This is a genomic window from Corynebacterium sp. HMSC076C10 (assembly GCF_001812455.1).
In the GTDB taxonomy this organism is placed as follows: domain Bacteria; phylum Actinomycetota; class Actinomycetes; order Mycobacteriales; family Mycobacteriaceae; genus Corynebacterium; species Corynebacterium jeikeium_D.
Genome location: NZ_KV809097.1, coordinates 57,672 through 115,342, shown reverse-complemented (window position 1 = coordinate 115,342; position 57,671 = coordinate 57,672). Strand labels below are relative to the sequence as shown.

Genomic DNA, 57,671 nt, shown 5'->3' with positions numbered 1-57,671 from the left:
GGTGCGGCGGGGTCGACGGACACAGGGGGCACGTCGTCAAGCGTTACGACGAATACCGCACTGCGTGGCAAGCGCATCCTTGATGTCGGCGGCGGCCCTGGGTACTTTGGCCGAGCATTTGCCCAGCGTGGCGTGGAATATTACACCTGCGAACCCGATGTGGGCGAGATGGCGGCGGCGGGTATCAAGCTGGAGTCGTCGGTACGCGGATCGGGGCTGGAACTGCCGTTTCGCGATGACGCGTTTGACCTGACGTACTCGTCGAATGTCGCCGAGCACGTGCCCGAGCCATGGACGATGGGCGAGGAAATGCTGCGTGTAACCAAGCCGGGCGGACTGGTCGTTTACTCGTACACCATTTGGTACGGCCCGTTCGGCGGCCACGAGATGGGGATGACGCATTACCTGGGTGGCGACCGCGCGCGGCGCATGTATGAGAAGAAGCACGGCAAGCGACCGAAGAACTACTTTGGCGAATCCCTGTTCAAGGTCGGTTGCGGTGAAGGGTTGAAGTGGGCGCGCGCTGCGGCGGATGCTGGCGACTGCGAACTGCTGGCCGCATTCCCTCGCTACCACCCGTGGTGGGCCTGGTGGATGGTGCACGTGCCGGGGCTGCGCGAGTTCGCGGTGTCGAACCTGGTGCTGGTGCTGCGGAAGCGGTAGGGGGTCAGTTTCTCCCGGAGCGTGCTCCCCTGACTTCGTATCGTCTGCCACTAGACTGGAAACTCAAGCATTTTTACTGATTGAGCGGGGATTTTCACTATGAGTGACGCAGACCGGGCACAGCTGCACAGGACTATTTGGAACATCGCCAACGACTTGCGTGGCAGCGTGGATGGTTGGGATTTTAAGTCTTATGTGCTCGGCATGATGTTCTACCGCTTTATCTCGGAGAAGCTCACCGAGTACATCGATGACGGCGAACGTGCCGCTGGAAATGAGGACGCGGACTACGCTTCCCTTTCTGACGAGGATGCCGAGTGGGGCCGGGCCAGCATTGTCGAGGAAAAGGGCTACTTCATTGTGCCCTCTGAGTTGTTTACCAACGTCTGCAAGCAGGCGGCTGACGAGCACTACCGCGAGAACCTCAATGAACGACTGCAGCAGGTATTCAAAAATATCGAAGCATCTGCAAAAGGCACCGCTAGCGAAAGCGATCTTCAAGGGCTTTTCGACGACATCAACCTAGACAGCAACAAGCTTGGCAACTCGGTCATCGAACGCAATAACAAGATTTACGATCTGATGAGGCATATCGGCAATATGCCTCTCACCGTTAAAGCCGATGACAACTCCATCGACCTATTCGGTGATGCCTACGAGTACTTGATGGGTATGTACGCCTCTCAGGCAGGCAAGTCCGGAGGCGAGTACTACACGCCGCAGGAAGTCTCTGAGCTGCTGACCCGGATTACCGTGGTGGGAAAGAAGAGCGTGAACAGGGTGTACGACCCAGCTGTCGGCTCTGGTTCGCTGCTGTTGAAATTCAAGAAGGTGCTTGGCGAAGGCGGTGTCCGCGAGGGCTACTACGGCCAGGAAATCAACCTGACCACGTATAACTTGGCACGCATCAACATGTTCCTGCACGATGTGAACTTCGATAATTTCGACATTGCGCTGGGCAATACCCTCACCGAACCTGCACACTGGGATAACCAGCCGTTTGAGGCAATCGTGTCCAACCCGCCCTACTCCATCAAGTGGGAGGGCGACAACAATCCTCTGCTGATTAACGATCCACGCTACGCACCGGCGGGCGTCCTGGCCCCGAAATCGAAGGCCGATTTGGCTTTTACGATGCATATTCTCTCGTGGCTTGCGACGAACGGCACTGCCGCAATTGTTGAGTTCCCCGGTGTGCTTTACCGTGGCGGCGCGGAGAAGAAAATCCGCAAGTACCTGGTGGATAACAACTATGTGGATACGGTTATCCAGTTGCCGCCGGATCTTTTCTTCGGCACTACCATCGCGACCTGCATCATCGTGTTGAAGAAGTCGAAAAAGGACAATTCGGTTCTCTTCATCGATGCCTCCGCAGAGTTTGAGCGAAGTGGCAACAAGAACCGACTAAATGAGAAGAATCAGAAGAAGATTCTGGATTCCTTCACTGCCCGCGAGGATGTGGAGTATTTCACCAAGCTGGTGCCCGCTGAGGAGATTGCAGAAAACGACTACAACATCGCGGTTTCCTCCTATGTCGAGCCGGAGGACACCCGCGAGGTCATTGACATCGTGGAGCTGAATAAGCAGATTGTTGGCATCGTGGAGCGCCAGCGTCAGCTGCGCGAGGCCATCGATGAGATTGTGGCAGATCTTGAGGGAACCCGCACCGATGTCTGACACGAACGGCGACATGAGCATGGCGTCTGCGGGCGAGCTGGTGATGTTCCGCACGGACGACGGCGCTACTCGCATTGAGGTACGGCTTGTCGACGAAACCGTGTGGCTCACTCAGGCCCAGATGGTGGAGCTGTTTCAATCGTCAAAGGCGAACGTCTCCGAACATATTAGGAATGTGTTTGCGGAAGGTGAGCTTCCCAGGTCAGAGGCAACTGTTCGGAAATTCCGAACAGTTCAACTCGAAGGTTCAAGGGAAGTTTCGCGCGAGCGGGAGCACTACAACCTCGACGTGATTATCTCCGTGGGCGGTAAATCCTTAGAGGGAGCAGGAACGGTTTCCCACCGCCAAGCAGTACAGAAGGCCCATGCGGAATACGAGAAGTACAAAACTGTGATGGATACCCACCCAGTGGCGTGGAGCGGGACTACCTCAAGGAAATCACTGCAGTTCAGAAACAGATTCAGCAACCACCGAAGGAGCAGAAGTGAACCAGATCGAAAAGCTCATCGAGGAACTCTGCCCGAATGGTGTGGAGTACAAGCCTTTGGGGGAAATTTTCAAAACCCGAAATGGTTACACCCCGTCGAAATCTAATGCCTCTTTCTGGTCCGAAGGCACCATCGATTGGTTCAGGATGGAAGATATTCGAGAAAATGGTCGATTTTTAAACTCGTCACTCCAAAAAATAAATCCGTCGGCCGTCAAAGGAGAACCCTTTCCGGCTAACACCATTCTCGTAGCAACATCAGCAACTATTGGCGAACATGCCCTCATTACAGTTCCACATCTCTCAAATCAGAGATTTACCGCTCTCATAATTAACCCAGAATACAAAGACTATTTTGATATAAAATTCATTTTCTATTACTGCTTCAACCTCTCTGAGTGGTGCAAGAGAAACACAACACAGTCAAGCTTTTTGAGTGTCGATATGAGAAAATTCAGAAAATTTCTCTTCCCAATCCCACCTCTGGCCATTCAGAATGAGATTGTAAAAATCCTCGACACCTTCCAATCGCTGGAAGCGGAGCTGGAAGCGGAGCTGGAAGCGGAGCTGGAAGCGAGGAAAAAGCAAATTGGATTCTATCGCGACACACTAATCCACGCTGACTCGTACCCCTTAATAAAATTTGAAGATATTGCAGAATTCAGGTACGGCCTAACTGCGACTGCCCAAGAAACAGGAAGTTACAGGTTTCTTCGAATTACGGATATTGATGGTAACGGAAAAATCAGAAACCAAGAACGCAAGTTTCTTGACCACCAAGTGGTCGAGCAAAAATATTTTCTTTCTCCTGGAGATCTATTAATAGCCCGGACAGGAGCATCTTATGGCAAATGTGCAATCATTGAAGGTGAAGAGCAGGCTGTTTATGCTTCGTTTCTGATTCGAATGAAAGTCGATGAAGAGATTGCAACTCCTCGTTTTGTTTGGCACTTCATGCAAAGTAATCATTACTGGCAGCAGGCTAATTTTTTGGTCAGTAAAGCAGGACAACCACAATTCAATGCTAATGCGATCAAACGAGTGACTATCCCCATCCCTCCCCTCGAAGAACAGCAGCGCATCGTAAACATCCTCGACAAGTTCGATGCACTCGTAAACGACCTCACCTCCGGCCTGCCTGCCGAAATTGAAGCTCGCCGGAAGCAATACGAGCACTACCGGGACCAACTACTGACTTTTAAGGAATTGGCAGCATGAATCAGGACGGCGTCGGCAAGCGACGAGTAACCAAGTACGACCCGATTGCTGTCGGTGAGCAGAGCACCGTCGTAGCGGAGTACCAGGCCGAGGAGCGCACCTCGGAGGACTACCAAACCGAGGCACAACTGGAGCAGGAACTCATCAGCATCCTCCAGTCGCAGGCCTACGACTACCTACCCATCCACAGCGAAGCAGACCTCGTTGCCAACCTGCGCCGTCAACTCGAAACTCTCAACCACGTCACGTTTAGCGACGCGGAATGGGAACGGTTCTATCGCACCTGCGTCACCAGCGCCAACGACGGAATCAAGGAAAAGACCCGTCGCATCCACGAAGACCACATTCAGGTTCTTACGCGTGACGACGGCACGAGCAAAAACATCCGACTGCTGGATAAAGCAAATGTCCATAACAACCGGCTGCAGGTCATTAACCAATACGAGGTTGGAAAGGACGAAGGCGGTGCAAAACAGTCCAATCGTTACGACGTCACCCTCCTGGTCAATGGTCTTCCCATGGTGCATATCGAACTCAAGCGCCGTGGCGTAGATCTGCGTGAAGCCTTTAACCAGATCAGGCGCTACCAGCGCGACTCTTTCTGGTCTGGTGATGGTTTGTTCGATTATGTGCAGCTGTTCGTCATCAGCAACGGCACGCTGACAAAGTACTACTCCAACACCACCCGTGAACTGCACATCAAAGAAACGGGAGGAAAAGGCCGCCCGGCGCGTGGTGCTAAGAGCTTTGAATTCACATCGTGGTGGGCTGACGCAAACAATCAACCCATCCGGGATCTTGTTGGCTTCACTAAGACATTCCTGTCCAAGCACTCGCTTCTCAATATTCTGACCAAGTACTGCGTCTTCACCGCTGCGGAAGAACTACTGGTGATGCGTCCGTACCAAATCGTCGCCGCTGAGAAGATTCTGCAGCGAATTGAGATTTCCAATAACTATCGTGAACGCCTTGGCACCACGAAGGCTGGCGGCTACATCTGGCACACAACCGGTTCGGGGAAAACCCTCACCTCATTCAAGGCAGCGCAACTGGCTAGCAAACTTTCGCATGTAGATAAGGTCCTTTTTGTCGTCGACCGCAAGGACCTCGACTACCAGACCATGCGTGAGTACGACCGCTTCCAAAAGGGTGCCGCGAACTCCAACACCTCGACCGCTGTGCTGAAGAAGCAGCTGGAAGACGACGATGCGGCCATCATCATCACCACAATTCAGAAGCTGTCTAACTTCATCGCAGGCAACAAACACCACGATGTCTACGGCAAGCACGTGGTCATCATCTTCGACGAATGCCACCGCTCCCAATTCGGTGACATGCACACTGCCATCACGAAGGCGTTCAAGAAATACAACCTCTTCGGTTTCACCGGAACGCCCATCTTCGCCGACAACTCCACCAGCGGCACCAAGGCCAACCTCAAAACCACCGAGCAGACTTTCGGCAAACGACTCCACGCCTACACCATCGTTGACGCCATCACTGATAAGAATGTCCTGCCCTTCCGGATTGACTACGTCAACACCATCTCGGTTGGCAACGTTAAGGACAAGGAAGTCACAGGCATCGACACCGAAGGCGCACTCCTGGCGGAGCCACGCTTGAAAAACGTCGTTGCCTACACGCTCGAGCACTTCGCCCAGAAGACGAAGCGGGAATCCTTCTACGAACACCGTGTTGTCGAAAACGTATCCGCCTCAGCAAAGGCCCGACACCGCGGTCGAATCAAGGAAATCAAGAAAGAGCAACGAGTTCGGGGCTTCAACGCTATCTTCGCCACCGCTTCTGTCGATGCTGCCTACACCTACTACAACCTCTTCAAAGAAGCGCAAGCGTCACTGCCAGAAGCAGAGCGCCTGAAGATTGCCATGATTTACTCATTCGCGCCAAATGAGGCCGAAAAGGATGAGTCACCGACGCTTCCGTCGTCAAGCGAAACGAAGAGCGATCCGGCAGCTACTGCTGTGGCCGACGAGACAGGCCTGCTCCTTGAAGAGGGCATGGAGCCCGAGCAGTTACCCAAGGTTGCGCGCGATTACCTGGAAGCGGCGATTGCCGACTACAACGGGTATTTCAAGACCAACTACGACACCTCGGCCGAGAAATTCCAGAACTACTACAAAGACCTCTCCCTGCGAATGAAGAACAGGGAAGTCGATATGACCATCGTGGTCAACATGTTCCTCACCGGATTCGACGCCACTACCTTGAACACGCTGTTCGTGGACAAGAACCTGAAATACCACGGGTTGATTCAGGCATTCTCGCGTACCAACCGAATCCTCAATTCCGTCAAGACGTACGGCAACATTGTCTGCTTCCGAGACCTCGAAGACGCCACAAATCAGGCGCTGCGACTCTTCGGCGATACCAAGGCGCAAAGCGTGGTACTACTTAAGCCCTACGCTGAGTACTTTGCCGAATATGCCAAGCTAGTGAAGCGACTGCTCCAGGAATACCCGCTGGATAAGGTAATTGTTGGCGAGAAGGCGAAGAAGGAGTTCATCAAGCTTTTCGGCGCGATTCTGCGTGTCCAAAACATTCTGACTTCCTTCGACCAATTCGCTGATGACGCGCTGTTGACGCCTCGCCAGGAGCAAGACTACCGCAGTATCTACCTCGACCTGTTCGCGGAATTCCGTACTGAAAGCGACGGGGACCGGGAGTCCATCAATGACGATGTCGTCTTCGAGATGGAGCTAATCAAGCAGGTCGAAATCAACGTCGACTACATTCTCATGCTCGTCGAGCAATACCGTGAAACCCACGGCAGCGACGAAAGCGAAGAAATTCGTGCTCAGATTTCCCGTGCTGCAAACTCCAGCCCATCGCTGCGGAACAAGCGCGATCTGATTGAAGAGTTCGTCAACACAGTGAGCCTGACACAGCCTGTTGACGAGCAGTGGGAGGAATTCATCAGAACCAAACGCACGGCAGAGCTCAATGCGATTATCACTGAAGAGAAGCTGCGGATGCCCACGGCGCAATCTTTTATTGAAGAGGCGCTGACCACCGGCATTGTCAGCACGCTTGGCACCGGAATTGTTCGAATTCTTCCGCCAATGTCGCGGTTTACCCCAGGTAATGAGCGTGAAAAGGTCAAGACACGGGTGCTGCAGCGCATCCAGGCCTTTGTCGAGCGCTATCGGAACTTGGGGTTCACGGAGGATGATGGAGAGGCGGCTTGATGGTTGCGGGCAGGCGTTTGCAGGGGCCTGTAAGGGGCGGGCGTGGCAGCTGGACAGGCGTAACGATTGGACCTTCACATGACAGACCGTTACCGCCCCACTCTCGCGCCACATCACCAAAACTACTTATGTAATTACCCCCGGTTTCTCCCATAACCGCAGGTGGGAGACTACAGCGAGTCAACTTCCTCCCCAGCACCCCTCAAATCACCCCCGGCAATCCGCCATTCGTTATAGAGTGACGCACGACACTTTACGACGAATCTGTGAGGTAAAAACACATGACTTCCGCCACCATTCAGCCGGGCGGCGAAGCCTTCATCTACGAGGCAATTCGCACCCCGCGCGGCAAGGGCAAGAAGGACGGCTCCCTCCACGAGGTACGCCCGGTATCACTTCTCGTCGGCCTCATCGACGAAATTCGCAACCGCTTCCCGGATCTGGATGAAGAACGCATCAGCGACCTCATCGTTGGCTGCGTCAGCCCGGTCGGCGACCAGGGTGCGGACATTGCCCGCACCGCAGCACTCACCGCAGGTCTGCCGTACCGCACCGGCGGTGTCCAGATCAACCGCTTCTGCGCTTCCGGCCTCTCCGCCATCAACTTGGCTGCTCAGAAGGTCCGCTCCGGCATGGACGAGCTCGTCCTCGCCGGTGGCGTCGAGTCCATGTCCCGCGTGCCAATGATGTCCGACGGCGGTGCAATGGCGATGGACGCACAGGTCTCTTTCGCGACCGACTTCGTCCCGCAGGGTATCTCCGCTGACCTGATCGCATCTCTCGACGGTTTCTCCCGCGAGTCCCTCGACGAGATGGCAGCACTATCCCACGCCCGTGCCGCAAAGGCATGGTCCGAGGGTCGCTTCGACCGCTCCGTCGTCCCAGTCAAGGACGCAAACGGCCTGACCATCCTCGACCGCGATGAGACCATCCGCGAGGGTGTCTCCGCAGAGTCTCTCTCCGGCCTGCGCGCAGCCTTCACCATGATGGGTGAGCAGGGCGGCTTCGACGCAGTTGCACTGAAGAAGTACCCGCAGCTTGAGCGCATCAACCACGTCCACCACGCAGGTAACTCCTCCGGCATCGTCGACGGCGCTGCACTGACTCTGGTTGGTTCTGAGAAGGCCGGCGCAGACATGGGTCTGACGCCACGCGCACGCGTTGTCGCCACCGCCGTTAATGGTGTCGAGCCGACCATCATGCTCACCGGTATCGAGCCGGCTGTTCGCGAGGCTCTGGCCAAGGCCAACCTGACCGTCGACGATATCGACGTCTGGGAAATCAACGAGGCGTTTGCCGCCGTCGTCAAGCACGCTCAGCAGAACCTGGGCATCGACTACGAGAAGCTCAACATCAACGGTGGCGCAATGGCCATGGGTCACCCGCTGGGTGCAACCGGTGCCATGATCACCGGCGCCGCAATCGACGAGCTGCACCGCACCGGTGGCCGCTACGCCCTCATCTCGCTCTGCGTGGCTGGCGGCATGGGTGTTGCAACCATCATCGAGCGCGTCTAAAGCAAACCGGAACGAAACTCACAGCGACAATTACCGCGGTCACACCGCGATAACCACAAAGGACTGACTGATTTATGAGCACAGATAACATGTTCCGGTGGGATCAGGACGACGCCGGAATCGTCACCCTCACCATGGATGACCCGAATGCGTCGGTCAACACCATGAACAAGACCTTCCAGGACGACATCCGCGCCACCGTGGAGCGCCTGGAAAACGAAATTGGCGACGGCTCTGAGACCTCCATCAAGGGCATCATCATCACCTCTGCAAAGAAGACCTTCTTCGCAGGTGGCGACATCAAGCAGATGTCCAAGGCCACCGAGGACGATGCAGCTGACATGTTCGGCATGGTCGAGGACATGAAGGCCTCCCTGCGTCGCTTGGAGAAGCTCCCGGTGCCAATTGTTGCTGCCATCAACGGCGCAGCACTGGGCGGCGGCCTCGAGGTCGCGCTGGCTGCTAACTACCGCGTTGCTGCCGATGCCCGCGGTTCCAAGATTGGTCTGCCAGAGGTCACCCTCGGCCTGCTGCCGGGCGGCGGCGGTGTTTCCCGCGTCGTTCGCATGCTGGGCATTCAGGACGCACTGATGAAGGTCATTCTGACCGGCGCGCAGATGAACCCGGCCAAGGCTCTCGCAGCTGGCCTCGTTGACGAGGTTGTTGCCCCGGAGCAGCTCATCGACACCGCTCGCGCATGGCTGACCAGCGAGAATGCTAAGGCAACCCAGCCGTGGGACGAGAAGGGCTTCAAGATCCCGGGTGGCGACCCGAAGACTCCTAAGTTCGCAATGAACCTGCCGTCCTTCCCGGCAAACCTGACCAAGCAGCTCAAGGGCTCCCCGATGAAGGCTCCGCGCCTTGCTATGCAGGCTGCCATCGAGGGTTCTCAGGTCGACATCGACACCGCACTGCGTATCGAGTCCCGCTACTTCACCGAACTGGTCACCGGTACCCAGTCGAAGAACATGATGCAGGCGTTCTTCTTCGACCTCAACCACGCTCAGGGCGGCGGCTCCCGTCCGCTGCAGGCTGACGGCACCCCGTACCCGAAGCGTGAGTTTAAGAAGGTGGCCGTTGTTGGCGCCGGCATGATGGGCGCAGGTATCGCCTACGTGTGTGCAAAGGCTGGCATGGAAGTTGTCCTGAAGGACATTTCCCTGGAGAACGCCGAGCGCGGTAAGTCCTACTCTGAAGGTCTGGAGGCCAAGGCTCTCAAGCGCGGTCGCACCACTGAGGAGAAGTCCGCAGCGCTGCTGAACCGCATCAAGCCGACTGAGTCCTACGACGACCTCTCCGACGTCGATCTGGTCATCGAGGCCGTCTTCGAGAACACCGACCTCAAGCACAAGGTTCACGCCGAGATCGAGGCTGCAGTTCCGGAGACCTGCATCCTGGGCTCCAACACCTCCACCCTTCCGATCACCGAGCTGGCTTCCCACGTCAAGCGTGAGAAGGACTTCATCGGCCTGCACTTCTTCTCCCCGGTGGACAAGATGCAGCTGATTGAGATCATCTCCGGCGACAACACCGACCCGGCTATCCTCGCCGCTTCGCTGGACTTCGCTGTTGCAATCCGCAAGATCCCGATTGTTGTCACCGACTCCCGCGGTTTCTACACCTCCCGCGTCATCGGCACCGTCATCAACGAGGCCCTGCGCATGGTCGCTGAGGGCTACGACCCGGCCATCATCGAGGCCGCTGGTCGCCAGGCCGGTTACCCGGCACCGCAGCTCCAGCTTGCCGACGAGCTGAACCTCAAGCTCATGGAGAAGATCGCTGGCGAGACCCGCGCTGCCGCCGAGGCTGCAGGTCAGACCTTGGACGAGGGCGGCGTACCGGCTTTGGTCGAGGCCATGCTGCACAAGTTCGAGCGCCCGGGCAAGCTCGAGGGCAAGGGCTTCTACGAGTACGTCGACGGCAAGCGCTCCGGTCTCTGGCCGGGCCTGTTCAACGAGCTCCGTGAGGAGCTGAACATCGCCCCGATCGCTCCGGAGGACACCGACCTGCAGGAGCTGGTTGACCGCATGCTCTTCATCGAGGCCATCGAGACTCAGAAGTGCGTCGACGAGGGCGTTCTGCTTCACGACGCCGACGGCAACATCGGCTCCATCTTCGGTATCGGCTACCCGGCCTGGACCGGTGGTACTCGCCAGTTCATTAAGAACTACGACGGCGCCACTGTTGTCGACCCGGCCGCAGCTCACCCGGAGCGCCGCGGCGTCGCGGGCTTCGTCGAGCGCGCCGAAGAGCTGGCCGCTAAGCACGGTGAGCGCTTCAACGCTCCGGAGTCCCTGAAGAAGTAAGGCTACCCCGAGCGCACCCCGGTTGCTGGAATTGTTCCAGTAACCGGGGTTTTTCGCCTTCGAGATCACCTCTACGCGCGTAGCACCGCTGAACGCACCAGCGCGCCAACCCCAATTCGGCCTACCCGTTAAACTGCGCACATGGCTAGAAACGTCGCTGATCTGCCCACCGCACTGCCTGAACTCGCTATCGACCAGCAGGGGTTTGACGCCCCATCGCCGCAGCTGGTCATGCTTAACGACGAGCTCGCGACCCAACTCGGCCTCTCCCCACAGTGGCTCCGGTCAGACGCTGGCCTGAAGTTCCTCACTGGCCGCGGCGCCGATCACGGAGTCGACAGCGGCGCCGGCACCCCACCCGGCGCATACACAACCCCGATGGCCACGGCCTACGCCGGCCACCAGTTCGGTAACTTCGCAGGCCTACTCGGTGATGGTCGCGCGCTCTTGCTTGCCACAGTTGAGGCTGAACCGGGGCTGACTGGGCTGCACTGTCCGCCTAACCAGCCCGACTGCCCCAAAGAGACAACCCACAGCGACAGCACCCAGGCCTACGAGATCCAAGCGAAAGGCACCGGCCCCACGCCCTTTTCCCGTGGCGGTGACGGCAAAGCCACGCTGACCTCCGCGCTGCGGGAGTACCTCATCAGCGAAGCCATGTATGCGCTCGGCATCCCCACCACCCGCGCGCTGGCGGTCATCAAAACCGGCGAAGAGATTTACCGCGGCTCGCAAACCCCATTCGACAACACCGACCCCACCACCGAACTTCAACCGGGTGGCATCGTCGTGCGCGTAGCATCCAGCCACCTGCGAGTTGGCACGTTCGAGCTGGTCGCTCGCTCCGGAACGGACACCGGAATCATGGATCGGCTCATCGAGTTCGCCGCGCAGCGGCATGGCTACGAGGGTTCGGCGGAGTCGGTTCTCCGGGACGTCGTCAAGCGGCAAGCTAATCTCGTTGCGGCGTGGCTGGCCTGTGGATTTGTCCACGGCGTGATGAACACCGACAATGCCAGCATCGCGGGCGAGACCATCGACTTTGGGCCGTGTGCGTTTCTGGATGCGCACGATCCGCGGGCGGTGTTTAGCAGCATCGATCGAGGCGGTCGATACGCGTTCGGCGCGCAGCCGACGATTGCCGGGTGGAACATGTCGAAGCTCGCGGAGACATTGCTACCGCATTTCGCAGGCACCCCGGAGGAAGCCCTCGCACGCGCCCGCGACATCCTGAGCGAATTCGCCGACGAATTCACCGATGCGCTCAGCCGCAGGTGGCTGCCTAAGTTGGGTATTCTCCCCTCGCTTTACGACGACCCGCTGGCCATCCCCTTGGTGCAGCAGTGGCAGGCGTTGCTGGCGAAGTTTGGGCTCGACCATACGAATGCTCATCGGGCGCTGATTGAGGTTCTGGCCGATGGTGATGGGGATACAGTTGCTGCGTTGGCTGCGCTGACCAGGCTGACCGCTGATCCTGCGTTCCCCGCCGCCGCGGCTGAGTGGGGGCAGTTGTGGAAGCAGACGCGGGAAGAGCTGGGAATCGACCAGACGACGGCCCTGACACTTATGGAGGAAACGAATCCGCTGTATATTCCGCGAAACTACCTGGTCACGGAAGCGTTAGCGGCGGCAGGGGCGGGGGATCTGACCGACTACCGGCACCTGCTGGAGGCGGTAACCAACCCCTTTGAGTCGCAAGACGTCCCTGCGGGGTTCACGGAGCCGGCACCGCGGGAGTTGGGTGCTTTCCACTCGTACTGTGGGACTTAATGCGCTGTCCTTCCTCCAATGCCCACTTCACGACACGGGTGTCACCTCGTGCCAGCTGTGGAGGTGGCATGAGGTGACATAGCTGTCGTGAAGTCGCGGATGGGGTCCGGACAGGAGCCCAGCGGTGGGACAGTCAGAAATTCAGCAGCCTCAACCCCTGCGGGGGTGCCAGGATGTTACAACGTTGCACCACTGCACAGGATTAACTCCCCAATCGAGGGTGAAAAACACCGTCAAATAAGGGATGATTCGCCTGATTAATACTCATATGTTTTTTGGACTTGTATGGTTAGAGACTGTATTGAACGGTCGTATCCAAACCTTAGAGTCCACCACACCCAAGTTGTCACCACCACCATTGCTTATGCAGGTGGGAGGTGGGTATCTAAGTCATTTGGAGTGAGCCGATTGCCAAATTCATATCGCCTATCTGGCAGAATCTAGAAAGGCTCGCGATGCATAGACCCGTTGCCTCCGGCCCCTTCCACACCCGGCAGAAACTCCGGCGGAAGCTCCGACAGCGAGAGAAGTCCCGTGCCACAAAACTGCACGCAACAACGCTCAGCGGAAAAGGAAAGTTCACGCTGCATGTCCGCCAGATCCTGGCGGCTTTGCTGATAATCGCCTTGCCAGGAGCCGCGCTCGCTGCCTGCAGCACTGACCAGCAACAGGTCGGCGCGGGGTTCATTGTGGTCCAGAACTCCGAACCACAGTCGCCGCTGTACACCACTGACACCAATGAAACCGGTGGTGGCGATATCCTCCGCATGCTCTACTCGGGTCTGGTGCGCTACGACACCGACGGCTCGATGATCCTGGATCATGCGGCAGAAATTAAGCCCAACGAGGACTCGACCCATTTCGACATCACGCTGAAACCGGGCTGGACCTTCCACAACGGCGAACCAGTCACCGCGCAGAGCTACATCGATGCCTGGAATTACGCTGCCTACGGACCGAACCTGCAGAAGCAGCAGTCCTTCTTCGCCAACGTGCAGGGTTTTGATGCTGTTTCGGGAGAAAAGGCCACGGAGAAAACACTCTCCGGCCTGAAAAAGGTCGATGACCTGAGGTTCACCGTGGATCTGACCAACCCAGATTCTTCCTTCCCGCTCAGCCTCGGCTATGTCGCGTTTATGCCGCTGCCGAAGGCCGCGTTCGAAGACAAGAAGGCTTTCGGTGAACACCCAATCGGCAATGGACCGTACAAGATGGCCGAAGGCCGCGCTTGGCTGCACAACAACCAGCTAACTGTGGTCCGCAATGATGACTTCGCCGGTGAGCACAAGGCCCGTAACAACGGCCTGGTATACCGCTTCTACTCGGACATGGACACCGCATACGCGGACCTTCAGGCAGGCCGCCTGGACACTCTGCCGCGCACCATTCCACCAACAGCCCTGGCCAGCTTTGAAACCGATTTCCCCGATTCCAGCGCAAATGTCCCGACCTCCTCCTCGCAATACTTCGGAATTCCGCGAAATCTGCCAGGTTTTTCGGGTGAAGAGGGCAAGCTTCGTCGTCAAGCGATTTCCATGGCGATTGACCGGAAACTAATCACTGAGAAGATTTTCTTCGACACCCGCACTCCGGCGCGCGAGTTCAGCTCGTTGACGCTTGGCGACCTTGACCCGAACGTACCTGGCCAAGAGGTGCTGGAATACAACCCGAAGAAGGCCCGCCAACTGTGGGCCGAAGCCAACAAAATTGCACCGTTTACCGGCTCGTTCGACATCGCCTACAACGCCGACGGCGGACACCAGCAGTGGGTCGAAGCGGTGACCAACATGATTGGCGAGACCCTCGGCATCGATTCCCACGGCAAGGCCTACCCGACTTTCAAGCAGCTGCGCGATGAAATCTCCAACGAGACCATCACCAGCGGCTACCGCACTGGCTGGTCAGCGGACTACCCGTCAGTGGCCAACTACATAATCCCGCAGTTCGTCACTGGCGGTTCCTCGAATGACAACCACTACTCGAACCCGGAGTTCGACAAGCTTATCCAGGACGCTGCTTCAGCCAAAAGCGCAGAAGACGCTAAGCCGATTTACGTCAAGGCTCAGTCGGTGTTGATGGAAGATTTGCCTGCAATCCCGCTGTGGTACCCGAATGCTTCGGTGGCGTGGAATCCGAAGCTGCGTAACGCCGTGGTGATGTGGGACGGCATTTTGGACTACCCGATGATTGAGAAGGACTAGCACCATGGGTTGGTACATCGGAAAGAGACTCCTGCAGATGGTGCCGGTATTCTTCGGTGCCACGCTGTTGATTTATGCAATGGTCTTCGCCATGCCAGGCGACCCCATCGCTGCACTAGCTGGCGATAAGCAGCTGCCACCAGAGCAGGTCGCAGCACTGCGCGCCCACTACCACCTGGATGAGCCATTCTTCGTCCAGTACTGGGAGTACCTCAAGGGGCTGTTTACACTGGATATGGGAGAGACCTTTTCCGGGCGCTCGGTCGGTGAGGAAATTGCGCTAGCATTCCCAATCACTATTCGCCTGGCGCTGATGGCAGTTGTCATTGAAGCCATTTTCGGTATTGGCCTCGGCGTTATTGCCGGTATGCGCAAGGGCGGCTTCTTCGACTCCACCGTTCTGGTACTGTCCCTGCTGGTTATCGCAACTCCGACCTTCGTGCTCGGCTTCGTTGCCCGCTACCTCTTCGGTGTGCGCTGGCAGATTGTGTCCCCCACCGTCGGTAGCGATGCCTCCTTCACCTCCCTGCTGCTGCCGGCATTCGTGCTGGGACTCGTCTCGGTTGCTTATGTTCTGCGACTGACACGCTCTGAGGTCTCGTCGGCACGCCATGCCGACTTCGTGCGTACTGCCCGCGCTAAGGGACTGCCGACTTCCGAAGTCACCCGTCGCCACATCTTGCGCAACTCGCTGATTCCCGTTGTGACCTTCATCGGCGCTGATCTCGCTGCTCTGATGGGCGGCGCAATTGTCACCGAGGGCATTTTCAACGTGCCCGGTATCGGTGGCCTGATCTTCCACGCCGTCCAAATTGGTGAAGCGCCCACCGTGGTCAGCATCGTGACCATCCTGGTGGTTATCTACATGTTCGCCAACTTGCTCATCGACTTGCTCTACGCAGTCCTGGATCCGAGGATTCGTTATGCCTAAGCCAGATTCGACGCAATTGAATTCGACTCAGCCAGAAAAGCAGGCCAACACCCCGCAGTCCGGCACCGCGCAGGCACCAAACCCGGCGACGAACCCCGACCACAAGCAGTTGCCGGATACCCCGCCACTGGGGCTCTGGGGTTCGGCCTGGCAGAACCTGCGTTACCGCCCACTGTTCTGGGTTTCCGCATTCATTATTTTGCTCTCCATCGCAGTGGCCGCATTCCCGTCGCTGTTCACCTCTGTGGACCCGACGGCGGCAAACCTGCGTGACTCGCTGGCCCCAGCCCGCGACGGCCACCCGATGGGCTTCACTCAGCAGGGCTACGACGTCTACGCCCGTGTCATCTACGGTGCCCGCGCCTCGGTCATCGTCGGCATCGGCGTCACCCTTGCCGTGACCGTGGTGGGCATCATCCTCGGTGCCATCGCTGGCTATCTTGGCGGTTGGGTCGACGCGGTGCTCTCCCGCATCACAGACATGTTCTTTGCCATCCCCCTGATTCTCGCCGGCATCGTGCTGATGCAGCTGTTTACCGAACGCACCATCTGGTCCGTGGTCTTCGTGCTCGCTGCTTTCGGCTGGCCGCAGATGGCGCGCGTGGTGCGCTCCTCGGTGATCTCAGTGAAAAACGAGGAATACGTCACCGCCTCCAAGGCGCTCGGTCTGTCCAGCACTGGCATTCTCTTCCGCCATGTGCTGCCGAACTGCCTCGCCCCTGTCATCGTCATGGCCACGACCTCACTGGGTATTTACATCGTCGCCGAGGCCACGCTGTCCTACTTGGGCATTGGCTTGCCGACGACCACCGTTTCCTGGGGCAACGACATCTCTGTCGCACAGCAGGTGCTCCGCCAGGCCCCGTCCAACCTGTTCTGGCCAGCACTCGCCCTGGCGATTACCGTTCTCGGCTTCATCCTCATGGGTGACGCTTTGAAGGATTCTCTCGACCCGAAGGAGCGTCGTCGATGAGCACCGACACCAATACTTCCGCAGCGCCCATTCTCACCTTGAAGGATGTCTGCATTGGCTTTCCGACGACCACAGCGTCCGGCCGCCGCAGTAAATCGTTGACCGATGTGGTGCATGACGTCGACCTGGAGATTTTCCCCGGTGAGACGGTCGCCATTGTTGGCGAATCCGGCTCGGGTAAATCCACCACTGTCCATGCCGCGCTGGGGCTCCTGCCCGGTGATGGCGAAGTCACCGGGGGCACCATCACCTTTGATGGCCGCGACATCACGCATCTGACAGACCGCGAGTTTGTCAGTATCCGCGGTAGCGGCATCGGCTTGGTCCCGCAGGATCCGATGACCAACCTGAATCCGGTGTGGACCGTCGGCGCCCAGATTACCGAGGCGCTGCGCGCAAATAACATCGCCACTGGCTCCGAGGCCCACAAAAAGGCGATTGAACTGCTGGAACAGGCTGGTCTTCCCGATGCCAAAAAGCGCATCGACCAGTACCCACACGAGTACTCCGGCGGCATGCGCCAGCGCGCACTGATTGCAATGGGTCTGGCCGCACACCCGAAGCTGTTGATTGCCGATGAGCCCACCTCGGCTCTCGACGTGACCGTGGCGAAGAAGATCCTCGACCACCTTGCCAAGCTCACTAGCGAACTCGGCACGTCCGTGGTGCTGATCACCCATGACCTCGGTTTGGCTGCCGAGCGCGCTGACCGACTCGTCGTTATGCAAGCAGGACGTGTCGTGGAGACTGGCCCTGCCCTGGACGTCCTCACGCACCCGCAGCATCCGTACACCAAGCAGTTGATTGCGGCGGCTCCGTCGCTGGCTGCCCGGCGCGGTGATCGCGTGGTGGCGGCTCCGACGACCGCAGACCACGAGCAGAAGGAGATTCTGGTCGCGAAGAATCTGGTCCGCGACTTCGCCATCCCCGGCAACCGCCCGTGGCGCAAGGACTCCTTCCGCGCCGTCGATGACATTAGCTTTACACTGCGTCGCGGCCGCACCATCGGCATCGTGGGCGAATCCGGTTCGGGTAAATCCACCGTCGCCAACATGGCGCTGGGGCTGCTCGATCCGACTGAAGGCGAAGTGCTTTTCGACGGCAAACGCGTCCAGGGCCGGAATCGTAAAGAGGAACTGGAGCTGCGGCGTCGCATTCAGCCGATCTTCCAGAACCCGTATGCGACGCTGGATCCGATGCGCACGGTGCATTCCTCCATTGAGGAGCCGCTGCGTATTCACAAGATTGGGACCAAAAAGGAGCGTGAGCAGCGCGTATTCGAGCTTCTCGACCGCGTCGCACTTCCCGCGGAGATGGGACGCCGCTTCCCCGGTGAGCTGTCGGGTGGCCAGCGTCAGCGTGTGGCGGTCGCACGTGCTTTGGCACTGAACCCTGAGGTTGTGGTCTGTGACGAGGCGGTATCGGCCCTCGACGTGGTGGTGCAGGCTCAGGTGCTCGAACTACTTGCTGAGCTGCAGGAAGAGATGGATTTGGCCTACCTGTTTATTACGCACGACCTCGCTGTGGTGCGGCAGGTGGCTGATGAGGTCATCGTGATGGAGCACGGCAAGATGGTGGAGCACCGTCCGACCGATGATCTCTTCGACCACCCGGAGAAGGAGTACACGCAGCGCCTGCTGGATGCCATCCCGGGTGCGTCGTTGGATTTGGATTTGTAGCTGGGCGGTGGCCTGTTTCCCCAGGGCACTTCGCTCCGCCCCCTCTGGGCCACTTCACGACACCTATGTCACCTCATGCCAGCTGTGGAGGTGGCATGAGGTGACATAGGTGTCGTGAAGTCGCGAGGAGAGGCAGGCAGGCGAGCGGGAAGGCGGGAACGTGCAGGCGGGCAAGCAAGAACGGGCAAGCAGCCGGCTGCTACTCCTCGTCCAGCACCATGCGATAACCGACCCCCACCTCAGTGCGCAAGTACTTGTTGTGAGCCTGCTGAGGCTCAATCTTGTGGCGCAGCTGGGAGATGTAAACGCGCAGGTAGTTGGTCTCTTTTTCGTACTGGCCACCCCAGACGGCCTTGAGAAGCTCCAGTTTGGTCACCAGTTCGCCACGATGCTGCACCAGGTAGACCAGGATGTCCCACTCGCGCGGGGTCAGATGCACGAGCTCGTCCGCCACGAGAACTTGCCGTTTGGCCAGGTCAACCATTAGATGACCATCTGCGGAGGTCACCTTCGGCACCTCTTCGACCACTACTTTGCTAGCACGCCGCATGGTTGAACGCAGCCGAGCCAACAACTCCCCCATCGAGAAAGGCTTGGTGACGTAGTCATCGGCCCCTTCATTGAGGGCGTTGATTTTCCCCGCCTCGTCGTGACGTGCGGAGACAATCAGCACTGGAATATCGCTCCACCTGCGCAAAGAACGCAGAACTTCCAGGCCACTGACATCGGGCAAGCCCAGATCCAGGAGAACGGCGTCGGGCTTCCACTCGCTGACCGCGGCTAACGCCCGCGTGGCCGTTTGCGCGACACGTGGCTCGTAACCGCGGGCTTTTAAACTGACAAGCACAGTGCGGGCCATGGCGACATCATCCTCGACGATGAGTATCTTTCGCCCGGGTTTGTTGCCAGCCTGACCAGCGGGTTGTCCTGAACTGAGATTCATGGAATCCTACTTTCTCTCGCCCATTGCACGCGGCAACGTCAGCACGAAGGTAGCACCGCCGCCGGGTGTCTGTTCGGCGCGGATGGCGCCTCCCATGGCGTCGGCAAAACGCGAGGCGGCGGCAAGTCCCAGACCAAGGCCCTGAGATTGTGCCGAGTAGTCGCCAAGGCGTTGGAACGGTTGAAAAATCTCCTCCAACTTATCCTCCGGGATGCCCTTACCGTGGTCAATGATCAAAATGTCTATGCATGCGCTCGCAGCGATAGCACCCAGCGAGCCCATAACCGGCATGTCGGCGGGACCGCGCACACCGCGCTCGCTGGGCCGCGTACGAATGGTCAGGCTCGACTCCGGTGCGTACTGACGGCCGTTGATGACGATGTTGGAAACAATGCGCTGGATCAGCCCAGGATCGCCTTCCACCATGCAGGCGTCATGGTCAATATCGCGGTCAATGTGACCTGCGGCTTCCGGCAGCTCCGCACATACCGCGTCCACAACATCGGAGACGCTAACCGGCACACTTTCCACCCGCTTGGTGCTGGAGTCGATGCGGCTGGCATCGAGTAGGTTGCCAATGACCACCTCTAGGCGGTCAGCGGAACTCTCGATTGTCTCCATGAGGATGAGACGCGTTTCGTCGTCAAGCTCGACGTCCTCCATGTTCATGCTGGAGATCGCAGCCTTGATGCTGGCCAGCGGTGTGCGCAGGTCATGTGAAACGGCGGTCAGCACCGCGCTGCCCACGCGGTTGCCCGCCTCGAGGGCAGCGGTGGCGCGGCGCATCGCGGCGATTTCCTCCATGTCCATGAGCGCCCGGATGCGGGAACCGTGAGCCGCAATCATGGCAGTCTCAGCGGCGGTGAGTTCACGGCCACTGAGCACAAAGCGCAGGTCATCGCCGGAGCTGACCTTAGTCATCGGCAGCTCTGTCGGCCACGGTTCGGACAAGCCGTGTTCGGCGGTGGTGACAATGGTCAACCACTTCTTGCGCTCTGAGGAGTAACGCTGCACGTCCACGCGCTCCATCGAGAACGTATCCGCCAAGCTGTGGACCAGGTTGGACATGTTGTCGCCATCGTGGACGACACCGTGTGCCAACTCGGACATTACGACTGCCTGATGCAGACTCCTGTCCGCCATCTCGCGGCGGCGCTCGGAACGCTCCACCACCGTCGCCACAGCCGCCGCAATCACACCGAAGAGCAGGATTTGAGCCAAGCTGGCCGGCTCGGTGATAGTCAGGGTGTTCACCGGAGCGGTGAAGTACCAGTTCGCCAGTATTGAGGCGACCACCACTGCCGCCAGCGCCGGCACCAATCCTGCCGCCATCGCGGCGAAGACTATCGGCATCAGGTAGGTCAGCAGCAGCACGCCCAGGAACTCCGGGCCGGTGTCCAGCTGGTAAAGCAGCAACGTCAACAGCACTGGCCCCACCAGCGCCAGGAGCCACCCCGTGATGCGTCGCTCCTTGGAAAAGCGAGAGCGCAGTTTCTTGCGCCGCTTAGCTTTCTTCTCTGAGCTCGAGGAGATGATGTGCACATCGATAGGCCCGGCCTGATCAATGATGCGCTGGGAAGTACTCAACCCCACATAGCGTCGCAACCCCAGCTCCGATCCGATGACCAGCTGCGATGCATTCACCGTGCGGGAGAACTCCAGCAGGATGCCCGGCACATCATCGCCCACGATGGTACGCCACTGCCCACCCAGCGACTCGGTGAGGTCCTGCAGTTTTCGCAGTCGACGCAAGTAGCCGCGGTCGAGGCCATCGTCATCACCGGTAATGTGCACGACAATCATCTCGCGGCCGGCCACGCGACCGGTCATACGAGCACCGCGACGAATCATGGCCTCGGCGTTGTTGTCATCACGCACCGCTACCACCACACGCTCGCGGGTAGTCCAATGATCGTCGATCTCCTCATCTTCGCGGTAGGAGTCCAGAACCTCTTCGACCTTGTCGGCCAGCCACAGCAGTGCCAGCTCACGCAGGGCGCTGAGGTTGCCGGGTCGGAAGTACTTCCGCAGCGCCAGTTCCGCTTGCTCCTTGCGGTAGATTTCGCCGCGGGACAGTCGGATACGCAGGGCATCCGGGCTTAAGTCGATGAGCTCAATCTCGTCCGCATCGCGGAGGACACGGTCGGGCACCGTCTCCATTTGGCGCACGCCGGTGACGGCCGCAACGACGTCGTTAAGCGATTCCAGGTGCTGGATGTTCATCGTCGAGATGACATCGATGCCTGCGTCGAGAAGCTGGTAGACATCGTGCCAGCGCTTGCGTTGCTGAACGAACTCGTTGTCCGGCTCATCGGTGACGACGGTGTGCGCGAGCTCGTCGACGAGGGCGACCTCAGGATGCATCTCGATAATCGCATCAACATCCAGCTCACGATAGGTGTTGCCTCGGTAGGACACCTTTCGGCAATCCAACACCGGCAGGCCTTCGATGAGCTTCTTCGTCCGCTCGCGACCGTGGTGCTCCACCAGCCCAACGACTACCTCGTGCCCGCGGGAGTACAGATCGTGCCCCTCGCTCAGCATGGCGCACGTTTTGCCCACGCCCGGGGCAAACCCCAGGTAGACCTTCAGTTTTCCTCGCTTGGCCATTTCTTACAGACCTTTACTTGCCTTACCTTGCCCGATCGCGGGATGCTTACTGTCCGTCTGTCAGGGCGGCGTTCAGCTTTACGACGTTGACCAGTCGCCCACCATCCTGCGAGCCCTGTTCCGTCATTGTGTTCTCACTATTTTCAGAGATTAGACGCTCCACCTCAGCCTGTGGCAGGTTTCGTTCCTTAGCCACACGGGGCGCCTGCAGCTCGGCGTATTTCTGGGAGATGTGCGGGTCCAAGCCGGAACCGGAAGCGGTAACTGCCTCGATTGGAACCTGCTGAGGATTAACACCTTCTCGCGCTGCAACGCCCTTGCGACGCTGCTCAATCTCAGCCTGGAACTCCTTGTTGCAGGGCGAGACGTTGGATGCCGAGGACGACATTGCGTCATAGCCGTTATCGCCAGCGGCGGACGGGCGCGGGTAGAAGAAGCCCGGCTTCGTCACCTCCTGGGCAATCAGCTCCGAGCCCTGAATTTCACCCTTTGAGTTGTAGATCAGCGACCCATCGGCATTATCGGACCAGATGCGTCCCACTGCCCAGATGGCAGCTGGGTAAAGCAGGCCGAGAACCACCGTGAGCAGCAGATACGCCTTGATTGTGGTGGATATCAACCGAAAATTCTTGTTCATGTCCTTCTCAATTCTTTTCCGTCCTGCGGGACCGTGAGTGCGGGCCCCTTGGTGCGGGACTGTAGGTACGAGCCCCTTGGTTCGGGGCTCTTAGTGCGGAACTGTCGGTACGGGACTACAGCCCGAACACTCCGGAGAGCAGGAGGTCAATAATTTTGATGCCGATAAACGGTGCGATGATGCCACCGACGCCGAAGATGAGCAGGTTGCGGCTGAGCAGCGATGCTGCGGAACCAGCGCGGTACTTCACGCCCTTCAGCGCCAGCGGAATCAGCGCGACAATAACCAGTGCGTTGAAAATCACCGCAGAGAGGATGGCGCTTTCCGGCGAGTGCAGATTCATGATGTTGAGCTTGTCCAGGCCTGGCAAGGCTGTAACGAACATGGCCGGAATGATGGCGAAATACTTCGCCACATCGTTGGCGATGGAGAAAGTCGTCAACGCACCGCGGGTAATCAGCATTTGCTTGCCGATTCCCACCACGTCAATCAGCTTGGTCGGATCCGAATCCAGGTCCACCATGTTGGCCGCTTCCTTCGCGGCGGACGTACCGGTGTTCATGGCCACACCCACATCAGCCTGCGCCAATGCTGGCGCGTCGTTGGTGCCGTCACCCGTCATAGCGACCAGACGACCCTTCGACTGCTCCTTGCGGATCAGCTCGAGCTTCTGCTCCGGGGTAGCCTCGGCGAGAACATCGTCAACGCCCGCCTCCTTCGCAATCGCATGCGCTGTCACGGCGTTGTCACCGGTAATCATGACGGTACGGATACCCATTTCGCGCAACTGGTCGAAGCGCTCACGCATACCCGGCTTAACGATGTCCTTGAGGTAAATCACACCGAGCACCCGGCCGCTGTCACCGCTGGTTACGTCCTCCCCGCCGATAATCTCGGCCACGACGAGTGCGGTACCGCCAGCTTCCGAAATGCGCTGCACAATGCCCTCGACCTCGGGAGGAACCGTGACGCCGATGCGCTTCATCAGCTTCACAATTTCGGTAGCTGCACCCTTTACCACCTTGCGGTTCTTCTGCTCCCCGGTTGCCGGGAACTCGATACCACTCATACGAGTCTGAGCAGTGAAAGGAATGAAGGTCGCGGTGGCGTAGACGGACTCGTCGATACGTTCGCTGGATTCCTTTTCCGCGAGCTCGACAATGGATCGGCCCTCGGGGGTTTCGTCGGCAAGCGAGGAGAGCTGGCAGGCGTACACCAATTCAGCGTGGCTAGTCCCACCGACCTCAGTGAACTCCGCGGCCTGGCGGTTACCGAACGTGATGGTGCCGGTCTTATCCAGCAGCAGCGTGGCGACGTCACCAGCGGCCTCAACCGCACGGCCAGACATGGCCAACACATTGTGCTGCACCAGACGATCCATGCCAGCGATACCGATAGCGGACAGCAGTGCACCGATAGTGGTCGGGATCAGGCAGATCAGCAGCGCAATCAGGACCAACGGATCCTGCTCAGCGCCATTGAAGATAGCCATCGGCGCCAGTGCGATGACGACCATGAGGAAGATCAAGGTCAACACGTGCAGCAGGGAGCCGAGCGCCAACTCATTCGGAGTCTTCTTGCGCTGTGCGCCTTCGACCAGGCCAATCATCCGATCCATGAAGCTCTCACCAGGCATGGTGGTGACCTCGATGGCGATGACGTCGGAAAGCACGCGCGTACCACCGGTGACCGCACAGCGATCGCCGCCTGCCTCGCGGATTACCGGCGCGGACTCACCGGTGATGGCCGACTCGTCGACGCTGGCGGCGCCAACGACGACATCGCCGTCTGCGGGGATGGCCTCACCTGCGGAGACGATGACGATATCGCCCGGAACAAGCTCCGTGGCAGCGACCTTGGTCGTCTGAGCAGCAGGGCTAATCAGCGCCTCAGCGGCATTGGCCCCCTCATTGAGCTTGAAGGCATCGGAGGTGGTGCGCGAGGCGCGCAGCGACTCAGCCTGTGCCTTACCGCGGCCCTCGGCGACGGCCTCGGCCAGCGTTGCGAACAACACCGTCAGCCACAGCCACACGGTGATGGAGAAACTAAACAGCGATGGGTGCGCAATGGCCAGAACCAGTGTGAATGCAGCGCCGACCTCAACCAGGAACATCACCGGAGTGGCGACGAGCTGGCGCGGATTCATCTTGCTCAACGCAAGCGGCAGAGCGGCCTTCAGCGCGCTGGGAGTAAAAGCGGAAGATGCGTTGGAATTCTTGCTCATGACAGGGCCTCCGTCAGCGGGCCAAGGACGAGAGTTGGTAGGAATGTCAGGGCGCTGACGATGATTGCAATGGCAACGGTCAGACCCACAAACTGCGGTCGGTGGGTCGGCAGCGTGCCTGCGGTTTCAGCCGCTGGCTTCTGCTTGGCAAAGTCACCAGCCAGACCCAGCACCATGACGATTGGCAGGAAGCGACCGAACAGCATGGCGAAGCCAAGGCTCATATTGAACCACGGGGTGTCGGCACCGAAGCCCGCGAATGCCGAACCGTTGTTGTTGGACGCACTGGTGTAGGCGTAAATCAGGTCGGAGAAGCCGTGCGGTCCATCAGCGGACACGGAGTCCAGCGTCGACGGCAGCATGGTGGAGATACCGACACCTGCCAGCACCAGCACTGGCATGACCAGGATGTAGAGGCAGACCTTGGTGATTTCCGAAACACCAATGCGCTTGCCCAGGTATTCCGGCGTACGGCCGACCATCAGGCCGGCGATGAACACGGTCAGGATGGCGATGATGAGCATGCCGTAAAGACCGGAGCCCACACCACCAGGGCTGATCTCACCCAGCAGCATGTTCAGCATGAGCATGCCGCCTGCCAGTGGTGAGTAGCTGGAGTGGAAGCTGTCCACCGCGCCTGTCGACGTCATGGTGGTGGTCACCGCAAAGAAGGAACTCGGCAGCACACCGAAGCGCAACTCCTTGCCCTCCATGCCGCCACCTTGGAAGGACTGCAGCGCAGTCTCGCTGGACATAACGACAGCCAGAGAGATGAAGTAGAGCACCGCCATGGTGGACAGAATGGCCCAGCCCTGGCGCTTGTCGCCGATGATGACACCGAATGCCCTGGTCAACGAGACCGGAATCAACAGGATAAGGAAGATTTCCAGCATGTTGGTCCACGCATTCGGATTTTCAAATGGATGCGCGGAGTTGGCGTTGAAGTAACCGCCACCGTTGGTACCCAGCTCCTTGATGACCTCCTGCGATGCCACGGCACCGCCCGGGATAGTCTGGCTGCCGCCGGTGACAGTCTGAATAGTCTGTGGGGCCGAGAAATTCTGGATGGCACCCTGCGAAATCAGCAGAATTGCACCAATAGCGGCGATGGGCAGCAGCACTCGCAGGACGGTACGAGTCAGATCTACCCAGAAGTTGCCGATGTTGCCGTCACCGTGACGGTTGGCCAGGCCTCGAACCAGCGCCACCGCCACTGCAATACCGACTGCGGCGGAGACGAAGTTCTGAACTGCCAGGCCAGCCATCTGAGTCAGCACCGTCATGGCTTCTTCACCGGAGTAGGACTGCCAGTTGGTGTTGGTGGTAAACGACACCGCGGTGTTCCACGCCTGGTCCGGAGAGACTGGGCCCTTGCCGTGGTTGAGCGGTAGCCACTGCTGCACTCGCTGCAGCAGGTAGACGAAGATGACGCTGACAGCGGAGAAGCTCAACACACTGGCGGTGTACTTTGTCCAGTGCTGGTTGGCCTCTGGGCGCACACCGATGGCGCGGTAGAAACCGCGCTCAACACCCAAGTGCTTATCAGTGGTGAATACCCGCCCCATGTAATTGCCGAGCGGGATGTAAAGGATGGCCAGTGCGGCCATCACGATGATTACCGGGACAAATCCCATAATGACGTTGCTCACGAGAATCGCTCCGGATCAATCAGGGCGACCAGGACATAGCCCAATGCCGCCAAACCTAAAATGGCGCCGACGATCAATTCCCACGTCATAGTTTCTTCACCGCCTTTGCGCAGCCCTGCAGTAGCAGGAAGGCCGCGACGGTGAGTAGCAGAAGCAAAATGTCTACGAACATGACAGTTATAAAACACTCATACCTACCGCGGCGGGCACCTATTAACGCTTTTTTAACACCCGGCTGAACTGGGGTTATGCGCTTTGAGGTGCGCGAATGCACTTCTGATTAAGAAAGTGCCAAGGCAGGTACGCGGCGAATTAATACCAGCTGCAGTGACCGAGTGGGCTGAGCATGCGCACTGGTGTTGCCGACTTATCGATGGTTTTCCGTGACCTGTCGATGACTTCCCTTGTCTTATCGATGGTTTTCCGCCACTTATGCGCACGCTGTGGGGTCTACCTGGGCACTTGTCGATGCGTTATTCACTGATGGCCACGCTATAGCGCATCGACAGGTGAATAGCTCATCGACAAGTGGCCGACCGCCCCTGCCCTCGCCGGCCCCGGCCCCGTCCCCGCTGTCTCCGCCCCTCACAGTCGGACCACGCGCTACCCGAAGGCTTTTGGACACGAGCATAGGCGCGAAGCATTAAAAAAACCGGGCACCACGCTTCCTGCGTGATACCCGGTTTTAATGGATTGAGTTAGGCCGAAGCAACCGGCCCGAAGCAACCGGACTAGAAGTAGCTGACTAAGCCTGACTAATTAGTCCTCCGGTGCGAGCTCGCTCTCCGTGACCCACTTGTGGTTCTTCATGGTCATGCCATCTTCGTCGATATCAACCATGTAGACCGGCTCCTGGGTGGAGTAATCAACAGTGCCCTTGGCACCCTTCATGCCCGCCATGTGCTCGGCGTTGATGGTGATCTCGGAGCCATCGGCAAGCGGAGCCTCGCCTGGGTTCTCCATCTCCTCGTGGACAACCCAACGGTGGTCCTTCACCGGCTCGCTGCCATCGGTCGGAGTGTAGGACACGGAGTATGTGGTGGTGTTGAAAACACCGACAACCTTGCCTTCTGCACCCTTCATGCCCGGCATGTGGTCGGCCAGAACCTTCACCTCAGTGCCGACCGGGAACTTCGCGTTGTCAGCCGGAGCCATTCCCTCGGGAGCCGGGCCGCCATCGGCCGGGTGATTATGGCCTGCCATTGCATCGTCATCATGATTGCCGTGCTCACCGTGGTCGCCGTGCTCACCGTGGTCATCGGCATCGTCCATATCATCCATGTCGTCATGGTCCTCAGAGCTGGTGGCCGACACGGAAGAGCTGGTCTCGCTAACAGTGCTGCTTGCCTCAGTACTAGCCGAATCATCGGAGGAGCAACCGGCCAGCACAAGGACGCTGGCGGCACCCGCGACTACGAGAGCATCTAGTGGTCGAATATTCTTTGCCATGGTCAAGCTCCTTTGTTGTTGATGTCAATCAATCTATGCCCTCACCCTAACAACGCTCCCCCAGCGCCACCAGAGCTCTACTTCCCGCGGCGGACGGAAATCGTCCAGCCAGCTTCACCGGTCTGCTCAAAGTTGGTGACCTCGTGGCCATCCTTCGCAGCCCAGCGCGGAATCGCATCCGTGGCCTGGGTGCAGTCGAATGGAATCACCAGCTCCTCGCCGACCTCAATCTTGTTGATCGCGTCCTTGGCCTCGATCAGCGGGAAGGGGCACACCGCACCGACGGTGTCGAGCTCGTAACGCCCATCGCCCAGTGGCTTGAGCTTGCCGTCTTCCTGCTTGACGACGCTCCGGTCGAGCAACGCTACCGGCGCGACAGTAAAGGCACCCGCCAGCGGGGAGGCCTCGGTGCCAGCGACACCGGCACCTTCGCTACCCGGCAGGGACACAGGCGAAGTAGCAGCCGAAGTGACCGGAGCAGTTGCCGATACCGCTGTGTCGTTGGTGGTGGAAGGGGTGCTCGGGACGTCGTTAAGCGAAGGTGCGGACGGCTTCAGCCAGAGCTTTGCGGCGATAGCGACACCTGCGGCGATGGACGCCAGCGCAAGCCAACCCTGGTAGCTGAACAGCGAGGTCTGGACCATGCCGTTACCGACGGTGCAGCCGCCGGCCCACGCAGCGCCGACACCCATGAAGATGCCGCCGACGACCGAGCGTGCACCCTGGGTGGCGTCCGGGACGCGGAGGCGGAATTCACCGGAGGCCTTGGCCGCGATGAAGGAGCCGACGAGGATGCCGAGGACGAGGAGGACGCCCCAGTCGAAACGCTCGGTGTCACCAGTAACAACGTAGTTGGCAAGGTTGGAGGACGGAGTCGTGATGCCGAGGCCGTCGTTGCGGCCGGTCGCGGCGGACAGCGGCCATGCGATAACGCCAAGCACACCAACGATGGCGGCGGTGGCGTACACGTGCCAGGCCTTTTCAGTCAGAATGTGCGCGAGACCGGACTTGCGCGGCGCCAGAGTGGCCGGGCGCGGACCGGAGAATTCTTCACGCAGGTAGCGTACGGCGAAGTATGCCGTGACGGCGCTCAACGCGATGACCAGAGGCCAGATGCTAATGCCGAGCGAGGCGTGGATGCTGGTCAGGCCGACGGTGCGGTCCTTCAAGGCATCTTGTACCCCATTGAGGAAGCCAGTCTTCATAGCAGCAGCGGATAGGGCGTAAAAGACCAGTGCAATCCATGATCCGATCAGGCCTTCACCGGAGCGGTACCAGGTGCCCGAGGCGCAGCCACCAGCCAGGACGATACCCAGCCCGAAGATAACGCCACCGACGATAACGGCCAGTGGTGCCAGCTCGTTGTATTCGGGAGTAATCACGCCGGCGCTGGTCAGTGCGGCCAGACCGATGGCGTGGACGGAAATAACAATCAGCAGGGCGACAAAGCCGCGCCAGCTGCGCTGAGTAAAGATGTCGCGCAAGAAGCCGGTGACGCAGAAGCGTCCTCGCTGCATAACAAAGCCGAGCACGGCACCCAGCGCTAGTCCTGAAATGAGCATGAGAGTGTTTCTCCTAAATTTATGAGCCAGTCCGTCATCAAAGCCATAATGAACAGACCTGTCTATTAGTGGATTAGAAGCTACTCTACACAGCGAAAAAAGTCCAACTTAATGAAGTTTTCACAGGGTAGAACACCTGCCAATAGACAGACCGAACCGTATAGTTGCTGGTGAGAAGCGCAAGTTGTGGCAAGCTAAAACACTATGAGCGCACAGAATTCAGCCCTGGTTGGACACCAGCGACACCAGCGGTTCCTTGCGATGCGCTCGATACTCGACCTTCCTTTTACCCATGCTTTCGCCCTTGATCCTCAGGCGGTCATCGATATTTCCGGCGTGGCCCGCCTCAGCGAGCTCAATGCCAAAAATGTCGCAATAATCGACAGCTTGCGTTCACTCGCCCACACCAACACGCAGGACTTTTACGCCATCGATGACGCGGCAGAAGCTCTGGGTACCGCCTTGCGAATGGCGATTTCCTCCCGGCAGCTACTCTGGTTCAGCTCGCTGCCCGAAAGTGATGTGGACAAGGTACAAAACATCCTCGGTAGCGACATCGTTCATGTGGTGGGCCCGGAACTGGCCGTCGATAAGCTCGATGACAGTACCCTCGAGCTTCCCACTGCACTGAAACAGCGCGGAGAACCACTGGTGCCCATCGCTATCTCGCCAAGCGAGCTGGTACAGGCCTGGGCACACGGCAGTCGCGTGCAGCAAAAACTGCTCGCTTACCTGCTGGAGGGAACAAATACGCTGGTCATGCAGCAAAAGGATCTGCATGCACTACGCAAAGTCGGGACCAAACTCATCGAGCGCAACCCCGTGTGGCGCCTGCTCTACAACCCGAAAGTGTTGGCCTACCTGGTGGTGATGGTCTACTCTTCGCTCCGCGCGCTACCTGTGGTTTTCGTCCCCGGATTCCACGGCAATGTCTGGGTGCTGTGGAGCATCGACATCATTACCGCTATCCCCTACACCTGGGGAATTGTCGAGATGATCACCGGCCGCTCATTCGGCCGAAGAATGCTGGGGCTCCTGATTACCCTAGTGACTTTCGTCTCGCCTTACGTCTACTTCTGGGCCAATGGGCGCGATTATCCGGTGTGGGTCACTATCTTTGTCATTGCGTTAATTGTTGCAGCCTGCGCCGTCGAATACGTCCGCTGGCTGCGCGACCGCGCCATCTCCGCAATCCTGCGCCAACCACCCACCAACTGCCGCTAGCGACCGCTAAGCGAGCGCCGCACGCCGCCAATAATCAGCCAGGCACCGGCGGCAACGTTGACAGCCACAAGCCCGTGGATAGACGTCTTGCTTAACGACGCTGCCATCGTCTCACTTGCGATAAGCATGCCGGTCGAGACAATCCAGATGAACGTTGCGGCAATGTTGGCAATCCGGCCGCGTTCCACGCGGAATGGATGCGTGTAGTGCAGCGGCACCAACGTCATTGCGCTGAAGATAAAAATGGCAGAGATACACACCGCCATGGGCGCGTTCCATACCCACAGCAAGACCGCCACGATATTCCACGCGGCGGGGAAACCAACGAAGTAGTAGTCGCCGGACTTGGCGGCTTCGTTGGCATAGCAGAACATCGACGACACCAGGACCAAAATGATCAGGGCAATCGCCAACGGCCGTGGCCCCAGCGGCAGATACATAACCATGAAAGCCGCGGGTATGGCGGTCCAGGTGAGATAGTCGACGATATTGTCCACCACTGCGCCGTTAAACCACGGGACGACTTCCTTGATGTGATGCTTACGCGCCATATTGCCGTCGACACCATCGACGACGAGGGCAATCCCCAGCCAAAACCACATCCAATGTGGGCGGCCCTCCAACAGTGCGACCGCAGCCAGCGTTGCCCACACCAAACCGGTCAGCGTAAAGGCATGCACAGCCCAGGCGATGACATGCTGGCGCCGGGTGAAGCGGGTGAAGGTCGCGGCGGTGCTGGCAGTATCGGCGCAGGCAGTATCTGGCCCACTGGCGGCACTAGAACTGGCATTGTCGGAGCGGGTAGTAGCGTTCACGGCAGATGTCCTTTAGAAAACACAACGCGCACAACTGCAAACCTTTATCGCAGTTGTGCGCAGAGTCGATTTTTTCAATCGGTGAGTATAACGGCCGATGGGTCGTTTTCCCGTATTTTTACTCGGACTTGTGCCGAGTTATTTAACGACGATCCTCGAACCAACCGGTAACAGCCGGTGCTGTGTTCTCGTAGACCAGCTTGGCTTCGGTGTACTCCTCCAGGCCGGTCGGGCCCAGCTCACGGCCAATACCGGACTGACCAAAGCCACCCCACTCGGCCTGTGGCAGGTAGGGGCCAAAGTCGTTGATCCAGACGGTACCGTGACGCAGCTCGCGGGAAACACGCTCAGACACCTCGCGGTTAGATGTCCACACCGCACCGGCCAGGCCGTATTCGGTGTCGTTGCCGATCTCGATGGCCTCGTCAACCGTGGTGAAGGTCTCCACCGTCACTACCGGGCCAAAGGCTTCGTCGTGAACGCAGTCCATTTCGCGGGTGACCTGGTCAATCACGGTTGGGAGGTAGAAGTAGCCGTCGGCAAGCGAGGCGGAACCATCGGCGGTGGTACCTGCGGCGATCTCGCCGCCTACGCGCACACGAGCGCCCTGCTCACGAGCTCGATCGACGTATGCCGCGACCTTATCCAAGTGCTGCTTCGAAATCAGCGCACCGGTCTCGGCCTTCTCGTCGAGCGGACCGCCGAGCTGGATGTGTCCGGCGCGCTCGACCAGATCGTCGACAAACTTCTCGGCGATGGACTCCTCCACAATCAAGCGAGCGCCCGCCGAGCACACCTGACCGGAGTGCAGGAACGCAGCATTGAGGGCATTGTCCAAAGCGGCTTCGTAATCGGCGTCGGCGAAGATGATGTTCGGGTTCTTGCCGCCGAGCTCAAGCGCGACCTTCTTCACAGACTTAGCCGCTTCACCAGCAATAATCTTGCCAGTGACAAGACCGCCAGTGAAGGAGACCATGTCCACCTTCGGATGCGAGGACAGCGGTGCGCCCGCTTCGGCACCAGCTCCGGTAATGAGGTTGGCAACGCCCGCCGGAACACCCAGATCATCGATGACGTGCATGAGTAGAATTGCTGTGTGCGGAGTCAGCTCCGCCGGCTTGAGCACAAAGGTATTGCCCGTGGCCAGCGCCGGTGCGACCTTCCATGCGGTCTGCAGCAGTGGGTAGTTCCACGGCGTAATCAGACCACAGACACCGACGGGCTCACGCACAATACGCGCGACGACGGACGGGTCATCCGCATCCACGAGACGACCGGCATCATTGCCTGCAAGCTTCCCGAAGTACTCAAAGCAGGCGATGATGTCATCCATATCGGCTGCCGCCTCTGGCAGGCGCTTACCGGTATCCATGGCCTCTGCCCAGGCAAATTCGTCCTTGCGCTGCCTGATGGCAGCACCGATGTCGAGTACCAACTTGCTGCGCTCAGCTGTGCTCCAGGATGCCCAGGAACCTTCCCCGGTACATCGGAAGGCGGCGTCGGCGGCGGCGATGGCGCGCTCGGTGTCGGTCGCATCTGCTTCCGCAACTTCGGCGATGAAAGAGCCATCGGCCGGGCACTCGATAGTGCGAGTGTTGCCAGCGGCTGCAGCGGACCAGGTGCCGTCGATAAACAGCGTGGCCGCGCCTTCGTGGGATTTGGCGGTCTCGGGTGCGAGGGCCTTATCAGTAGTTGAAGGCTTAAAGGTCATTTAGGAATCCTCCTTGGCGTAGTCATCAGACCATTCGCGGACAGGTTCGGCATTATCGGACAGATCTGAGGTGCCCGGGAGATCAGACTGCATGTGCAAAAACTCCAAGTGCCGTTCGTAGAGGTCGAGGACGTCGGAAATCAGCTGCTCTTGGGTGTAGCCATAGACGTCGTAGCCGAGCGAACCGGTCAGCGTGAAGACCTCGAGGCGGTAGTAGTAAATATCAGCATCACTGTCCAGGTGTACCAGGCCAGCGAAAGACGGCGTCAAGTGTTCAACCGGATAGACCTGGTAGCGGAAGCTCATCTCCTCGCCGAATCCGACCTGCAGGTCAATCTGGTCAATACCGACTTCTTCTGCTGGTTCACGGTGCAGCGTCACTTCACCGCCACGTTCCCTGATAGCATCTGCCACCTGTTCAAGTGCGGGCTGCACCACTCGGTCGAGGTAGCGCATGACTGGCTTCTTGCCCGGGAAGGACATGGAGCGGGCAAGTCGATTGCGCCAGTCACCCTGTTGGCCATCCACGGCGCGGCCCGACATCGCACCATGGAGGGCTCGACGTGTCGAATCCTGTTGCAACAGCTCCAGTCGCAGCGACTTAAACAGGCCATACATCACCAGATAGATGACAAAGGCAAACGGCAGACCCATCACAATCGTTGCCGACTGCAGCGTCGGAATACCACCGACATAGAGCATGGAGATGGTCAGCACACCGACCACGACAGCCCAGAAAATACGGGTCCACTTCTTACCGTCCTGCTGTGTGTCGGTGATCTTCGAAGTGAAGTTACTCATCACCAGTGCCGCCGAGTCCGCCGAGGTGATGTAGAGCAACAGGCCAATCAGAGATGCGACTGCAGCCACCATCATCGGCGCCGGGTACTGCTCCAGCAGCAGGTAGAAGGCACGCTCCGGGTAATCCAGTGCAGTCTGGCCAAACTCCGAATCGCCATTGATGACCAGGTCCAGCGCCGAGTTACCGAATACCGACACCCACATCAGGACGAAGAGGAATGGAATGGTCAGCGTGCCGACGACAAACTGGCGCAGGCTACGGCCACGGGAAATACGAGCCAGGAACAAACCGACGAACGGTGCCCAGGCCACCCACCAAGCCCAGAAGAACAGGGTCCAGGAATTCAACCATTCCTGCGCTCCGGAGAACGCGTAGGTATCCATAGTCATGGATGGGAACTTGGAGACGTACTCGCCGACGTTCATCACCAGGGCGTCAAACAGGAACGCCGTGCGACCAGTGACCAGGATGTAGAGCATCAAGCAGATGGCCAGGCCAACGTTGAGCTCCGAGAGACGGCGAATCCCCTTGTCAACACCGGAAACCGCGGAGGCGATAGCCACCGATACAGCCACGACGATTAGAGCGATCTGCCAGGACGTACTCTCATCCACCCCGAACAGCACGCGCAGGCCGTAATTCAGCTGGACGACGCCGATACCCAGCGAAGTTGCGACACCGAAAACGGTACCGAGCATCGCTGCGATTTCGACCGCTTCACCAGCGGGGCCGTGGATGCGCTTGCCAATGATTGGGTAGAGCGCCGAGCGAATGGTCAGTGGCATGTTCAAGCGGTAAGCGAAGTAGCCGAATGCCATGCCCATCAGCGCGTAGAGCGCCCAACCGGTCACACCATAGTGGAAGAGCGTGAACACCACTGCCTGACGCGCGGCTTCGATGGTCTCCGCATCTCCGGTCGGCGGGCCATAGTACTGTGCCACCGGCTCTGCTACCGAGAAGAAGAGCAGGTCAATGCCGATACCTGCGGCAAAGAGCATAGAGGCCCAAGAAAACAGGCCGAACTGAGGTTTGGCGTGATCGGGGCCGAGCTTAATCTGCCCCGTTCGCGAGATGGCGATGTAGAGCATGAAGAGCACTGCCACCGTCGCGGTCACGATATAGAACCAACCGAAGTTCTTCGATACCCAGGCGACAATGCCCGCTAGGGTGTCCGCTGCATTGTCCGGGGCAAAAATAGCCCACAGGGCAATGGCGAGAATACCAACGCCTGAAATAATAAATACAGGCCAGTTGACCTCAGGCTCGGAGGTCACACTCGCTTGCGCTTGTTGTGGAGGGACCGACTGCGATCGCTGCATTCCTTGCGACGATCCAGATTTTTCCTCCGTTACCTTCTCAGTTGGCGGAGTATCAGACATAGGAAAATCCTTCAGATTCGGGAACTAACCCAGCATACCTAGTTTGAATAATCCCTCAAGTTTAAGAATCGATTCAGAAGAATTCTCCAATACCAACATCAACACCTTCACCTGCATATTTACCCAGTTTTCAAGACGTTTAAAATCATTCCAACTGGAATTGAATACCAATTGTGTGGCATTCTATATAGGTGAAGGGGATTTGAGATACGCCTCCGGCCACTTATTCCAATATCAATATATAGGGCCCGCCTTTAAATATTACTTGGGGCTTATCGGGGCTTATCACAGTCCTTGAAAACCATTCCGATATACATCGGCAAACAACCTACGGAGGTACACCAGAACATGGGAGCTTTCCCGGCTGTCTTCAACTTCGGTAAAAAGAATGGCAACACCACAGTCGAACACCGCGACGTCGTCATCGTTGGCGCGGGCTCTGCCGGCTCTGTGCTGGCTAACCGGCTGTCCGCAGACCACACTCAGCAGGTGCTCGTACTCGAGGCCGGCCGCATGGACTCCCTCTGGGATCTCTACATTCACATGCCTTCGGCGTTCTCCTTCCCAATCGGCAACAAGTACTACGACTGGAAGTACGAATCCGAGCCGGAACCGGAGATGAACGGTCGCCGCATCTACCACGCCCGCGGCAAGGTCGTCGGCGGCTCCTCCTCCATCAACGGCCAGATCTACCAGCGCGGTAACCCCATGGACTACGACAAGTGGGGCGACACCAAGGGGCTAGAGAACTGGGGCTGGAACCACGTTCTGCCTTACTTCAAGCGCATGGAAAATGCGCTCGGCTCCGACAAGGACGACCCGCGCCGTGGCCACGACGGCCCACTGCGCATGAAGCGCGGTCCGGCCGATTCTCCGCTGTTCAAGGCCTTCTTCAGGTCTGTTCAGCAGGCTGGCTACAACTACACTCCGGACGTCAACGGCTACCGCCAGGAGGGCTTCGGTCCCTTCGACGCGAACATCGACAAGGGCCGTCGCCTCTCCGCTGCCCGCGCATACCTGCACCCAGCCCTGCAGCGTCCAAACCTGGAGCTTCGCACCCGCGCAGAAGCCACCCGCATCCTCTTCGAGGGCACCAAGGCCGTCGGCGTGGAGTACACCTGGAAGGGTCGTACACACCAGGTGCGAGCAGACAAGGTCATCCTCTGCGGTGGCGCTTTCAACTCTCCGCAGCTGCTCGAGGTCTCCGGCGTTGGCGATGAGAAGATTCTGAATGCCGCCGGAGTGAACGTCGTCAAGCACCTGCCTGGTGTCGGCGAAAACCTGCAGGACCACCTGGAGGTCTACATTCAGTACAACGCCACCCAGCCGGTGTCTTCACAGCCGTACCTGGAGAAGTGGCGTTGGCCGTTCATTGGCCTGTGGTGGCTGCTCACCCACAAGGGCCCGGTGGCAACGTCGCACTTCGAGGGTGGCGGTTTCGCGCGCTCCAACGACAACGAGCCCTACCCGAACCTGATGTTCCACTTCCTGCCGCTGGCCATGCGTTACGACGGCACGAAGATCGATAGCCCGCACGGTTTCCAGTTCCACGTTGGTCCGATGTACTCGGATGCCCGTGGCCATGTCCACATCACCTCCTCGGACATCAAGGTCAAGCCGTCGATCCTGTTCAACTACCTGTCCACTGATCAGGACCGCCGTGAATGGGTCGAGGCTGTGAAGGTCTCCCGTAAGCTGCTGGACACTCCGGCAATGAAGGAGTACACCGACGGCGAGATTTCCCCGGGTGCAGATGTGCAGACCGACGAGGAAATTCTCGAGTGGGTCCGCAAGGATGCCGAGACCGCCCTGCACCCATCCTGCACCTGCAAGATGGGGCCGGCCTCCGACGAGATGGCCGTGGTCGATCCGGAGACCATGCAGGTTCACGGCACCGAGGGCCTCTACGTGGTTGACGCTTCGGTCATGCCGGGCATCACCAACGGCAATATCTACGCACCGACCATGATGATTGCCGAAAAGGCCGCTGACCTCATCGCCGGCAAGACCCCGCTGGCACCGCAGGACATTCCGTTCTACCGCGCTGGCCAGGGTATGCCACTGGATCCGCCGGAGAGCACCAAGTAGTCCTTGAGTTCTTGAGGCGGTAGCGCGACGTCTATCGCGCAACGCCGTTCGTCGGCATTGGCCGGGTTCTCCCACGCGGGGGAATCCGGCCTTAGTGTTACTCTCGCCCTATGAGCAGTACGACCCCGAAATCTCCCGAAAACCTCCGACGCTCATCAATCATTCTGGCACCGATGGCCGGTGGCCCATCCACGCCCGAACTCGTCGCTGCCGTTTCCAATGCTGGCGGGGTTGGCACCCTTGCCGCCGGATATCTCACTGTCGAAAAGCTCACTGAACAGGCACAGCAGACGTGCACACTGCTTGACGACGGCAAAGGTTTCGGCATCAACCTCTTCTGCCCCAACACAGCTGACGCCGGTGTCGGAACCTCAGAGGAGGAACTTGCTCAGTGGACCGCTTTTCGTAATCGTCTGGCGCCGGCCGCTGCCCACTTCGACATCGATTTGCCTGACACTCCGACCTGGTCAGATGACTACTTCTCGGCGAAAGTCGAGGCAATTCTCGCTGATGACTTTCTGCCCAATCCCGATGCCCTGAAGTTCGTCTCCTTCACCTTTGGCCACCCAGACAACGAGGTCATTGCTCGGGTAAAGGAATCAGGCCGCAAAGTGATTTTGAATGCGACCTCAATTGAGGGTGTACGGGCGGCGACGGAGGCTGGCGCTGATCGCATTGTCCTGCAGGGACTAGCTGCGGGTGGGCACCGCGCATTTGTGAAGGGGAAGGATTCGTCCGACAGCATTGGGGCCTCTGTAGAAGAGCTCGCCCAAGCAGTCACCGAAGCATGTGCGGTAACCGATGTACCTATCATCGCCGCTGGTGGGGTGGGTAACCGAGAGGACGTCGTCAAGCTTGTGGAAGCCGGCGCGGTGGCTGTGCAAGTTGGCACACGGTTCCTCACCACCGCGGAGGCGGGTACGAAGGAAACGCACCGACGGGCACTGCGTGATTTGGTGGAGCGTGCCACCGTTTTGACTCATGCCTTTTCCGGTAAGCCTGCGCGTGCCATCGAGAACACGTTTACCCGGGAGTTTTCTAGGGTCGCGCCGGAGCTTTACCCTCAACTGCACTACTTGACCACGCCGATTCGCGGCGCGGCGAATAAGGCCGGCGATTCTGAATATCTCAACTTATGGGCAGGTATTGGGTTTGCGCAGTGCGAGGTTCAATATGCGGGCGAGGTTGTTGCGGAGCTTTCCGGCTTGGCCGAGTAACACGAAGCCGCCGATGCTACAAACTGCAAAATGACCAGCCCCGGACATATATCGCGGCTGGTCATTCGGTTTTATTTGTGACGACGGCTTTTATGGCGACGGCGCGGTTGTGGCGCTAAGCGTCTAGCAGCCAATCGTTCGGGCTGAACAGCTCGAAGTGAACGTTATCGCGAGCAACACCGCGACCGGCGAGCTGCTGGCGAATGGCCTGCAGGAAGCCATTGCCACCACAGAGGTAGAACTGAGCGCCCTCCGGCAGCTCCGCATCCGCCAGATTCATCAAATCCGGCTCGTACCACACCTGCTGGCGAGCATTGGCCAGAGCGGCGACAGCATTGTCACGCTCTGCGCGCAGGGCATCTGCGGTTTCTGCGCGGTCCGCGTGGAGAACGACGACATCACGCTTGGAATCGGCAGCCACCAGGGCATCCAGCATGCCGATCATCGGAGTTGCGCCAATACCTGCGGAAATGAGCACCACCGGGTCATCGGACTTGGTGTCCAACACCAGGTCGCCTGCAGGCAGAGAGATCTCGATGGCATCGCCCGGCTGCACCTTTTCCCACAGCTGTGTGGAAACTTCGCCAGCCGGCAGGTCCTCAGAGGCATCGACACGACGAACCGCGAAGGTCAGAACACCTTCCTTGCCGCCGACCAGAGAGTATTGACGTAGCTGGCCGGCGCCGTCCGGCATGGTCTGACGCACGGAGATGTACTGTCCTGGGAGGTAGGAAACGGGGGTTTCGTCGTCAAGCTTGACGGAGAATACTGCGACATCATCACCGCGGTCTTCACGAGAGACGACGTGAGCGGCGCGGAAAACATCACCTGCTTCGACACCGAGGTCGTCATAGAGACCCTTCTCGAAGTTGATGAGAACACGCTGCATCTCCAGGTAGACGGCATCCCATGCGTCGCGGACAGCCCCCTGAAAGACCTCTGGGGTGAGGATTTCCTCGATGGCATCGAAGAGGTGCTTGTGCACGATTGGGTACTGCTCCGGCTTGATACCAACGGAAATGTGCTTGTGGCCGATGCGGGAAAGCAGTTCCTCCGGGGCAGGAGCGTCTGGGTCGACCAGGGTAGCTGCGAAGGTAGCGACGGATGCCGCCAGCGCCTTCTGCTGAGCCCCCTGCTTCTGGTTGCCGCGGTTGAAGGTATCGGCAATGAGTTCGGGGTGAGCAGCGAACATCCGGTTGTAGAAGTTCGGCGTGATTTTCTCGATGTTGGCACCGACGACGGGCAGGGTTTGGGTGACGACTTCGGCCTGCTCTGGAGTCAGGCCGTTCTTGTTGACATTCAGGTTTGGCATGACTTCACACTATCACCATATTGCGCATTTTGTTTGCGCAATATTGTTTGTTGGCGCCAAAACTAGTCTTTGCAGTTGCGAATCAACCGCTTTTAGCTGCAGAAACGGCGCCGCCAAAAGTCTTGACAGACAAGCTTCGACAGCACCACTCTCAGCTCTTTTCAAATCGAGATTAGGCCTTCAGTTCTACGCCTAAACCACCTAAACCGGACGAATATTGAGCCTCGCCCCCTCAGACAAGCTACCTCCCTCGGAAGTATCACCATCCGCACCATCAACCGACTTGGCGGGAATGAGATCAGCAATCAACACCGGATCGAGTGCCGCGAAGAACGCCTCCTGTGCAGCCGCTAACTTGCCACGCAACAGGCACGTCGGCAGCAATGGACAGTCAGTGCCGACACAATCGACGACCTCGTTGTTTTCCAGAGTGCGCAGCAGCTTGCCGACGGATTTTTCCGTAGCCGAATCTCGCAGATAGATGCCACCATTGCGCCCCTTGACCGCTTCCAAGAAGCCGAGCTCCACAAGCCGCGAGACAACCTTGGAAACATGCGCGCGAGACGCATTGAGAGACTCCGCTACCTCGGCAGCGGTGTATTTGCGCCCCGGCTCCCCCGTCGCCATCAAAGTGATGACACGCAGGCTCAAATCAGAGAAAAGCGTTAGTTGCATTGCGTGTCATCCTTCATCGTTGTACTGCACAAACCACCCCCTTGCCAGCCACTTCGGGCAACAAGGGGGTGGTTCTAGGTTCTAGCTTTTAGCAAGGCTAGCTAGCAAGATCTTAGTCCTGCAGGCTCTTCTCGATACGAGCCTTCAGAGCCTCGAACTCATCCCAGACTTCCTGCGGAACGCGGTCGCCGAGGAACTTCAGCCACTCCTCGTTGTCCGGGAGGTCACCCTGCCACTTAGCAGCCGGTGCCTTCAGGGCTTCCTTGACATCGGCGAAGTCGATGTCCAGGCCAGTCAGGTCCAGGTCCTCTGCCTTAGCGGTGTGACCAACAACGGTCTCCTTGGCGCCAACACGGCCCTCAATGCGGTCGATGATCCACTTGAGAACACGGGAGTTGTCGCCGAAGCCCGGCCACAGGAAGCGACCGTCTTCGCCGCGGCGGAACCAGTTGACCAGGAAGACCTCTGGCATCTTGTCGCCGCCCTTGACACCCATGTCAATCCAGTGCTGCAGGTAGTCACCGACGTTGTAGCCAATGAACGGCAGCATTGCCATCGGGTCGTGACGCAGGGAGCCAACCTTAGCCTCAGCGGAAGCAGCGGTCTGGCCGGAAGCCAGGGTTGCACCGATGAAGGTTGCGTGGTTCCAGGACAGAGCCTGGGTCACCAGCGGCACAGTGTCCGGGCGACGGCCACCGAACAGGATGGCGTCAATCGGGACACCCTGCGGGTCGTCATACTCCGGTGCAGCGACCGGGCACTGCGAAATCGGGGTGCAGTAACGGGAGTTCGGGTGCGAGGACAGCTCGTCGGAATCCGGAGTCCAGTCATTGCCCTTCCAGTCAATGAGGTGCTCCGGCTTGCCTTCCATGCCTTCCCACCAGACGTCGCCATCGTCGGTCAGTGCGACGTTGGTGAACAGGGTGTTACCGGCCTCCATAGTCTTCATGGCGTTCGGGTTGGAGGAGTAGTTGGTACCCGGTGCAACACCGAAGAAGCCGTTCTCAGGGTTGACAGCGTACAGGCGGCCGTCCTCACCGAACTTCAGCCATGCGATGTCGTCACCGACGACCTCGGCCTTCCAGCCCTCGATGGTCGGAGTCAGCATAGCCAGGTTGGTCTTACCACATGCAGACGGGAATGCAGCGGCGATGTGGTAGGCCTTGCCCTCTGGGTTGGTGAGCTTCAGGATGAGCATGTGCTCAGCCATCCAGCCCTCTTCCTTGGCCATGACCGAAGCGATACGCAGTGCGTAGCACTTCTTGGCCAGGATGGCGTTTCCGCCGTAGCCGGAACCGTAGGACCAAATCTCCTTGGTCTCCGGGAACTGGGTGATGTACTTCTCATCGTTGCACGGCCATGCAACGTCCTCCTGGCCTTCCTCCAGCGGAGCGCCAACGGAGTGCAGAGCGTGGACGAAGTCTCCGTCCGGACCAATCTTGTCCAGGGCATCCTGACCCATGCGGGTCATGATTCGCATGGAGAGAACCACGTACTCCGAGTCGGTCAGCTGAACACCCAGCTTCGGCTCCGGGTCGGTAATCGGACCCATGCAGAACGGAACGACGAACATGGTGCGACCCTTCATGGAACCGCGGTAGTGCTCGGTCATTTCCTTCTTCAGTTCGACCGGATCCGCCCAGTTGTTGGTCGGGCCAGCATCCTCTTCCTTTTCAGAAGCGATGAACGTGCGGGACTCCACACGAGCAACGTCCTTCGGGTTAGAGCGGGCAAGGAAAGAGTTCGGGCGCTTTTCCTCATTCAGCTTGATAAGAGTTCCCTTATCAACCAGGTCCTGGGTAAGGCGGTTCCACTCTTCTTCCGAGCCATCAGCAAAGACAACCTTGTCTGGCTGGGTCAGTTCTACGACCTCAGCAATCCAGCGCAGCAGTTCGGCGTTCTCGGTCGGGGCCTGGCCCTCGAGACCAGGAATAGAAGGTGCGGACATCAGTTCTCCTGACTCATTGATTCGCGTCTTAATTTAAGGCTACCGGGGGATACCGAAAGTTGCCGGGCCCCACATCGACAATCGGCTCGTTCCCTCATTTGCAGGCCGTTACATCACAGCTTTACAACAATTAATTTTCCCCGCCCCATTCTTGCGACCTGTTCATTTATGGCCATAACCAGCGAATAAGGCCAGCCTCACCACATAAATTTACAACCATTAACCCTTTGGCTGCAGTTACCCCCATTTGTAAGCAACCGAGACACGGGTACCCCCGCGCGCAGCGGTTCCAAAGTCGTTAGTCCCAGCTGCCCCGCGCGGACTGTTCCCATGAGTACGCATCCCACTTCCCCGCTGCTGATACCGTTTCCGCTGCCGCTCCGCCCATCGCGTCAGCAGCCCTCACATCATCGCTGCTCCAAGACTCCCAAGTGCCGTCAAAACGGACCGTCGTAACGTGATCCACCGTGCCGTCACCGTCTAAATCCGAATAGATCGACAACCCAGAGTCGTCGGCAAGCGTAATTGACCCCTCGTCGTCGCCGAGGTCGTAGAGCTGCCCATCGACCTCCACAACCAGCCCGGCGCCACCAACGTCCGCAGACTGCCCATCAATCGGCGTCGCCGCCTCCAAACCACACGGCGTAGCAGGCGAATGCGCCTCCACCCCGCCATCGGACGCGGGTTGATCGGAAAAGTACTGCAGTAAAGAAAACTCATCCATCGTGATATCCCCCTATTTCTCTTAGCTGTCACGGCTATCGCGCAGGCGTTCCGGTGTACTCCGCCAGCTGCTCTATTCGCCATCCCGGACCCCGCGCACCAAGGGCCTCGCGCACCGCCATCTCCACGGACTGCGTCCATTTTCGCCGCAGATGGGCGAGGTAATTTGCCCGCCACTGCGCGGTGCGTTGGCGTGCGTTACGACGAATCGTTGCGCCCACCGCCACCACCGCAACGCCGAGGCCTATTGCAAGTGCGACCAGCTGCGCCACAAGCGTCGGCACCCCAACCCACATCAGCACCCCGTGGACGATCCGCACTGCGCCGACCGCCACGCCAAGCGAGGCCACCGCCACCAGCGCGTCCATGGCATAACTAGGGCGAGCCGGACTTTCTGGAGCGGGCACCGGGATTTCCAAACGAAGGCCCAATTCGTCGCCACACCGCTGCTGCAGCCGCGTCGCTGCAATTTCGGCACGGCCCTGAAGTTCCGCTTGGTCACCCGCGGGGCCGTCAGCCACTTCCTGGAGCGCATCCCGCACTGCACTCTCAGCTACCAACTGCATCTTCCGCTGCAATCGCGCCGCCGCCCCTGCTCCGCGCGATCGCTCCTGCGCCAGCTGAGCTCGCACATTTCGAGCCCGGCGCGCGCTCAGTGTTTCCCCCGAGTTTCTGGGCGGGCCTTCTGCCAGCAGAACCAGGGTTCTGGCCATCCTCTCGTCCAGCGCACCCATCGGGATTATGCTGTCGATTTCCTGACGCCAGGCCTCGGCATACTCACCATTGCCAATCAGGCCAACTGCAACGCGGCCGGTGGCCTGGCTAATTGCTGCAACCGTGCTGACGCACTCCCGCGTGGGCTGCACCTCGCTGTCTGCAACATAGAGCACGACGGCGCTGCGTTTATCCACAAACTCCAGCCGACGTGGCGGCGTCGCAGTGTCAACGATCTGCGAGAAGTCCGCGCGGTCCGCCGCGCCCCCGGCTTTGGTGACAAGAAGCGGTGGCTGCTCCGACCCCTCCGCCGAGACCGGACGTGGCTCAACTACGTCCGGTGTTGCCATAGCAACTCCTCCAGGCTGTCTCTAGCCGCGGGAAAGGCTGCCGCGATCTCAGTCAACTGCACTGCGAGTAGCCCGTCATCATCGCGTGATTCGTCTTCCGCACCGTAGCGTTCAGCAATCTTCCGCAACGCGGAGCTGAACAAAAAAGTGTGTTCAGCTGTCTCGTTTGTGGAGATGTCGCAATACTCGTCGGCAAGCGAATGGCGAATCGGTTGTTGCTCGATGACCAGCGCGACAGGGGCGCACAGCTTGTCGGCCAGCTCCGCGTGACATTGCGAAAATGCCTCGCGCACAGCGGTTTCGCGCACGCCCCTGCGCAATCGCGCGCAGATTATCGGTGGCCGTTTCTCGCGCTCAAGCGCCTTGGCGACGCACACCTCCGCGCCGCTCGTGTTAGCGGTGTCCGAGTGCGCGGCCTGCCGTGATGACAGCCAGTCCACCACAGCACCGCGCAACGACGACGATGTAGATCCCGTTGACGGCTGTCTTGTTTCCGTGACATCAGTTGCGGAAATAAGGTCCATTAGGCCTAGTCCCCTCCCATAAATCCCCTGCGTGGTTTAGTTAAAACCTGCGTAACCCCCATACGGCCCGTGAGCCAGATTCCGCGCCCTGAAACGCTGCGCTAGGCAGACCCCAAGCACCGCTTCAACCAACGAATAAGCGCGGCTTCGCGTTCAGCCTACAGCGGACCGCGGATTCGGCAAGTCGACAAAACAACTTTCCCCGCCGTGCCGCCTATTCAGGACGACGCGGCATCGTCAACCGGCGTGAAACCGCCAGGACAACAACAAAAATCCTAGGGGCAATGATTGGATAGTTGGCCGATGTCGTGGACAATAGGGAACGTGACTACTTCTGATTTTTCTGAAAATATCGAACAGCCTGCGGTTTCGCAGCAATCTGAACCATTGCCAACTCGCGCGGACGAGCAGGCGGAGCAACCGCATGAGCGCCAGCCGAAGAAGGGCGAATTGCCTTCAGGTCGTCCGGAAAAGACCCAATTCGACGATGGTCTTGACTACCCGCGCATCGGCAATCTGTCCTTCCGCCGTGGCACTTTGACTCCCAACCAGGAAAAGATCTGGGAAGACAACTGGGACACGTACGGCAAGGTCCTCTCCGACGAAGTCATTGACGTGGAGGAATGGTTCGGTCGCAAGGGACCGACCATCGTCGAGATTGGCTGCGGCACCGGCACGTCCACCGTGGCTATGGCCCCGCAAGAACCGGACCACAACATCATCGCCGTTGAGCTTTACCGCCCTGGCCTGGCGAAACTGCTCTCCGCCACCGTGCGCAATGAGGTGTCGAACATCCGCATGGTCCGCGGCGACGGCGTCGAGGTTTTGCAGCGCATGATCGAGCCGGAGTCGCTGGCCGGCGTGCGCCTGTTCTTCCCGGATCCGTGGCCGAAGGCACGCCACCACAAGCGCCGCATTGTGCAGTCCGGCACGTTGCGCCTAATTTCTTCGCGTCTGAAGCCCGGCGGCATTTTCCACGCCGCCACCGACCATGCGGACTACGCAGAGTGGATCGAGGAGCTCCGCGAGGTCGAGCCGACGCTCGAGCCTATCGCCTGGCCCTGGCCGGAATCCCCCATGCTTCTCGACCGACCGACGACCAAGTTCGAAGCCCGCGGCCTGAACCTCGACCACGACATCCACGAGTTCATCTGGCGCAAGAAAGAGGCATAGGAACATGAGCACTACCCAAAACACCTCTGCCAGCTACAACACCACTGAGACGCACCCGACCGCACTACTCGTGTGGGACGCCCCGAACTTGGACATGGGGCTCGGCGCCATTTTGGGATCCCGCCCGACCGCCGCACACCGCCCGCGCTTCGACGCCGTGGGCAAATGGCTTATCGACGAAGCCGAGCGCGTATCCCACAAAATCGGTTCCGATGTCCTCCCCGAAGCCACGGTATTCACCAACGTCAACCCGGGCTCAGCGGAGATTGTCCGCCCCTGGGTCGAGGCTCTGCGCAATGTCGGTTTCGCGGTCTTCGCAAAGCCGAAGATCGAAGAGGACACCGACGTTGACCCGGACATGATTGCGCACATCCAACGGCGTTACGACGAGGGCGTGTTGCGCAGTGTCGTCGTTGCGTCCGCCGATGGCCAGAATTTCCAGGAGCTGCTGGAAAAGCTCGCATCCGAGGGGATTCGGGTAACCGTCATCGGTTTTCACGAGCACGCTTCCTGGGCGCTGGCCTCCGATGCGATTCGCTTCGTTGACCTGGAGGAAATCAAGGGCGTCTTCCGCGAGCCGCTACCGCGTATCGATCTCGACCGCCTGCCTGATGGCGGTGCGTGGCTGCAGCCGTTCCGTCCGCTCACGTCGTTGCTCAAGGAGCGCGACGGCAAGAACGACGACTAGGGAGACCACCGCGGCGACGTCTAGGGAGACGAACAGGAAGACGAACAGGCTTCTTATTTATGTCACGACTTAAAAAAGTCCTCAAAACCGGCAATTCGAGCTGGCTACGATCGATAATCCTCGTGGCCCTCGTGATTGCCGGTATCGTCCTGACGGTAAGAAACTGGGACAGCATCGTCCAGGGGCTCCAAATCCTTGCGGATGTCGACGCTAAGTGGCTGTTCATCGCCATTTTTTCCGTGGCTTTTTCGCTCTACGCGATGGCGGAAGTGATGCGTCTGCTGTTGCGAGCTGGAGGCGTAAAAGCAGCCACTCGCCGGAGCACCAATGCGCTAACCCTCGCATCCAACGCGTGGGCGGTCACCGTTCCCGGTGGTGCCGCATTCTCCACGGCGCTGCAGATTAAGCGCATGATGCAGTGGGGCGCATCCGCGGTCCTTGTCAGCTGGTTCGTGCTTTTTTCGGGCGCGTTGTCGTTTTTAGGTCTGGCATTTCTGGGGCTTGGCAGCCTCTTCTTCGTCGGACAGGGTGGCACGACCGCGGTGCTCATCGCTATGGCAATTGCGGTGTTACTGGCCACCATTTTGCTGTGGCGGATTTCCCAGAACCCGGCTTTTCTCAACAAGACAGGCGCGTGGTGTCTGCGTGTCTTTAACAAGATTCGAAAGAAGCCCGCGGACACCGATGTCGACCGACTTGAAGAGTCCGTCAAACAGCTGACCAGCGTGAAGTTGCCCGTGCAAACTTTGGCTCTTTCCTTCACCTGGTCCTTTATCAACTGGGTCGCGGAAATTGTCTGTCTCTACGCCGCCATCCGTGCCGTTGGTGTCGATGACATCTCCGCTACGAAGGTGCTGCTGGCCTTCGTAACCGGCAAGCTCGCAGGTTTCATCCAGGCCACACCGGGCGGCATCGGCACTGTCGAGGCCGCTTTGACCGCGGCTCTCATCGCAGGCGGCACCACCGGCGCCGAGGCCTTTGCAGCGGTGCTGGTCTATCGCATCGTTTCCTTCGTCCTGGTGGCAATTGTGGGCTGGATTATCTACGCCCTCGGCTTCGACCACAAGGATCAGCCCGAGCGCCATCCAGCCGCTGACCGCTAATGGCTTCCTCGCCGCTGGTCTCTGGTCACCCACCAATCTGAGGGGTCGCTAGACTAAGAAGCATGAACACACGCGTATCGACGTTCTTGATTGACATCCTCGCCATCTTTATTTTCGCCGTGTTAGCGCGCCTGGCTCACAACACTCCCGAGGATCCTTTTACCTTCACCAATATCCTCGATACCTGGTGGCCGTTCGCATTCGGTGTCCTCCTGGGCACCGCGCTGATTAAGAACGAGCCGAACCCGCGTGCAGTGAGTTCAGGCGCAATTGTGTGGCTCGGCACTGTCGTCGTCGGCCTAGCTGTGTGGGCCACCCGCAATTCGGCAGTCCCGCACTGGTCCTTCATTCTGGTTGCCTCAGTCATGAGCGCCTTGCTGCTGCTGGGTTGGCGAGCAGCGTCGAATGCGGTTGCTCGTAAGTCTCTGGACTAAGCCTTCGGCCCCATCCCTAGCCCTTCGGTTTAGTTCACTGACTAAATCTGGTTTTTAATTTTTGCACTCCGCCTCGATAATTGAAGAATGGACAAATCTTCTGACGAGGCTCTCGGCAATCAACCAACTGCTGAGACCCAACGAACTCATAACCCCGCAGGGTCCAGCGAAGACCGCACCTTCATGGGCCAACCGTGGGGTCTCGCCAACCTCTTCGGCATCGAAATGTGGGAGCGCTTCAGCTTCTACGGCATGCAGGCCATCCTGGCTTTCTACATGTACTACGAGACCACTCAGGGCGGTCTCGGCCTGGACAAGGGTGCTGCTACCTCCATCGTCGGTGCTTACGGCGGTCTTGTCTACATGGCCGCACTCGTTGCCTCTCTGGTTGCCGACCGTATCCTTGGCTCGGAGCGGACACTGTTCTACTCCGCCATCCTGGTCATGTTTGGCCACATCTCCTTGGCCTTCATCCCCGGCGTGATTGGCCTGGCTATTGGCCTTGTCTCCATCGCGATCGGCTCCGGCGGCGTGAAGACCAACGCACAGGTCGTGCTGGGTCAGCTCTATGCCAAGGACGACCCGCGTCGTGACGCCGGCTTCTCCATCTTCTACATGGGCGTCAATATCGGTGCCCTGTTCGGCCCACTGCTCACCGGCTGGATCTGGGGCATGAAGGGCTTCCACTGGGGCTTCGGCCTGGCGGCTATCGGTATGGCTGCCGGTCTGATTCAGTACATCCTGATGCGCAAGTCCACCATCGCCGAGGCTGGCCATGAGATTCCGAACCCGCTGCCGAAGAAGCAGTACCCGGTATGGATTGGCATTGCAGTGGTCATCACTGTTGTCTCGGTTACGCTGGTTTCCACCGGAATTGTTCCGGTCACGACTCTTTCCACTGTGGTCACGGTGATTGCACTGATCGCCGCTGTGGTGCTGTGGTGGCAGATGTACTCCTCGCCACTTACGACGAAATCGGAGAAGACTCGCCTGGTCGGTTTCATCCCGATGTTCGTCTCAGGCGTGCTGTTCTTCGGTATCTTCCAGCAGCAGTTCACGGTGCTGGCCATCTACTCGGACATCCGCCTCGACCGCGAGATTTTCGGTTGGGAAATGTCCCCGGCCTGGATTAACTCGATCAACCCGATCTTCATCATCGCCTTCTCGATGGTCTTTGCAGCCGCCTGGTCCAAGCTTGGTGACCGCCAGTGGTCCACCCCAGTGAAGTTCGGTGTCGCCAACATCATCATCGGTATCTCGCTGTTCTTCTTCATCCCATTCTCCGGTGGCGGTGAGAACTCCACTCCGCTGTATGCGATTATCTGGATTCTCTTCCTGTTCACCATGGGTGAGCTCATGCTGAGCCCGGTCGGCAACGCCCTTGCTACCAAGGTCGCTCCGGCAGCATTCCCGTCGCGCATGATGGCCGTCTGGCTGATGGCAGTCGCTATGGGTACTTCACTGGCAGGCACCCTGGCCGGCTTCTACAACTATGAGGATGCCGCTGCTGAGAACACCTTCTTCATCACCCTGGGTATCGCCTCGGTTGTCTTGGGCCTGATTCTGCTCGCACTGCGCAAGTGGATTGTCAAGGAGTTCGTCGACGTCCGATAAGGCTGGCCCCCGCTCTGGCACAGCCCACGCCCCTCCCCTCCTCCCCACTTCACGACACCTATGTCACCTCATGCCGCCTCCACAGATGGCACGAGGTGACATAGGTGTCGTGAAGTGTTTTGGGTGGCCCTGAACATGCTTCGCCACAAACTTGCCACCAGCACAACCGCCATCCACAGATTTTCCCCGCCTCCCCACCGGCTAAAATTGAGGCCATGTTTGCCATCATTACCGTCACCGGCGAGGATCACACCGGCATCATCGCCGCCGTCACCACTGCTCTGGCGGAGCAGGACGTCAACATCGTCGATGTTTCCCAGACCCTCATGGATAAATGGTTCACCATGATCCTGCGGGTGGAGTTCAACGAGAAGGCCACCCCTATCAGCACGCTGCAGGGTTACATGGATTCCGTCGGCAAGCGGGAGGGGCTTGTCATTCGAATCCAGTCTGAGGCGCTGTTCAACGCCGTCAACGAGATTTAAAGGGCGCGACCAGGATGGATTTCAACTTCGCGCAATCTAAGTTCCTCGACACTATTGACATGATCGAGAAGTACCGTCTGGATATCCGGACGGTCACCATGGGCATTTCCCTGCTCGAGTGCTCTCGCTCTGAAATGGAAGCCACCGCACAGGCGGTGTATGACCGCGTAACCAGGCAGGCCGCTCGCCTCGTGGAGGTCTGCGAGGGTATCGAGGCGGAGCTGGGCATTCCGATCGTCAATAAGCGCATCTCCGTCACACCAGTTTCCCTCATCACGGCCGGTTGCGAAGGCGATCCCACAGTGGTTGCCAAGGCGCTCGACCGCGCCGCCCGCGATTCTGGGGTGAACTTCCTCGGCGGCTACTCGGCGCTCGTCGAAAAGGGCGCGACGACCAGCGAGAAGCGGCTCATCGACTCCATTCCCCACGCTCTTAGCGAGACCGAATTGGTGTGCAGTTCGGTCAACGTAGCGTCGTCACGCGCGGGCATCAACATGGATGCAGTGCGACGCATGGGCGAAGTGGTGAAGGAAGCCGCGGCGCAAACCGCTGATCGCAGCTCCATTGCCTGCGCAAAACTGGTGGTTTTCGCCAATGCGGTGGGTGACAACCCCTTCATGGCCGGCGCGTTCCACGGTGTTGGAGAGCCGGATTGTGTCGTGTCCGTCGGCGTTTCGGGTCCGGGTGTGGTCGATCGCGCGCTCGGCGATCTGCAGGGCGCCAGCTTTAACGAAGTCGCCGAGGAGATTAAGAAGGCGGCGTTCAAGATCACGCGCACGGGTCAGCTGGTCGGCACGATGGCGTCGGAGCGCCTGGGCGTGCCTTTTGGCATCGTGGATCTCTCGCTCGCGCCGACCGCCGAGATGGGCGACTCCGTCGCTCATATTCTCGAGCACATGGGGTTGGAGCAGGTCGGCACGCACGGCACCACTGCCGCGCTGGCACTGCTTAACGACGCCGTGAAGAAAGGCGGCCTGATGGCGTGTTCACGCGTCGGTGGACTGTCCGGGTCGTTCATTCCGGTCTCTGAGGACAAGGGCATGATTGATGCTGTGCGCGCGGGGTCGATCAGCATGGACAAGCTGGAGGCGATGACCTCTATTTGCTCGGTGGGCTTCGACATGATTGCGATCCCGGGAGACACGCCTGCGACCACGATTTCCGGCATGATTGCCGACGAGGCCGCCATCGGCGTGATGAACCACAAAACCACCGCAGCCCGCCTCATTCCGGTGCCGGGCACCAAGCCGGGCGATGAGGTGAACTTCGGTGGTCTGCTCGGCTACGCGCCGGTCATCGATGTCAATGCCAAGGGCAATGCCGAGTTCATTGCCCGCGGCGGCTACATCCCCGCACCTGTGCACGGGTTCAGGAACTAGCGGCTTCGGACGAGGCTCCTACGATTGCAGGCGGCGCCCATTTGCGTCATAGGCGTAGGAGCCGCTACCGACGAGAATCAAAATGAACTCGATAAATGCCCAAATGCTGACGCCGATAATGAGGAAGAAGCCAACCAGGAAGATGGCGGTAATCCAGCCGAATACCGTCAGTGCTAGCTGAATAGCACCACGCGAGTTGTGCCCCAGGTAGAAATTGTGAACACCCAGGGTGCCCAGGAAGAAAGCAAGCAGAGCCGCTGCAATCTTGGACTTATCCGAGACAGGGGAACCTGCCACCCCGTAGCCCTGGTGCGGGTTCGGGCCGCCGAAGCCAGCGGAATACGCCGGCGCCTGCTGGTTTGGGTAACCACTCTGATACGGATTCGAGTACCCGTTGTGGAAATTGTGCTGGCTCGGGTCCTGATAGCCCTGCCCCACGTTCGGCTGCTGCGGTGGGTATGGATCCGAGTACGGCATACCGGAGCTGTAAGCACCCGAGCTGTTAGCGAACTTCCCCTTGGACCTCGGCATACCGTCTTCGTCGAAATCTCCATATGGGTTTGTCGGATTCGTCATTGCACCCTACCTTTTCGCCTAGATTTCCCCGGTCATGAACAGCAGTTCCTTGGGGCGATAATAACCGGTTCCGTCAGACTGCTTCCTGCAACTTTGTCAATTTCTTTCGAAATTTTAGTGAAACTGTTGTTTTGGAATATTAAACACCAGTTCTTGAGCAAGATTCTAACAGCAAGTCCCCGTCGAGGGTGTCTCGCACATTGTGAGCTGCCTCTACTACCGCGCCAGCGATTGCTCAATCAGTTCGCGAGTCCAACCCTCAGTCCAGGCCAGCGGAGTCGTCCCCGGAATTGCCACATCATTCGTGGCGTAGGTCGCGTGCGCACCCGCGCCGGTAATCATCTCCTGCGCTCGTGCAATCGCATCGGCCACTCCCGGAGGCACATCACAGAAGGAGTCCGATGGCACGCAGACATTCTGGACCTTGTCATTAAGAGGCCCAAAGCCGTCTCGTGGACCGCGCATCGTTGCGCCCGGAACCACAGCCTGCACAATGCCGCCAAGCGGCTGCAATGACAGCTCGACGCCCACACCAGCCAGCGGAACGCCCTGGTTCACGCCCTGATTGGGGTCACGCCGCGGGTCGCCCAACAGAGCCACGCCCGCGATGCGCTCGGCCGGAACTACACCGCGGCCATTGCCGATGTCAGAGGCCAAATCACCTGCAATAGCGGCACCCTGGGAGAAGCCCATCAGGACGAAGTCCGTCAGCGGACACTGCCCGTGCAAGTCAGCCATTTCCTTAGCGGTGACATCGCGCCCGACTGCCTGCGAATCATCGTAAGTGAGTTGGTCGGGCAGCTGATGCGTCTTAATCTGTGCCGGGTACGGCGTAGTCCAGACCTTGACATCGCCCTCCGAGTAGGACCCTGAGATCGAGTTCGTCAGGCCAAGCAGCAGCGAATGCGGGTTCGCGGTCGGGGCCATCGGATCATCGTCAGCACGCGATTCCGCAGTTCCGGGCACCGCGATAACTTCTACCGCCGGGCACCACTCGGGTTGTTCGGCCAGAACCCCGCCATCGTCACCGGGGGTCGGTGGGGTTTGACCGCCTTGGTCGTCGTTAAGCCATTGCACTACGCCGAAGCCAATAGCGGCCACCAGCACAATGACCGCCAGAATTGTCAGCACTTTACGCATGAGTGCTAGCAATACGCCTTTTTAGCGGAGCTTGCAATAGTCTTCGCCACTTCCTCGGCGCTTTCCTGTGAGCGCCCCTGTGCGACCAGCTGCCCGGCAATCGCCAGCGCGATGACTTCACGCTCCTCCTCCGGTGCGTCCGCGCATGCCGCGCGACCTGTGCCGATGAGCTGATCCTCCACCCCATCAACATCGATTCCCGCTTTTTCCAGCGCTCCGAGGTATGAATCGTCCGCCTCGCTGAGCTTCATCTGCCCATCGGGCGCTTCGTCCACGCGCTTAGCTTGGGGATCTGTGATCTCCGGCGCAGACTTTTCGCTCGACTTCGGCGCAGAAGTCTTCGTGCTTGACGACGTCGTGGAGGTCTTCGTAGTCGTTGACGAGGTGACCTCCGAAGACTCCACTGTGGAACTGCCACAGGCGGCCACTCCGAAGGTCAGCAGCGCAACAGCTGTGGTTGTAGCCAGTGTCCGGAAGGACTTGTTCATGGACATTTGTCTATCCCTTATTCAGTGCCCTGCTTTGGTTGGCTTACTTGTCATCACCGTTGTCGGCGGCTGGGGCCGGCGCTTCTGGCTTATTGCGCTCTTCGACAATCTTGCCGTTGAGCTGACGAATCCAGCCACCCTCGAACTGCTGCTCAAGACCGCCGGCCTTGACTGGCTGCAGTGGGCCGACCGGGTAGCCGAACGGGCCATTTTCGTAGCCAGTGCTGCCCCAGTGGTCAGTGATGTCGTTGGAGCGCACCGGCTGTGCACCAGTTTCCGGAGTCCAGTAAATGGCACCGTGTTCGAAGCGCTGGAAAGCGCCGCGGGCGAGCTTGACCTCGTCGCCGTCAACAGGCAGACCCAGATCGGACTCAGCGCCACCGAGCTCCTTGTAGACACGGCCGATTTCACCACGCACGATGCGAGGTTCTTCGCCGCCGATCTTGACGATGGTGCCACCCTGGAAGTCCTGGGCGACACCGCCCGGAATATCGCGGTGGTTGGCGACTGGGTAGCCCAGCGGACCGGTCTCGAAGCCGGCCTTGCCCCAGACGTTCATAATGTCGCCGGTGACTTCGTGGGCTCCGCCTTCCGGAGTCCAGTAAATCGAACCCTTTTCGAAGTGAACGAAGCGTCCCGAGCCATCCGGCGTAGCCAGTTCGTTGGTCACTGGGTAGCCGAGCGGCGAGGACGGACCACCGAGCTCGTTGTAACGCGAACCGATGCGCCCCCAGACCACATGTGCCCCGGAATCCGGGTGCCAGTAGGCGGTACCGCCGGTAAAGTCCTGAGCCACGCCATTCTTGGCGACACCATACTCATCCGACAGGCAGGTGCCAATTCCCGGCAGAGATGCAACGGCCTTCTCAATCTCGCCACCTACGCGGCAGACAGCGCCACGATCGGACTCCGGCAACTGCAGTGCATCGGCCAGCGTTGGCCAGGCCTGACTGACCTCGAATTGCCAGTACGGCCAGGTGTGAGTACCCGAGCTCCGGAAGTTCACAACCGGCTCGACGCCCTTTTCGCGAGCATTTCGGATGAAGGTCTCACTGGTCATGCGGGAAAGCACTTCCAATGCGTAACCGGTCGGATTGTCCGGCTTCGTCGGATCGATCTGCGACGGCACGTCCCACTCACCGGTGTTGCCGTTACCCGCCGAGATGTACAGCGACATGCCCTTGAGCTTGTCGATGTTCAGCTTCGGATCATTGTCCTTCCAACGCTGCGAACCGAGCGGGCCCCACATCTTCGTCGCGTCATAGCCACCGGTGTTCTTCATCGCCAGAGAGATTGCCTGCGGCATGCCCGGCGAAGTCATATCCAGGTAACCAGAGAGGCTACCGGCAAACTTCCACAGCTCCGGAGAGTGTGCTGCAACGTTGTAAGCACCGGTAGCTCCCATGGAGATACCGATAATGCCGCGTTCATCGTTGCCGCGGAAGCCGTTGGTGATAACCGGCACGAGCTCCTTAGTAATGAAGCTCTCCCACTTGTAGTTCTGACCGTTATCCGGCTGATCCCAGTCAGAGTAGAAGGACGATGTACCGCCGGCGGGCATAACCACCAGGACATTCTTGTCCTCGTAGAAGCGCTCGATATTGGTAGCGCGAATCCAACCGGAGTAGTCATCAAACGATGCCATACCGTCAAGGTGATAGACGCTCGGGAATGTGCGCTCCTTGTCGCGGTACCAATCGCGCGGCAGCAAAATCTCAACCTGAATTGGCTTCTCCGGCATGGCAGCCGAGCGAATGTGCGCAATGACGTGGTGATCTGTGTACCACTCGACCTTGTCTACGCTGACTCCGCTGGGCAGGTTCGCCACTGCGGGAGTATCGACTTTAAATGGCGTACGCTCCGGCCCTGGCATCGGCTTCGGCATACCCAGGCCAGGTAGCTGCGCACCAGCAGCTTGCGCTGCTTCAGCGGCCTTAGCAAGGTCTCCCAGGTCTTCAGATTGAGCCAACTGCCCCTGAACGGCCTGAAGCTCCTCGTAGCTAGGCAGACCTGGCTGAGCTGGCTCGGGAGCCGCCACTGCAGCAGGGGCACCGAGAGCGAGAGTCAACGGTAGTGCCAAAAGTGCGGTCAACGCCCGCGATGACTTCCGGCTGTTGCCGAGGCCACCACGGAGGAATATAGCGGTTACGCGCATAAGAGGGCTTCCCTTTACAAAGTCGCTGGTTGAAATTATTTGAGACGTTGAGTGTTGCACCGGCGCCGGTTAGGCACCTGCAGATAGCATCACGCGGCGCTAGAGCTATGCGTTTACCGTTCGGCTTCGCAGAATTACGTGGTGACCAGCAACGTATCCGAAGGTTCCCCTCCTCCGGCGTGCCGCTGCACGAAGAATCTCACACACGTTCTGCGAAACAAACGGTATAGCTACCTGAATAGCTTCACCCTTTACTTTAAGGTTCGACTCTCATGTTTACCCTCTTACGGGTAAAAACCGTGGAGACACACGCAAAAGGAACTGAATTCAAGCTTTGACAGCGCAACTCTTTGCGCCCCTCTGTAGGCCGTTACCCACACCTTCCGCTCAGCATCCAAACCCGGACTCGACACAGAAAAAAGACCAATCCCAACAAAAGGATTGGTCTTTCTTCAAAATTGAGACTTCTTAAGAAGCTAGCCCCTTTAAGAAGTCATCCAGCACCAGCGCTAGGTCAGCGCGCCAGAGCGCCCTGAAATAACTATCGACCTAAAGGCCCAGCGCCCGAAGAATGTGCGGGCGAGCAAGCGCGGCATCACGGCCCCACAGCTCCCACGAGTGGATACCGTTCGGGCTGTAGACAAACTGCGCATTGAGGCCGGCAGCGCGAGCATCCTGCTCAAAGCGCTGCGTCGAAGCGCGGGATACGGACTCCATCACGGCACGCCAGACGGTGTCAGGGAGCTGCGGCACCGGACGGTTCAAAACCTCCGGATCACTCCACAGGCTCTGAACACCCTGGGCGGAGGAAACATACATCGGCAGCCCCTTGAGCTGGTCGAGCAGCATCGAAGGGTCATGGGCCTGGCGTTCCGCCGAAGCCGGAACCGGAAGACCCCACATGCCAGTCGGATTCACTACACCAGTGCTAGCCACCATTGCAGTGGTACCCGTAGCAACTACCTCGTTCGACATCTGGTAGTAACCGGACAGCGAAGTAACATGCTTGAACTGGTCACGGTGGCGGGCTGCCAAAGAAACCGCCGCAGCCGCACCCATGGACAAACCAGCGATTGCGTTGCGGTTCGGGTTGACACCAAACTCACGCTGCAGATAGACCGGCAGCTCCTGAGTCAGGAAGGTCTCCCACTTCTGGATCTTCGGACCCTCAGCAGTCACAGCCGGGGTATTCCAGTCGGTGTAGAAGGAGCCATCGCCAGCAGCCGGCGCAACCAGAGTGATGTTGTCATT

Annotated in this window: 44 protein-coding genes (2 of these 44 cut by a window edge); 22 read left to right on the top strand and 22 right to left on the bottom strand. The window is 59.0% G+C overall.

The genetic code is table 11. The annotated features are described in order from the left end of the window. From HMPREF2857_RS02855 to HMPREF2857_RS02805, 12 genes are all read left to right on the top strand, one after another. Positions 1-663: the 3' portion of a class I SAM-dependent methyltransferase gene (locus HMPREF2857_RS02855; protein ID WP_246819589.1), read on the top strand. It extends 192 nt beyond the left edge of the window; only the last 663 of its 855 coding nucleotides appear in the window; its start codon lies off the left edge, out of view; the stop codon is at positions 661-663. 99 nt (positions 664-762) lie between these two features. Then, positions 763-2,340: a type I restriction-modification system subunit M gene (locus HMPREF2857_RS02850; protein ID WP_049191026.1), complete on the top strand. Its 1,578-nt coding sequence runs from the start codon at positions 763-765 to the stop codon at positions 2,338-2,340. Then, positions 2,333-2,935: a virulence RhuM family protein gene (locus HMPREF2857_RS11075; RefSeq protein WP_246819587.1), complete on the top strand. Its 603-nt coding sequence runs from the start codon at positions 2,333-2,335 to the stop codon at positions 2,933-2,935. The genes HMPREF2857_RS02850 and HMPREF2857_RS11075 overlap by 8 nt, the downstream gene beginning before the upstream one ends. Next, positions 2,826-4,046, top strand: a complete 1,221-nt coding sequence (locus HMPREF2857_RS02845; protein ID WP_070642667.1) for a restriction endonuclease subunit S — start codon at positions 2,826-2,828, stop codon at positions 4,044-4,046. Before HMPREF2857_RS11075 ends, HMPREF2857_RS02845 begins: the two co-directional genes overlap by 110 nt. Then, entirely contained in the window at positions 4,043-7,252 is a 3,210-nt protein-coding gene (locus HMPREF2857_RS02840; RefSeq protein ID WP_070642666.1) for a type I restriction endonuclease subunit R, read from the top strand. Before HMPREF2857_RS02845 ends, HMPREF2857_RS02840 begins: the two co-directional genes overlap by 4 nt. Before the next feature lie 281 nt (positions 7,253-7,533). Then, the gene (locus HMPREF2857_RS02835) at positions 7,534-8,769 is read left to right on the top strand and encodes an acetyl-CoA C-acetyltransferase (protein ID WP_070642665.1); all 1,236 of its coding nucleotides are present in this window, start codon (positions 7,534-7,536) and stop codon (positions 8,767-8,769) included. A gap of 74 nt (positions 8,770-8,843) precedes the next feature. Continuing rightward, on the top strand, positions 8,844-11,075 hold the full coding sequence (locus HMPREF2857_RS02830; RefSeq protein ID WP_070642663.1) for a 3-hydroxyacyl-CoA dehydrogenase NAD-binding domain-containing protein: 2,232 nt from the start codon (positions 8,844-8,846) through the stop codon (positions 11,073-11,075). Between the two features lie 141 nt (positions 11,076-11,216). After that, positions 11,217-12,845 (top strand): protein adenylyltransferase SelO family protein, encoded by a 1,629-nt coding sequence (locus HMPREF2857_RS02825; protein WP_070642661.1) that lies wholly within the window; start codon positions 11,217-11,219, stop codon positions 12,843-12,845. Between the two features lie 455 nt (positions 12,846-13,300). Continuing rightward, positions 13,301-15,046, top strand: coding sequence for a peptide ABC transporter substrate-binding protein (locus tag HMPREF2857_RS02820; RefSeq protein ID WP_070642659.1), 1,746 nt, complete (start codon positions 13,301-13,303; stop codon positions 15,044-15,046). A gap of 4 nt (positions 15,047-15,050) precedes the next feature. Further along, positions 15,051-15,977 (top strand): ABC transporter permease, encoded by a 927-nt coding sequence (locus tag HMPREF2857_RS02815; protein ID WP_070642657.1) that lies wholly within the window; start codon positions 15,051-15,053, stop codon positions 15,975-15,977. Next, the gene (locus HMPREF2857_RS02810; RefSeq protein WP_070642656.1) at positions 15,970-16,950 is read left to right on the top strand and encodes an ABC transporter permease; all 981 of its coding nucleotides are present in this window, start codon (positions 15,970-15,972) and stop codon (positions 16,948-16,950) included. The genes HMPREF2857_RS02815 and HMPREF2857_RS02810 overlap by 8 nt, the downstream gene beginning before the upstream one ends. Then, entirely contained in the window at positions 16,947-18,629 is a 1,683-nt protein-coding gene (locus tag HMPREF2857_RS02805; protein WP_070642654.1) for a dipeptide ABC transporter ATP-binding protein, read from the top strand. Before HMPREF2857_RS02810 ends, HMPREF2857_RS02805 begins: the two co-directional genes overlap by 4 nt. Positions 18,630-18,828: 199 nt before the next feature. On the opposite strand, the gene HMPREF2857_RS02800 is transcribed toward HMPREF2857_RS02805, so the two are convergent. The 8 genes from HMPREF2857_RS02800 to HMPREF2857_RS02765 form a co-directional block, all read right to left on the bottom strand. After that, positions 18,829-19,572, bottom strand: a complete 744-nt coding sequence (locus HMPREF2857_RS02800; protein WP_070602356.1) for a response regulator transcription factor — start codon at positions 19,570-19,572, stop codon at positions 18,829-18,831. 6 nt (positions 19,573-19,578) lie between these two features. Beyond that, positions 19,579-22,182, bottom strand: coding sequence for a sensor histidine kinase (locus HMPREF2857_RS02795; RefSeq protein ID WP_070642653.1), 2,604 nt, complete (start codon positions 22,180-22,182; stop codon positions 19,579-19,581). A gap of 46 nt (positions 22,183-22,228) precedes the next feature. Further along, on the bottom strand, positions 22,229-22,819 hold the full coding sequence (kdpC, locus tag HMPREF2857_RS02790; RefSeq protein WP_016421615.1) for a K(+)-transporting ATPase subunit C: 591 nt from the start codon (positions 22,817-22,819) through the stop codon (positions 22,229-22,231). 115 nt (positions 22,820-22,934) lie between these two features. Next, positions 22,935-25,043, bottom strand: a complete 2,109-nt coding sequence (kdpB, locus tag HMPREF2857_RS02785; protein ID WP_016421616.1) for a potassium-transporting ATPase subunit KdpB — start codon at positions 25,041-25,043, stop codon at positions 22,935-22,937. Beyond that, positions 25,040-26,692, bottom strand: a complete 1,653-nt coding sequence (gene kdpA / locus HMPREF2857_RS02780; RefSeq protein ID WP_070642651.1) for a potassium-transporting ATPase subunit KdpA — start codon at positions 26,690-26,692, stop codon at positions 25,040-25,042. Before kdpA ends, kdpB begins: the two co-directional genes overlap by 4 nt. After that, positions 26,689-26,781 carry a potassium-transporting ATPase subunit F gene (locus HMPREF2857_RS02775; RefSeq protein WP_016421618.1) on the bottom strand — a complete coding sequence of 31 codons (93 nt, stop codon included), beginning with the start codon at positions 26,779-26,781 and terminating at the stop codon, positions 26,689-26,691. Before HMPREF2857_RS02775 ends, kdpA begins: the two co-directional genes overlap by 4 nt. Positions 26,782-27,451: 670 nt before the next feature. After that, positions 27,452-28,141: a YdhK family protein gene (locus tag HMPREF2857_RS02770; protein ID WP_070642650.1), complete on the bottom strand. Its 690-nt coding sequence runs from the start codon at positions 28,139-28,141 to the stop codon at positions 27,452-27,454. A gap of 77 nt (positions 28,142-28,218) precedes the next feature. Next, complete coding sequence (locus tag HMPREF2857_RS02765; RefSeq protein WP_070642648.1) at positions 28,219-29,703, bottom strand: YeeE/YedE thiosulfate transporter family protein; 1,485 nt, start codon at positions 29,701-29,703, stop codon at positions 28,219-28,221. 204 nt (positions 29,704-29,907) lie between these two features. Here HMPREF2857_RS02765 and HMPREF2857_RS02760 point away from each other — a divergent pair, with 204 nt between their 5' ends. After that, positions 29,908-30,927, top strand: coding sequence for a hypothetical protein (locus HMPREF2857_RS02760; RefSeq protein WP_070642646.1), 1,020 nt, complete (start codon positions 29,908-29,910; stop codon positions 30,925-30,927). Here HMPREF2857_RS02760 and HMPREF2857_RS02755 read toward each other — a convergent pair. From HMPREF2857_RS02755 to betT, 3 genes are all read right to left on the bottom strand, one after another. Further along, on the bottom strand, positions 30,924-31,742 hold the full coding sequence (locus tag HMPREF2857_RS02755; protein ID WP_083310487.1) for a CDP-alcohol phosphatidyltransferase family protein: 819 nt from the start codon (positions 31,740-31,742) through the stop codon (positions 30,924-30,926). The two genes, HMPREF2857_RS02760 and HMPREF2857_RS02755, sit on opposite strands and share 4 nt — an antisense overlap. Before the next feature lie 142 nt (positions 31,743-31,884). After that, positions 31,885-33,453, bottom strand: coding sequence for an aldehyde dehydrogenase family protein (locus HMPREF2857_RS02750; RefSeq protein ID WP_070549957.1), 1,569 nt, complete (start codon positions 33,451-33,453; stop codon positions 31,885-31,887). Continuing rightward, a complete protein-coding gene (gene betT, locus HMPREF2857_RS02745) occupies positions 33,454-35,634 on the bottom strand; it encodes a choline BCCT transporter BetT (RefSeq protein WP_070642644.1) in 2,181 nt (726 codons plus the stop codon). 348 nt (positions 35,635-35,982) lie between these two features. Here betT and betA point away from each other — a divergent pair, with 348 nt between their 5' ends. Both betA and HMPREF2857_RS02735 read left to right on the top strand, forming a co-directional pair. After that, entirely contained in the window at positions 35,983-37,722 is a 1,740-nt protein-coding gene (gene betA / locus HMPREF2857_RS02740) for a choline dehydrogenase (RefSeq protein ID WP_016421625.1), read from the top strand. 110 nt (positions 37,723-37,832) lie between these two features. Beyond that, a complete protein-coding gene (locus HMPREF2857_RS02735) occupies positions 37,833-38,939 on the top strand; it encodes an NAD(P)H-dependent flavin oxidoreductase (RefSeq protein WP_070642642.1) in 1,107 nt (368 codons plus the stop codon). A gap of 115 nt (positions 38,940-39,054) precedes the next feature. Here HMPREF2857_RS02735 and HMPREF2857_RS02730 read toward each other — a convergent pair whose 3' ends face one another. The 6 genes from HMPREF2857_RS02730 to HMPREF2857_RS02705 form a co-directional block, all read right to left on the bottom strand. Next, a complete protein-coding gene (locus tag HMPREF2857_RS02730; RefSeq protein WP_070642641.1) occupies positions 39,055-40,251 on the bottom strand; it encodes a globin domain-containing protein in 1,197 nt (398 codons plus the stop codon). Between the two features lie 201 nt (positions 40,252-40,452). After that, positions 40,453-40,926, bottom strand: coding sequence for an Rrf2 family transcriptional regulator (locus HMPREF2857_RS02725; RefSeq protein WP_070642640.1), 474 nt, complete (start codon positions 40,924-40,926; stop codon positions 40,453-40,455). Positions 40,927-41,038: 112 nt separating this feature from the next. Next, entirely contained in the window at positions 41,039-42,874 is a 1,836-nt protein-coding gene (locus tag HMPREF2857_RS02720) for a phosphoenolpyruvate carboxykinase (GTP) (protein ID WP_049171801.1), read from the bottom strand. 298 nt (positions 42,875-43,172) lie between these two features. Continuing rightward, complete coding sequence (locus HMPREF2857_RS02715; RefSeq protein WP_070642637.1) at positions 43,173-43,598, bottom strand: DUF6802 family protein; 426 nt, start codon at positions 43,596-43,598, stop codon at positions 43,173-43,175. A 34-nt stretch (positions 43,599-43,632) separates the two neighbouring features. Further along, positions 43,633-44,661 (bottom strand): hypothetical protein, encoded by a 1,029-nt coding sequence (locus HMPREF2857_RS02710; protein ID WP_070642635.1) that lies wholly within the window; start codon positions 44,659-44,661, stop codon positions 43,633-43,635. After that, complete coding sequence (locus HMPREF2857_RS02705) at positions 44,643-45,185, bottom strand: hypothetical protein (RefSeq protein WP_070642633.1); 543 nt, start codon at positions 45,183-45,185, stop codon at positions 44,643-44,645. Before HMPREF2857_RS02705 ends, HMPREF2857_RS02710 begins: the two co-directional genes overlap by 19 nt. A gap of 324 nt (positions 45,186-45,509) precedes the next feature. Between HMPREF2857_RS02705 and trmB the strand changes: the two genes are divergently transcribed. The 7 genes from trmB (at position 45,510) to HMPREF2857_RS02670 (ending at position 52,061) form a co-directional block, all read left to right on the top strand. Then, positions 45,510-46,358 carry a tRNA (guanosine(46)-N7)-methyltransferase TrmB gene (gene trmB, locus HMPREF2857_RS02700; protein WP_246819586.1) on the top strand — a complete coding sequence of 283 codons (849 nt, stop codon included), beginning with the start codon at positions 45,510-45,512 and terminating at the stop codon, positions 46,356-46,358. Between the two features lie 4 nt (positions 46,359-46,362). Then, entirely contained in the window at positions 46,363-47,046 is a 684-nt protein-coding gene (locus tag HMPREF2857_RS02695; RefSeq protein ID WP_005510460.1) for an NYN domain-containing protein, read from the top strand. Positions 47,047-47,168: 122 nt separating this feature from the next. Then, entirely contained in the window at positions 47,169-48,149 is a 981-nt protein-coding gene (locus HMPREF2857_RS02690; protein ID WP_246819584.1) for a lysylphosphatidylglycerol synthase transmembrane domain-containing protein, read from the top strand. Between the two features lie 62 nt (positions 48,150-48,211). Beyond that, positions 48,212-48,583: a DUF3054 domain-containing protein gene (locus HMPREF2857_RS02685; RefSeq protein ID WP_070642627.1), complete on the top strand. Its 372-nt coding sequence runs from the start codon at positions 48,212-48,214 to the stop codon at positions 48,581-48,583. Between the two features lie 87 nt (positions 48,584-48,670). Continuing rightward, a complete protein-coding gene (locus HMPREF2857_RS02680) occupies positions 48,671-50,197 on the top strand; it encodes a peptide MFS transporter (protein ID WP_016421637.1) in 1,527 nt (508 codons plus the stop codon). A 215-nt stretch (positions 50,198-50,412) separates the two neighbouring features. Then, positions 50,413-50,682, top strand: coding sequence for an ACT domain-containing protein (locus HMPREF2857_RS02675; RefSeq protein WP_016421638.1), 270 nt, complete (start codon positions 50,413-50,415; stop codon positions 50,680-50,682). A gap of 14 nt (positions 50,683-50,696) precedes the next feature. Further along, positions 50,697-52,061, top strand: a complete 1,365-nt coding sequence (locus HMPREF2857_RS02670; protein ID WP_069359737.1) for a PFL family protein — start codon at positions 50,697-50,699, stop codon at positions 52,059-52,061. Between the two features lie 18 nt (positions 52,062-52,079). Here the strand turns inward: HMPREF2857_RS02670 and HMPREF2857_RS02665 are convergent, their stop codons facing one another. The 5 genes from HMPREF2857_RS02665 to HMPREF2857_RS02645 all read right to left on the bottom strand — a co-directional run. Then, positions 52,080-52,637 (bottom strand): TM2 domain-containing protein, encoded by a 558-nt coding sequence (locus HMPREF2857_RS02665; RefSeq protein ID WP_016421640.1) that lies wholly within the window; start codon positions 52,635-52,637, stop codon positions 52,080-52,082. A 216-nt stretch (positions 52,638-52,853) separates the two neighbouring features. After that, on the bottom strand, positions 52,854-53,777 hold the full coding sequence (locus HMPREF2857_RS02660; protein ID WP_070642625.1) for a cutinase family protein: 924 nt from the start codon (positions 53,775-53,777) through the stop codon (positions 52,854-52,856). A 5-nt stretch (positions 53,778-53,782) separates the two neighbouring features. After that, positions 53,783-54,271, bottom strand: coding sequence for a DUF732 domain-containing protein (locus HMPREF2857_RS02655; RefSeq protein WP_016421642.1), 489 nt, complete (start codon positions 54,269-54,271; stop codon positions 53,783-53,785). Positions 54,272-54,308: 37 nt separating this feature from the next. Next, entirely contained in the window at positions 54,309-56,420 is a 2,112-nt protein-coding gene (locus tag HMPREF2857_RS02650; protein WP_070642621.1) for an alpha/beta hydrolase-fold protein, read from the bottom strand. A gap of 549 nt (positions 56,421-56,969) precedes the next feature. Further along, positions 56,970-57,671: the 3' portion of an alpha/beta hydrolase gene (locus HMPREF2857_RS02645; protein WP_049193152.1), read on the bottom strand. It continues 342 nt past the right edge of the window; only the last 702 of its 1,044 coding nucleotides appear in the window; its start codon lies beyond the right edge, outside the window; the stop codon is at positions 56,970-56,972.

Excerpts from the sequence above, each read along its gene's own strand:
- HMPREF2857_RS02735 (WP_070642642.1), top strand. The coding sequence starts at position 37,833 with ATGAGCAGTACGACCCCGAAATCTCCCGAAAACCTCCGACGCTCATCA.
- HMPREF2857_RS02730 (WP_070642641.1), bottom strand. The coding sequence starts at position 40,251 with ATGCCAAACCTGAATGTCAACAAGAACGGCCTGACTCCAGAGCAGGCC.
- HMPREF2857_RS02830 (WP_070642663.1), top strand. The coding sequence starts at position 8,844 with ATGAGCACAGATAACATGTTCCGGTGGGATCAGGACGACGCCGGAATC.
- HMPREF2857_RS02680 (WP_016421637.1), top strand. The coding sequence starts at position 48,671 with ATGGACAAATCTTCTGACGAGGCTCTCGGCAATCAACCAACTGCTGAG.
- HMPREF2857_RS02715 (WP_070642637.1), bottom strand. The coding sequence starts at position 43,598 with ATGGATGAGTTTTCTTTACTGCAGTACTTTTCCGATCAACCCGCGTCC.
- HMPREF2857_RS02825 (WP_070642661.1), top strand. The coding sequence starts at position 11,217 with ATGGCTAGAAACGTCGCTGATCTGCCCACCGCACTGCCTGAACTCGCT.
- HMPREF2857_RS02765 (WP_070642648.1), bottom strand. The coding sequence starts at position 29,703 with ATGCTCATTTCAGGACTAGCGCTGGGTGCCGTGCTCGGCTTTGTTATG.
- HMPREF2857_RS02835 (WP_070642665.1), top strand. The coding sequence starts at position 7,534 with ATGACTTCCGCCACCATTCAGCCGGGCGGCGAAGCCTTCATCTACGAG.
- HMPREF2857_RS02770 (WP_070642650.1), bottom strand. The coding sequence starts at position 28,141 with ATGGCAAAGAATATTCGACCACTAGATGCTCTCGTAGTCGCGGGTGCC.
- HMPREF2857_RS02705 (WP_070642633.1), bottom strand. The coding sequence starts at position 45,185 with ATGGACCTTATTTCCGCAACTGATGTCACGGAAACAAGACAGCCGTCA.
- HMPREF2857_RS02655 (WP_016421642.1), bottom strand. The coding sequence starts at position 54,271 with ATGTCCATGAACAAGTCCTTCCGGACACTGGCTACAACCACAGCTGTT.
- HMPREF2857_RS02795 (WP_070642653.1), bottom strand. The coding sequence starts at position 22,182 with ATGGCCAAGCGAGGAAAACTGAAGGTCTACCTGGGGTTTGCCCCGGGC.
- HMPREF2857_RS02760 (WP_070642646.1), top strand. The coding sequence starts at position 29,908 with ATGAGCGCACAGAATTCAGCCCTGGTTGGACACCAGCGACACCAGCGG.
- HMPREF2857_RS02710 (WP_070642635.1), bottom strand. The coding sequence starts at position 44,661 with ATGGCAACACCGGACGTAGTTGAGCCACGTCCGGTCTCGGCGGAGGGG.
- HMPREF2857_RS02665 (WP_016421640.1), bottom strand. The coding sequence starts at position 52,637 with ATGACGAATCCGACAAACCCATATGGAGATTTCGACGAAGACGGTATG.
- HMPREF2857_RS02815 (WP_070642657.1), top strand. The coding sequence starts at position 15,051 with ATGGGTTGGTACATCGGAAAGAGACTCCTGCAGATGGTGCCGGTATTC.
- HMPREF2857_RS02670 (WP_069359737.1), top strand. The coding sequence starts at position 50,697 with ATGGATTTCAACTTCGCGCAATCTAAGTTCCTCGACACTATTGACATG.
- HMPREF2857_RS02850 (WP_049191026.1), top strand. The coding sequence starts at position 763 with ATGAGTGACGCAGACCGGGCACAGCTGCACAGGACTATTTGGAACATC.
- HMPREF2857_RS02750 (WP_070549957.1), bottom strand. The coding sequence starts at position 33,453 with ATGACCTTTAAGCCTTCAACTACTGATAAGGCCCTCGCACCCGAGACC.
- HMPREF2857_RS02660 (WP_070642625.1), bottom strand. The coding sequence starts at position 53,777 with ATGCGTAAAGTGCTGACAATTCTGGCGGTCATTGTGCTGGTGGCCGCT.
- kdpC (WP_016421615.1), bottom strand. The coding sequence starts at position 22,819 with ATGAACAAGAATTTTCGGTTGATATCCACCACAATCAAGGCGTATCTG.
- HMPREF2857_RS02775 (WP_016421618.1), bottom strand. The coding sequence starts at position 26,781 with ATGACGTGGGAATTGATCGTCGGCGCCATTTTAGGTTTGGCGGCATTG.
- betA (WP_016421625.1), top strand. The coding sequence starts at position 35,983 with ATGGGAGCTTTCCCGGCTGTCTTCAACTTCGGTAAAAAGAATGGCAAC.
- HMPREF2857_RS02650 (WP_070642621.1), bottom strand. The coding sequence starts at position 56,420 with ATGCGCGTAACCGCTATATTCCTCCGTGGTGGCCTCGGCAACAGCCGG.
- HMPREF2857_RS11075 (WP_246819587.1), top strand. The coding sequence starts at position 2,333 with ATGTCTGACACGAACGGCGACATGAGCATGGCGTCTGCGGGCGAGCTG.
- betT (WP_070642644.1), bottom strand. The coding sequence starts at position 35,634 with ATGTCTGATACTCCGCCAACTGAGAAGGTAACGGAGGAAAAATCTGGA.
- HMPREF2857_RS02800 (WP_070602356.1), bottom strand. The coding sequence starts at position 19,572 with ATGAATCTCAGTTCAGGACAACCCGCTGGTCAGGCTGGCAACAAACCC.
- kdpB (WP_016421616.1), bottom strand. The coding sequence starts at position 25,043 with ATGAGCAAGAATTCCAACGCATCTTCCGCTTTTACTCCCAGCGCGCTG.
- HMPREF2857_RS02695 (WP_005510460.1), top strand. The coding sequence starts at position 46,363 with ATGAGCACTACCCAAAACACCTCTGCCAGCTACAACACCACTGAGACG.
- HMPREF2857_RS02725 (WP_070642640.1), bottom strand. The coding sequence starts at position 40,926 with ATGCAACTAACGCTTTTCTCTGATTTGAGCCTGCGTGTCATCACTTTG.
- HMPREF2857_RS02805 (WP_070642654.1), top strand. The coding sequence starts at position 16,947 with ATGAGCACCGACACCAATACTTCCGCAGCGCCCATTCTCACCTTGAAG.
- HMPREF2857_RS02720 (WP_049171801.1), bottom strand. The coding sequence starts at position 42,874 with ATGTCCGCACCTTCTATTCCTGGTCTCGAGGGCCAGGCCCCGACCGAG.
- HMPREF2857_RS02685 (WP_070642627.1), top strand. The coding sequence starts at position 48,212 with ATGAACACACGCGTATCGACGTTCTTGATTGACATCCTCGCCATCTTT.
- HMPREF2857_RS02820 (WP_070642659.1), top strand. The coding sequence starts at position 13,301 with ATGCATAGACCCGTTGCCTCCGGCCCCTTCCACACCCGGCAGAAACTC.
- HMPREF2857_RS02675 (WP_016421638.1), top strand. The coding sequence starts at position 50,413 with ATGTTTGCCATCATTACCGTCACCGGCGAGGATCACACCGGCATCATC.
- HMPREF2857_RS02840 (WP_070642666.1), top strand. The coding sequence starts at position 4,043 with ATGAATCAGGACGGCGTCGGCAAGCGACGAGTAACCAAGTACGACCCG.
- HMPREF2857_RS02810 (WP_070642656.1), top strand. The coding sequence starts at position 15,970 with ATGCCTAAGCCAGATTCGACGCAATTGAATTCGACTCAGCCAGAAAAG.